This window comes from Pseudonocardia sp. ICBG162 (assembly GCF_020496225.1).
In the GTDB taxonomy this organism is placed as follows: Bacteria; Actinomycetota; Actinomycetes; order Mycobacteriales; family Pseudonocardiaceae; genus Pseudonocardia; species Pseudonocardia alni.
The window spans coordinates 747,823-803,842 of record NZ_JAHLJD010000013.1 but is presented as its reverse complement, the minus strand read 5'-3'; the positions used below and the strand labels follow the sequence as shown (position 1 = coordinate 803,842).

The window sequence follows — 56,020 nt, the reverse complement described above, 5'->3', positions numbered from 1 at the left end:
TCGCGCAGCGAGCGGTGCCGCCGCGACTCCCACAGCCGGTTGTCGAGGATCAGCCACGCGGTCATCCCGACCAGGGCGATCAGCATGACCGTCACCTGCCGGGCGGTCCCCAGAGCGGTCGCCAGCTCCCAGATGTTGGAGTAGAAGATCCCGAACGCGGCACCGGCGGCTGCCGCGGCGATGGCGGGGGACAGGCTCGGCACCAGCCGCCACGGACGGTTCGCGCGGACCATCCCGGCCAGCAGCCGGACCCGCCCACGGAGCCCGGTCAGCGCGAGGCGGACGTCGACGTCGTCCTCCACCCCGCCGCTGCCGGCATCGGAGTCGTCCGCGGGCCCGCGCCGGGCGGGGTCGCCGTCCGCGCGCTCCCGATCGCGGTCCCGATCGCGGTCCTGGTCGCGGTGGTCGCCGTCGGTCCCGGCCCGGGGCCCCGAGTCGATCCGGGTCAGCGGTCCCGCATGACCGCCGTCCGGCGCTCCGCTCTCCCCGGCGCCCGCGCGGTCGGGGGGCACCAGGTGCTCGGTCACGAGACGGACCACCGTGTCGCGGCACCGCCGGTACTGGTTGATCGCGCCCAGCGCGGGCAGCGACACCAGGCCCACCCGGTGCCCGGTCCCGCCGTCGGCGACGACCGGATCCGCCCCGGAGCGGCGCGGCAGGTCGGTGAGCAGCACGACGGCGTCGGCGCCGTCCCGCTCGCGCACCCGGTCGCCGATGTCGAGAGCGGGCAGCGCGCCGCGCTCGTCCAGGACGATCGGCTCGTCGGCGAGGCGGACCTCCCAGCGGGCGTCGTCGTGCTCCCCGAGCGCGGCGGGCAGGTCGCGGACGAGCCGGTGGGCGAGCTCGGTCGGCAGCCCGGGGTCGGCGACGAGGTCGAGCACGGTGGTGCGGGTCGCGTCGGTCACGGCGCGCGAGGCTAGTACCTGTCGGTCGCGATCGGGCGGTGGGTGGTCGGGCGGTGCAGCGCGATGCCGTCGCGTTCCGCGGAACGCGGGCGGCGGCACCTGCTCGTGGTGTCAGGCCGCGGCCGCCGGAGCGGTGACGGGAGGCAGGAGCGCGTCCAGGATGGGGCCGGGATCGAGGCGGTCGCCGTACCAGTCGGGGGTCAGGGTGTCGCGGTCGATGCGGAGCCGGGCCCGGGTGTTGATCTCCAGGAGGGTGTCGGCGCAGCCGTCGAGCGGAGCTCCGGTGGGACGGACGACGGTGCCGTCGGGGCGGTGGAAGGTCCAGGTCTCCCCGGGCGGCCGGAGGATCGCGTAGCCGTGGTCGTGCACGAGCCGGTGGTGGAAGCTGCACAACAGCACGAGGTTGTCGACGTCGGTGGGGCCTCCGTGCAACCAGTGGCGGACGTGGTGTGCATGCAGGTGCCGGGTGTGTGCGCAGCCGGGGAAGCGGCACCCGGGCCGGCCCTCGGCGACGCCTGCGGCGCTGAGCGCGGCGATCTGTCCGGGTCCGGCGAGCCGACGGGAGCGGCCCAGGTAGAGGTGGTTCGCGTGGCGGTCGGTGAGCAGGACACGGGCCCGCGCGTCGCAGGCGAGCCGCTCGGCCGTCGGCGCGGGGATCTCGGGGCCGCCGTCGAGGCGGGCGGTGCCGGTGGCGGCGTCGACGACGACCGTGACCCGGGTGTCGGGACGGGACACGACCGGTCCGCCGGTGTCGTCGCCGTCGCGCGTGGCGAGGTGCAGCAGTGCATCGGCGCGGCGGGCGGCCAGGGTGTCGACGACGGCGCCCGGGGCGTGCTCGGCGGCCTCGCGGGCCCGCTCGTGGGGACCGACCCGCGGGTCGGGTTCGGGGGACGGCGCCGCGGTCGAGGGAGCCACGGCGACGACATGTGCCTCGATCGCGGCGACCAGGGCCGCGCCGTCGTCGGGAGTGAGGCGGGCGCGCAGGACGAACGAGCCGTCCGTGTCGTGGTACCAGCTCACACCACGCAGGGCCGCGGTGTGCGCGGGCGGTGCGACGCGGCGGCGGGCCGCGCGGACCACGGTCTCGACGTGGCTCGCGGTGCCGGTCAGGGCCAGGTCGAGCAGGACCTGCTCCGCGGACGGGGGCGCGGATGCCGGCGACGCGGTGTCCGCAGCGGGGTCGGTCGCGTCGGTCGGGCCGTCGGTCGGTCGCGCGGGCGCGGGTGGGGTGCCGTCGGTGCCGAGCCCGGCCGGGTCGGGGCCGCCGGTGGGTGCAGCACGCGTCGCGGGTTCGGGGGCCCTGTGCGATCCGGTTCCCGCGGGGGCGCCCGCTCCGGCCTCGGTCCCCGGGGCGGTGCTGGTGTAGGGGGTGATGTCGGCAGTGCGGTCGTCGGCCGGAGGGTCGGTGCCGGGGTCCGCGTCGGAACGGGTGGATGCGGCGGTCCGGGACGGGGCGGCGGCCGGTGACGTGTGGGTGGCGGTGATGCGGGCCAGGACGGAGTCCTCGGCGCCGGCGAGGCGGGTGATCGCGCGGACCTTGGAGTAGGAGATCCGGCCGGCCGCGAACGCCTCGGTGATCCGGGGCAGCCGGGTCAGCGCGTGCGCGACGCGCAGGTGCTCGGTGGCGGTGCGCAGGCTCATCCCCGCGCGCCAGGTCAGCCAGTGGGCGCAGGACCGGACGCCGACGCCGCACCAGCCGCCGCGGTCGTCGAACTCGGCGAGCAGGCGCAGGAACCGGCACTCGGCGGCGGCGATGTGGCCGGCGAGACCGAGCAGCTCCGACTCGAGGGCGTGCAGGCTGAGCGGTGGGCCGGGCTCCGCTGCGGGGGTGGTCGGGTCGACGGACGGGTCCACTGCGGCCTCCTGTATCGAACGTGTGTTCGCATCAGTGTGGCCGAGGGGTCCGACAGTTCGGGGCGAGCCGTGGGGGAGACGGGGCTCTGGGGCGCGTTCCGCGGAACGCGCACGGACGCCCCGCGCACCGGTAGGGACGCCACCGCCACCGACGGTGCCGGTCAGGACCCGGCGCGCAGCCACCCCGCGGCGATCGAGGCCAGCGGATCCAGCTCCTTGTACTCCGCGACCTCCGGCGGCAGCGTCTCCAGGACCGACACGAGGCGCTCGCGCCAGGCCGGGACCCGCGCGACCTCGTCCAGCGGCAGCAGGCGGATCCCGATCAGGAACAGCACCGCGCCGGTCAGCGGCAGCCGCACCAGGTGCTGCACCTCGGTGCGCAGGTGGATCTGCCGGCCGGGGTCGGTGAGGTCGAGCCGGGTCCGGGCGGGCTGCCACAGCGGGGCGGCGTCGAGGGACAGGTCGCGGCGGTCGTCGGGCTGCAGTCCCCAGTTCAGACGGCGGTAGGCCTCGCCGGGATGCAGCCGCAGCAGGAAGCGTTCGGCGCGCTCGAACACCCCGTCGGGACCGTTGCCGGGGACCGGGCCGTGCAGCTCCCGGAAGCTCATGCCGGCGTCGAACCCGAGCGACCAGACCGAGGCGAACGCGACGGCACCGGCGTCGAGCCACAGCGCGTCGTCGCGGGCGCCGAGCACCACCACGTCCTCCGCGACGAGCCGGGACACCCAGCGCAACGGGTGCTCGGGCAGGGTGGCGTCGTCGCCGAACACGAACTCCTGGTCGGTGCCGGTGGCCGTGTCGCGGAACCGCCACCCACCCGTGCCGCCGGGCCGGCCGGGGGTGCGGGTCAGGGTGCAGGTGCCGGGCTGCTCGGCGGCGAGGCGCCCGAGCAGGTAGAGGCAGGCGTCCCAGCAGGACGCGCGGGCGTGCGGTGCGGCGACGAACCGGGCGGGTTCGCGGTTCAGGGTCGACGCACGTTCGGCGGCGACGGCGGGACGGTCCGGGCCGTCGTGCACGATCCGCGCGCCCCAGCGGCCGGCCTCGGTACGGCGCTCGACCCCGGCCGGTTCGACGTTCGCGCTGATCCGGTAGGTCGGGTGCGGCAGCGGGAACGGGTAGTCCTCGACGCCGGTCACAGGTCCAGCTCCAGTGCCGTCCCGGCGGCGCGGGACACGCAGAGCGCCATCCGGTCGGCGCGCTCGTCGGCGGTCAGGACCGTGTCGCGGTGCTCCACCCGGCCGTCGACGACGGGTGTCACGCACTCCCCGCAGACCCCGCGCCGGCACATCGCGGGCGCGGCGACCCCGGCGCGGTGCACGGCGTCGAGCAGGGTCTCGCGGGCACCGACCTCGACCGTGCGACCGCTGCGGCGCAGCACCGCACGGAACGGGGTACCGGCCTCGGGTTCGGGGACGAACGCCTCGGCGTGAATGCGGGCGTCGACCCAGTGCGCGGCGCGGGCGGTCCGCGCGGCCGCGGCGATCAGACCGGGCGGGCCGCAGGTGTGGACGTGGCTGCCGAACGGCGCCGTGGTCAGCAGCCGCTCCAGCGCGGCGTGGGCCTCGACGCGGCCGGTGGCCTCGACGAGCCGGTCCCCGCAGAGCGCGCGCAGCTCGTCGCGGTGCGGGGCGGGACCGGGGCGGTGGACTGTGAGCACCGTGAACGGGTTCCCCCAGAACGCGTGCCAGCGGGCGTGGGACAGGACCGCGGTCACCCCGATCCCGCCCGCGACGAGCAGGTGGTGGCGCGCGGTGTCGACCGGCGGGAACGAGCTGCGCGGCGTCGTCGCCACGACCGCGTCGCCGGGGGTGAGACCGTGCGCCCACACCGAGCCGCCGCGGGAGTCCGGGCGTCGCGCGACCGAGACGTGCCAGCGGTCGGGTGCGGGGGACGGCGCGGTCAGCGAGTAGGAGTTCCAGCGGCCGGGCGCCCACTCGACGCCGATGTGGCCGCCGGGCGGGGCCGCGGGCAGCGGCCCGGTCCCCGGTGCGGCGGCGAGCTCCAGGGAACGGACTCCGGGCGCGGCGTCGGTGACCGCGGCGACCCGCAGGTGCACGGCGGGCCGGGTCACGGCGCCCGCTGCGGGGTGGGCGCGCCGAGGAACGCCGCGAGCCGGCGCGAGTGGTGCCCGGCGACGTGCAGCACGAGCCGGCAGCCGGGGCAGGCCACGGCGTCCCCGACGTCGGCGTGCACGACGACGCGGTGGTGGCAGTGTCCGCAGTGCACCGTCCGGTCCCGGGTGGGGTCGGCGACGTCGGTCGGGATCAGGACGAGTTCCTCGTCGAGGGCGCCCCGGTGCAGCGCCGCGGCGCGCACGGCCTGCACGACGGTCTCGGGGCCGGTGACCAGGATCCTGGTGCCGGTGACCAGCGTCGCGAGCTCCCGGTCCAGCAGGCTCGCCGCGTCCCCGCCGGTGGGCAGCCGGACCAGGCGGTCGTCGGGCCCGAGGCCGGGATCCGGCGCGGACCCGGCGACGACGACCAGGTGCGGCGCGTCGCCGCGGCCGACCGGGCCGGCGTAGCGCGGCACCGTGGTCCGGCCCGGTGCGACGTGCGCGGACGGGGCGGCCGCGCCGGTGCGCAGCGGACGGACGGGATCGGCCATGACGGGCGCGATGCTAGGAGCGTCGCGTGAACGGCGGATGGCGCCCAGCGAATGCGCGGGTCGCCATTTCTGGTGAAACTGTCGGGAGTCGGTGACGATCTCGGCGCCGGCGCGATGAACTGCGTGAAGCGCCCGCACGCCGGAGAGGGGGACGTCATGGACGGCACGTCGTACCGCCCGCGGCACGCCCTGCGTGAGACCCCGCCCACGATCGCCGTCCCGGCGCAGCGGGGCGCCCCGCGGGCCGAGGCCGTGACCCGGCCGGACGTCGACGACCACCGCGCCGCCGCACCGCAGCGGGAGGTGTCCGCCCACCGGATCGCCGTCCCGCAGCCCCGCCCGGCGCCGCGGACCACCGCGCAGCAGCACGGCGCCGCGCCGCAGCACGGCACCGCGCCCTGGTGGGCGGCCGTCCCCGCACCCCGTGACGGGGCGCACCCCGCGCCGCCCGCCCCGGCACCGGAGCGGCCCTGGTTCACCCCGGCCCCGGTCGTCGTCGAGCCCGCCGCCGGGCCCGGCGCCGACGGGAGGCTGCCCGGCTTCCCGACCACGCTGCTGCCGCGCCGCCGTCGTCCGCTCGCGGTCGGTGCGGGCCTGGCCGCCGGGATCGCCGGGATGCTCGTCGTGTTCGCGGTGGTCGTCGGCGCCGCGGGTGCGGCGGGCCGCGGGATCGACGACGCCGCCACCGCGACGGCCGCGGTCGGCGACTGGCGGGCCGCGGGCGGCCAGGTGCACGTCACCGCGATCACCGAGGCCCTGCGTGACATCGCGCGCGCCGGGTCCGGCGGCGGGACCGTCGCGCTGGTCGAGGCCTGCCGCGACCTGCGCGACGAGGTCGCCTCCGCGCAGGCGTACCCGGCGATCCCGGACGCCGTCGCCCAGGTGTACTGGCGTGACGGGCTCGCCGCGGGCGCCGACGCCGCCCGGCACTGCATCGCGGGCGCCTCCCTCGGCGACCCCGGGCTGCTCGGCGACGCCGCCCAGGAGCTCAACGGGATGAGCACCCAGCTGGGTGCCGTCGCGGACCGGCTCACCCTGCTCTCGGGCGGCTGACCCAGCGGGCACCGCGGACCGTGCGCGTCCGCGCCACGACCCGCATGATCACGCCATGACCACCATCGCGATCGTCGGTGCCGGACCGGGGCTCGGCGCGGCGACGGCCCGGCGCTTCGGGCGCGAGGGGTTCGACGTCGCCCTGATCGGACGGCGCCGCGACCGCGCCGAGGCGCTGGCCGCCGAGCTGGCCGCCGACGGCGTCGCCGCGCACCCCTTCACCGCCGACGCCCGCGACCCCGCCGCCCTGGCCGCGACGCTGGAGCGGGTCGCGGAGACCGTCGGCCCGGTCGAGGTGCTGCAGTACAGCCCCGCGCCGCAGAAGGACTTCCTGCGGCCGCTGCTCGAGACCACCCCGGCCGACCTCGTCGGGCCGGTCGAGATGTCGGTGTACGGCCCGGTCGCGGCCGTGCACCAGGTGCTGCCCGGGATGCGCGCGCTGGGCCGCGGCACGGTGCTGTTCGTCAACGGCGGCAGCGGGGCCCGGCCGTCGTCGCGGGTGGCGGGCACCTCCATCGCCTTCGCCGGGCTCGGCGCGTTCGCGGCGATGCTGCACGACGAGCTGGCCGGCGACGGCGTGCACGTCGCCCAGCTGATCGTCCCCGGCGCGATCGAGCCCGGGCACCCCCGCAAGGACCCCGCCGTGCTCGCCGGGACCCTGTGGACCCTGCACCGCGACCGGCCCGCCGGGTTCCGGCATCTCGCCGACGACCTCTGAGAGCCCTCCCGGGGGTGTGGCGTAGTCGTTGCGGCGGGCACCGGGGCTCCTGCGCCGCTAGGGTTCCCGCCGCAGATCAACCGGTACGAACGGAGTGGGTCATGGATTCGGGGTCGCAACCGGCCGCGCGTGCCGAGAACCGTGGGGCGCGGCGGGACCCGGCGGGGGGCGGGCTGCTGAGCCCGTCGCCGACGGCCCCGGCCGCGAGCCGCGGCACCGTCATCGGCAACGGGCTCACCTGGCTGGCGGCGTGGAGCCTGCGGGTCGCGCTGATCGCCGTCGGGCTGGTGATCCTCGGCTACGTCATCGGCATGCTGTGGGTCGTCGCCTGGCCCGTCGTGCTCGCGATCCTGCTGGCCACCGTCCTGCGTCCGCCCGCGGCGCTGCTCATCAGGTGGCGGGTGCCGGCCGCGGCGGCCTCGGCGATCGTGCTGCTCGTCGGCATCGCCGCGGTGACCGGGCTGTTCGTGAGCATCGCGCCGTCGATCGCCGGGCAGACCCAGCAGATCACCTCCGGGGTGATCGCGGCGCTCGGGCAGATCCAGCAGTGGGTGTCCGGGCCGCCGCTGAACCTCGGCGACGGCCAGATCGGTGACATCGTCAATCAGGTCACCCAGCAGCTGCAGCAGAGCGCGACCGCGATCGCCGGCGGCGTCCTGACCGGGGTGTCGACCCTGGCGTCCGGGCTGATCTCGCTGGTGCTGGCGCTGGTGCTGACGTTCTTCTTCGTCAAGGACGGGCCCCGGTTCCTGCCGTGGCTGACCTCGATCACCGGGCGCAGCGCGGGCGGGCACATCGCCGAGGTGCTGCGCCGGATGTGGGACGTCCTCGGCGGCTTCATCCGCGTCCAGGCCCTGGTGAGCCTCATCGACGCCGTGTTCATCGGCATCGGCCTGGTGCTGCTGGGCATCCCGCTGGCACTGCCGCTCGCCGTGCTGACCTTCGTCGGCGGGTTCATCCCGATCGTCGGCGCGGTCGTCGCGGGCTCGCTGGCGGTGCTCATCGCGCTGGTCACGCAGGGCTTCGGCACCGCGGTCGCGGTGGCGGTGCTGGTCGTGGCGGTGCAGCAGATCGAGGGCAACGTGCTGCAGCCCTTCCTGCAGGGTCAGAGCCTCAAGCTGCACGGTGCCGTCGTGCTGCTGGCGGTGACGGCGGGCGGGTCGCTGGCCGGGATCGCCGGTGCGTTCCTGGCGGTGCCGATCGCGGCCGTCGTCGCGGTGCTGCTGCGCTACCTGGGCGAGCAGATCGACCTGCGGGACCGCCGGTTCTCCGGTGTCGACGACGTCGCCGCGGGCACCCCGGTCACCGCCGTCGACGGCGCGGCCCCGGCCTCCGCCGCAACCGGCACCGGCACCGAGACCGGCACCGGCACCGAGACCGGCACCGGCACCGAGACCGGCACCGGCACCGAGACCGGCACCGGCACCGAGACCGGCACCGGCACCGAGACCGGCACCGGCACGAAGACCGAGACCGAGACCGAGACCGACACAGCCACCACCGGGAACGAGAACAAGACCGCCGTGCCCGCCCCGCCGGACTCCGCCCGTCAGGACGGCGGCTGACCGACCCGCCCGGGCAGCCGGTCGGTCCCCAGCATCCGGTCCATCAACCGGAACCGCAGCACCACCCACATCAGGGCGAACCAGCAGACCAGGACCGGCAGCACCACCAGGAACACCGGCCGCGCCGCGCCGGTGAGCCCGAAGTACGACGACAGCGTCGGGGTCCCGACCACGCCCGCGAACACCACGATCAGGCCCAGCACCAGCCAGGCCGGGCGACGGTCGGACACCGGCGCCGTCCACGCCGCGAGGAAGCGGTGCGGCGGCAGCAGGAAGAGGATCAGCACGAACGACGCCAGCCCCACGAACGTCGACAGCCCGGTCTGCGCGCCGAGCGTCGCGGCCGCACCGGCGAAGTCGGCGTCGGTGCCGTAGGTCAGCCCGGTGTAGCTCTGGAACTGGTCGATCACCTGCGCCGGGGTCCGCCCGCTGGTGAAGCCCTGCAGGATGCCCTGGTAGAGCACCGTGTAGACGACCGTCCCCGCGCCCGCGGTCACCACCGACGCCGGCACCACGAAGCGGGCGAGGTTGCCCAGCAGGTCCGGGTCCGGTTCGGACGGCGTCGCCCACAGCGTCAGGAACAGCGTGGGCACGCCGACGGTCAGCAGCGTCAGCCCGACCTGGGTGGGGGAGTAGGGGAACCCGAGCCCGAGCATGGTCACGGCCATGATCACCAGGCCCTGGGTGGCGACCCGGGTGAGGAACACGTACATCGACACCGCGATGCCGTCGATGATCCGGCGGCCTTCGGTGCGCGCCGGCAGCAGCGCGGCGAACGAGTCGTCGACGAGCACGATGTCGGCGACGTCGCGGGTCACCGCCGAGCCGCTGCGCATCGCGACGCCGACGTGGGCCCGCTTGAGGGCACGGGCGTCGTTCACACCGTCGCCGAGCATCGCGACGTGCGCACCGCCCCGGCGCAGGCTCGCGACGACCCGCTCCTTCTGCTCCGGGGTGACCCGCCCGAACACCGTGGTCCGGGCGACGAGCGCGTCGAGCGCGGCCCGGTCCCCGGCGGAGTCGTCGAGCTCCTCGATCTCGGACCCGGCGACCGCCTCACCCACGTCGAGTCCGGCCTTCGCGGCGAGCGCGGCGACGGTGCGCGGGTCGTCGCCCGAGAGCACCTTCACCGCGACCCCGTCCGCGGCGAACCGCTCCAGGGCGTCGGCGACGCCGGGACGCAGCTCGTCGGACAGCACCACCAGCGCCACCGGCTCCAGGGCGGGCAGGGTGGGACGGCCGTCGTCGTCGCGCAGCCCGGCGCCCGCCCGCGCGGCCCGGGCCAGCAGCAGCACCCGCAGCCCGGCGGTGGCACGGGCCTCCACCCGGTCGGCGACGGCGTCGGGGTCGCCCAGGTGCGGCGCGAGCGCGTCCGGGGCGCCGAGCACGAACGCCTCCCCGCCGGTGGTGACCTGCCCGGACCAGCGCAGCGACGAGGTGAACGCGACCTCGTCGCGCAGCTCCCACGGCGTGCCGGGCAGCGCCGCGGCGAGCGCGGCGGAGGTGAGGTTCGGGTCGGCCACCGTCGCCGCGAACCGCGCGAGCACCGGCCCCGGGTCGGTGCCGTCGAGCGGGTCGAGCCCGTCGAGGCGCAGCGCGCCGGTGGTCAGGGTGCCGGTCTTGTCGGTGCAGACGACGTCGACATGGGTGACCGCCTCCACCGCGTTGACCTGCTGCACCAGCGCGCCGCGCCCGGCCAGCCGGGCCGCGCCGCGGGTGTAGGCGACGGCGATCAGGAAGAACAGGCCGTAGGGGACCAGCCCGGACAGCACCGCGGTGATCTGCACGACCCGCAGCAGCGAGAACCCCTCCAGGAACGCCTGGGCCAGGATCGCACCGCTCATCAGCACGACCAGCACCATGGTCAGCCGGACGACGAAGTCGATGCGCCGCTGCAGCGGTGTCGCCTCGGTGGTGTCCGCACGGGCCTGCAGCGTCAGCCGGCCGGCGTAGCTGTCGGCACCGACGGCGGCCGCGCGCTGGCGGGCGGTCCCGGCGACGCAGTGGCTGCCCGAGCGCAGCAGGTCGCCGGGGGTCTTGACGACCGGGTCGGACTCGCCGGTGAGCAGCGACTCGTCGGCCTCGGCGCGCCCGGTCAGTACCGGCCCGTCGACGACGACCTGCTCGCCCGCCCGCACCACCAGCACGTCCCCGGCGACGACGTCGGCGGCGGGCACCCGCTGCTCGGCCCCGTCCCGCACGACGGTGACCTCCGCGGCGTCGAGCAGCTGCAGCCGGTCCAGCTTCCGCTTGGCCCGCATCTCCTGCACCGCCCCGACGACGGCGTTGACCAGGCCGAGACCGACGCTGGTCAGGGCGTCGCCGTAGCGGCCCAGCACCAGCAGGACCAGGCCGATCGCGAACAGGATCGTGTTGTAGGAGGAGAAGACGTTGGTGCGCAGGATCCGCCCGTAGCCGCGCGTCCCGGCGGTCACCGGCGCGTTCGTCCGGCCCGCCCGGCGCGCCGCGGCGACCTGTGCCGCACTCAGCCCGTCGTCGGGTGCCGCCTCCACGATCCCGGCCGCCACGCCGTCCCCTCCCCGCCGTCGGTCCCTCGAGTGGCGATCATGGCAGGCCCCGATGTGTGCCGACTGTGCGTGAGCTGAAGGCTCACCAGCGTTCCAGGCCCCCGCGCTTGACGAGCTGGGCGGCGATCACGTTGCGCTGGATCTCGTTGGTGCCCTCCCCGACGATCATCAGCGGGGCGTCGCGGAAGTACCGCTCGACGTCGAACTCGGTGGAGTAGCCGTAGCCGCCGTGGATGCGCACCGCGTCCAGGGCGACCTCCATCGCGGTCTCGGAGGCGAACAGCTTCGCCATGCCCGCCTCCATGTCGCACCGCTGTCCGGACTCGTACCTCCGGGCGGCGTGCAGGATCAGGGTCCGTGCGGCGGTGATCTTCGTGGCCATGTCGGCGAGGTGGTTGCCGACCGACTGGTGCTGCCAGATCGGCTTGCCGAACGACTCGCGTTCCTGGGCGTAGGCCAGGGAGTCGGCGAGCGCGGCGTCGGCGACGCCGAGTGCGCGCGCCGCGACCTGGATCCGGCCGGTCTCCAGGCCCTTCATCATCTGGGCGAAGCCGCGTCCGGGCTCCCCGCCGAGCACCGCGTCGGCGGGGACGGCCATGTCGGTGAACACCAGCTCGCAGGACTCGACGCCCTTGTAGCCGAGCTTGGGCAGGTCCTTGGACACGGTCAGGCCCGGGCCGTGCTCGACGAGCAGCACCGAGATGCCGCGGTGGCGAGGTTCGGCGGCCGGGTCGGTCTTGCACAGCAGCGCGATCAGCCCCGAGCGCCGCGAGTTGGTGATCCAGGTCTTGGCCCCGTTGACCACCCAGCCGTCGTCCGTGCGACGGGCGTGGGTCGTCATCGCCTGCAGGTCCGAGCCGCCGCCGGGCTCGGTCAGCGCCATCGTCGCGCGCAGCTCACCGGTCGCCATCCGCGGCAGGTACCGGTCCTGCTGCTCGCGGGTGCCGAAGGCGACCAGCAGCTTCGCGACGACGGTGTGCCCGCCCATCGCGCCGGCCAGGTTCATCCAGCCACGGGCCAGCTCGGCGGTGACCAGGGCGTAGCAGGGCATCGACACCGGCGCCTCGCCCCACGGCTCGGGGACGGCGAGCCCGAAGATCCCGAGCTGCTTCATCTGCTCGATGAGCTCCTCGGGATAGGTGTTCGCGTGCTCCAGCTCCCGCACCACCGGGCGGACGTCCCGGTCGACGAAGTCGCGCACCGTCTCCACGACGGCCTGTTCCTCGGTGGTCAGTTCACCCGTGCCCGCTCCCATGTGTGTGAGCATCGGTCATCGGCGGGGCCGGCGCGAGACCGGGGAGACCCGTCGTGCGCGACGGAACATCGGCGGTGCCCGCACCGTTGTAGCCGTCGAGACCCGATACAGGGAGGTTCAAGCCTGATGACCGAGACCGCGATCCTCGCCGGTGGGTGCTTCTGGGGTGTCCAGGAGCTGCTCCGCGAGCGCCCGGGCGTCGAGTCCACCCGGGTCGGCTACTCCGGCGACCCGAACACCCCGAACGCGACCTACCGGCGCCACGGCGACCACGCCGAGGCCGTCGAGATCGTCTTCGACCCGGAGCGGATCTCCTACCGCGAGATCCTGGAGTTCTTCTTCCAGATCCACGACCCGTCGACGAAGGACCGGCAGGGCAACGACATAGGCCGCAGCTACCGCTCCGCGATCTTCTACACGAGCGAGGAGCAGAAGGCGGTCGCCCTGGACACCATCGCCGACGTCGACGCGTCCGGGCTCTGGCCGGGCCGCGCGAGCACCGACGTCGAGCCGGCCGGTGACTTCTGGGAGGCCGAGCCGGAGCACCAGGACTACCTGCAGAAGTTCCCCTACGGCTACACCTGCCACTTCCCGCGCCCGAACTGGGTGCTGCCGCGGCGGGCGGCCAGCACCAGCTGAGCACCCACCGCTCCCACCGCACCCGGACCGGCCCGCGACCCCAGGTCGCGGGCCGGTCCCGTGTGGGGGGCGGGCGCCGGCCGGCGTCGCTCAGACGCGGCCGCGGGCCTCCGCGCGGTGCCTGCGCTCCACCGACCCGTTCACGACCTGCACCTTGTCCCCGACCTGTAGGGTCTCGAAGAACCGCTTCGCGTCGCGGGCGCCGAGCTTGACGCAGCCCGCCGACTCGCGGCTGAGGTCGCCGCCGTGGAAGGCGATCCCGCCGTCGGCGAAGAACACCGACCACGGCATCCGCGCCGGGCGGCCGTCCGGGCCGGGGAACTCGCCGCTGCGGTGGTCGGCCTCCTTGCGGTACACCCGGAACGAGTGCCCGACCGGGGTGGCCTTCCCCTCGCCCCCGGTGGTGACCCGGAACGGTCCGCCGGTGACCTTCCCGTCGCGGACCAGCCACGCCTGCCGCGTCTCGAGGTCCACGCACGCCCGCACCGACGCCGCGCACGGTGTTCCGGGGGCGGCCGGCTCGGCGTGCGCCTGCTTCGCGACCCGGCTCTGCTCCGGGTCGGCGGTGGCGATCGCGGTGCCACCCAGCCCCACCCCGGCCACGAGCACGAGCCCGGTCACCAGAACGCCACGACGGCGATGGAGCCGCTCGGTCCGGGACATGCCCACCTCCACGTCACAGATCACCCACCCGGGTGACATCGGGGCAGACGCCCGTCCGGGTGTCGCGGTTGCCCGGGCGGGCCCCGTGGCGGCGAGTGGGCAGCGGTGCACGGCGAACGGGTGGGCGGCGGGCCCGGCGGCGGATCGTTGCGTGGCCGACCGTCCGGGTACGGGAGGGGACCGCACGGCGTCCGGAGGGCGTGATCTCCGTCCCGAGGGGATGTCACGGGGCGATAACGGGGGTAGTTCTCGGTGATCGCCCCCTCACCCGCGGTGGTGGGGACGACCCGTCGTGACCGACCCCTGGAGGAACGATGCGCGCAGCCGACCGGCCGGGCTCCGAGCCGGGACCCGCTGACCGGCTCCGTCGTCGGGCGTCCCGTCACGAGGACCTGCTGGCGGTGCTGCTCGGGCTGCTCGCCGCCTGCGGGCTGGTCGTGGCGTGGCTCGCCGGTGCCGCGGCCCACGGGTCGGTCCTGGAGCGGGGCGCGGTCGAGGCCCACCAGCGGGTGCCGGTCGCGGCGACGGTCATCGCGCGGGCGAGCGCGGTGGGCGACCTGCAGACCGGCCAGCAGTCGCTCACGCTGAGCTGGACCGGCCCCGACGGGCAGCCGCACTCCGGCGGCAGCACGCTGCCCGGCGTCTACGACGTCGGCGACCGGGTGCCGGCCTGGGTCGGCACCGACGGACGGCTGGCGCCGCCGCCGTCGACCCCCGCCGACGCCGTCACGGTCGCCGTCGCGGCCGGGTTCATCACCGCGGTCGTGTGGGCCGCCGGGGTGCTGGTCGCCGGGCGGCTGGTCTTCGCCTGGAACGGGCGTGCGTTCGCCCGGGCCTGGGAGGAGGACTGGGCGGCCGTCGAGCCCGAGTGGTCGGGCCGCCGCACCCCCTGAGCCGGGCGCCCGGAGCGGCGGGCCCGGAGCGGCGGGGTCGGACCGGGGTCAGAACATCAGCCGCCGCACCCGCTCGGGGTGGATCACCAGCCGCACCTGGTCCTCGGCGAGGATCGCCGCGAGGTCCGCGGCGCGCGTGGGGTCGTCCAGGTCCCAGTAGCGCTGCGCCAGCCGCTGCGCCAGCGCGTGCGCCCCGTCGGTCTCGACCGTCGTCAAGCCCTCGACCGCGACCCAGCGCTCGCGTTCCTCGACCGGCGCGGCGACGACGATCGAGGCCCGCGGGTCCTTGCGCCTGCGGCGGATGTGCAGCGACTCCGGTCCGGTGAACAGCTGCACGGTGCCGTCGTCGGTCGCCTCGAACCAGACCGGGCGGGGCTGCGGCGGCACCGGGCCGCCCGCGACGCTCAGGAAGCCGTGCAGCGGGCGGGCGAGGAAGACGCGGTCGTCGTCGGTGAGTGCGGTGCGGGCGTCGGTGTGGTCGTCGGTGTGGACGTCGGTGGTGGGCATGGGTCCACGACACCACCGCGGCGCGGACGACGACATGGGTGAGACGCCGGAACTCCTGTCCGGTCGTCTAACCTCGGTGCGGTGGACCCCTTCGGTGACCTCGTCCGCGGGCTGCGGTCGCACGGCTCGCTGTTCGGCAGCACCACCCTGACCCCGCCCTGGTCGCTGTACTTCGTCGACGGCGCACCGCTGACCCTGTGCGCGATGCTCACCGGCGCGGGGTGGATCCTCGTCCCCGGAGCCGACCCGGTGCGGCTGGCCGCGGGGGAGACCGCCGTCGTGCGTGGCCCGGCCGGTTTCCACGTGGTCGACGAGGTCGGCACCCCGGCCGAGCCGATCGTCTGCGGCGTGGACTGCGCGACGCCCGAGCAGGGCGGCACCCGCCACCGGCTCGGCTGGCACGACCCGGCGCCGGCGCCGGGCAGCGACGCGAGCACCCTGATCACCGGGGCCTCCCCGGCCGGGGGCGAGGTCGGTGCCCGGCTGCTCGACGCGCTCCCGCCGGTGCTGCGGGTCGGTGCCGGGGGCAGCGGGGACACGGTGCTCGACCACGTCGCCGCCGAGGTCGCCGTCGACGCCCCCGGCCAGCAGGTGGTGCTCGACCGGCTCCTGGACTGGCTGCTGGTCTGCACCCTGCGCGAGTGGTTCGACCGGCCGGACGGACGCCGTCCGCGCTGGTGGACGGCCCAGCACGACCCCGTGGTCGGGCGGGCGCTGCGGCTGCTGCACGCCGACCCCGCCGCGGCCTGGACCGTCGCCGGGCTCGCCGCCGCCACCGGGGTGTCCCGGGCGACGCTGGCCAAGCGGTTCACCGACCGGGTGGGCGAGCCGCCGCTGACCTACCTCACCGGCTGGCGGATGACCCTGGCCGCGGACCTGCTGCTCGCCGAGCCCGGCGCGACGCTGGCCGGGATCGCGCGCCGGGTCGGGTACGCCGACCCGTTCGGCTTCAGCGCGGCCTTCACCCGGGTCCGCGGCGTCACCCCGAGCGCGTTCCGCCGGGGCGAGCGGCAGGGTGGGGGACAGGGCGGGGGACAGCGCGGACGGCACGGTGACCGGGTGGGTGCTCCGGACGGGGTGAGCGGCTAGCCTGCGGCGCCGTGACCACCGTCGCCGTCCTGCACCACGCCCTCGGCCGCACCACGGGTGTGACCGCCTTCGCCGGGACCCTGGCCGCCGACGGGCACACCGTCGTCGTGCCGGACCTGTTCGACGGCCGCACCTTCACCGAGGTCGCCGACGGGGTCGCGTACGCGGACGCGCTCGGGCCCGAGGCCGTGGCCGCCGGCTTCGACGCCGCGGTCCCCGCCGGGACGGACCCGCTGGTCGTCGTCGGGTTCTCACTCGGGGTGCTCGGCGCGCAGCGGATCGCGCAGACCCGCCCCGGTGTCGCCGGCGCGGTGCTCTGCCACTCCTGCATCCCGGCGGCCTGGTTCGGCGCCTGGCCCGCCACGGTCCCGGTGCGGGTGCACGCCTGTGCGGCCGACCCGTTCTTCACCGGCGACGGCGACGACGCCGCCGCGCGCGAGCTCGTCGCCGCCGTCCCCGGCGCGATGCTGCACCTGTACCCGGGCGCCGGGCACCTGTTCGCCGAGCCGGGCACCCCCGACCACGTCCCGGCCGCCGCGGCGCTGCTGGAGCGACGGGTGCGCGCCTTCGTCGCCGCCGTGAGCGGCCGGTCGTGACGACCCCGCCCACGGTCCGGCTGGCCAACCTCGACCTCAACCTGCTCGTCTCGCTGCGCGAGCTGCTGCGCGAACGCAACGTCACCCGCGCCGCCGCCCGCATCGGCATCTCCCAGCCCGCCGCCAGCGCGGCCCTGTCCCGGCTGCGCCGCCACTTCGACGACGACCTGCTGTCCCGCCACCCCGGCGGCTACGTCCTCACCCCGCTCGCCGCCCAGCTCGTCGAGCAGGTCGAGGGCGTCTGCTCGGCCGCCGAGCGGCTGTTCGGCACCGGCCACGGCTTCGACCCGTCGAGCGCCCGGCGCGGGTTCACCCTGCTCGTCGCCGACTACACCGTCGCCGTGCTCGGGCCCGCGCTGTCCGCGGCGGCGGCCCGGCGCGCCCCCGGCATCGAGCTGCGGCTGCGGCTGGTCCGCGAGTCGTTCTCCGCCGACATCGGCGAGACGATCCGGCTCATCGACGGCCTCATCGCCCCGCCCGCCGCCCGCTTCGAACGCCCCGAGCTGCGCTCCACCGCCCTGTTCGACGACCGCTGGGTCTGCGTCGTCGACGCCGCCAACCCGGTCGCCGCCGGGCCGGACCCGACCCTGGACCTCGACGAGCTCGCCGCGATGCCCTGGGTGGTGCCGTTCGCCCCGGACCGCGGCATGTCGGCGGCCGCGCCGATGACCCGCCAGCTCGCCCGCCTCGGCGTCGAGCCCGACATCAAGGTGCGGGTCGAGAGCTACCTGTCGGTGCCCTACCTGGTCGCCGGGACCGACCGCGTCGCGCTGCTGCAGGAGCGGCTCGCCCGCCAGGTCGCCGACCGTCTCGGGCTGGTCGTGCTGCCCTGCCCCGGCGATCCCGGACCGATCCACGAGCGCCTCTGGTGGCACACCGACCTCGACCCGGACCCGGCCCACCGGTGGCTCCGCGAGCTCATCGTCGAGCTGTCGGGCACCCTGTAGAGCTGCGACTATTCGTCCGGTCGATGGTCCGGCAGGCGAACGTTCTATTTCCGGGACGGCGCGCGCCGTTCCTAGTGTGTGAGCCATGCCTCACCCGCTGACGCCCCTGCCGGTCCACACCGTGATCCGGGACGCCCCCCTGCGCGCCGGCGACCCGGCCGAGCACGCGGTGACCGCCGACGTCTGCGTCGTCGGCTCCGGCATCGCCGGGCTCTCCGCCGCCGTCGAGTCCGCCCGCCTCGGCCGCGACGTCGTCGTCGTCGACGCCGCCCCCGTCCTCGGCGGCCAGATGGTCAACTCGCTGATCGGGCTGTTCTGCGGGGTCTACGGCAACGGCCCCGAGTTCCGGCAGCTGACCCACGGCCTGTTCGACTCGATGTTCGCCGACCTCGAGGCCGGCGGCGACCTGTTCCGCCGCACCGGCCACACCCTCACCGTCGGCTACGACGAGGTGCGCCTCGGCCGCTGGGTCGAGGACACCGTCCGCGCCCACGGCATCCGGGTGCTCACCAACGCCACCCTCACCGGCGTCGAGCGCGACGGCGACCGCGTCCTCGGCGCCCGCTTCGCCACCCGCTACGGCGCCGTCGACGTCACCGCGGCCGGGTTCGTCGACGCCAGCGGCGACGCCGCGCTCGCCTGGGCCGCGGGCCTGGAGTGCCGGCTGCCCGACCGGGAGATCTACGGCAGCCAGCAGCTCGTCGTCGAGCACCTCGACGCCAGCGCCGCCCCGCCGCCCGCCGAGCTCGCCGACCGGGTCGCGGCCAAGGCGGGCGACTACGGCCTGCTCCGCCGCGACGGCCTCGCCTTCTACTTCCCCGGCCGCGACACCGCGGTGCTCAACATGACCCACATCGAGGCGCCGCTGGACCCGATCGCCGCCGCCGAGGCCCAGCTGGAGGGCAAGGCCCAGGCCGACCGGGTCGTCGAGTTCCTGCGCGCGGAGTTCCCCGAGGTGTTCGGCAAGGCCACGGTGCGCTCCTACGGGCTGCCCGGCCGCCGCCAGACCCGCTGGATCGCCGCCGCCCACCAGCTCACCGTCGAGGAGGTGCGCGCCGGGGTCCGCTTCGACGACGCCGTCGCCCGCACCGCCTGGCCGATCGAGCTGCACGACAGCCCCGACGGCTACGTCTGGGAGACCTTCGACGCCGACCACCTGCACTACGTGCCGCTGCGCTCGATGCTGCCGCCCGCCGCGTCGAACCTGGTCGCCGCCGGCCGCTGCATCGACGGCGACGCCGCCGCGCTGTCCAGCGTGCGCGTCATGGGCCCGTGCGCGGCGATGGGCCACGCCGCCGCGCACGCCCTCGACCTCGCCGGACCGCAGGGCAGCCTGCACGACGTGCCCGCCGACGCCCTCACCGACCGCATCCGGGAGAACGTCGAGGACTGACCCCACCCCCACCACGAGGAGACAGGCAACGATGCCCGGAGGCGCCCCGTGATACTCACCGACGACGACCGCAGGATGCTCGACGGGGCCGAGGGGCCCGCCGTCGCCGCCGCGATGGACCTGCTCACCCGCTACGCCGAGGCACTGGACGCCGAGCGGCTCTGCTCGGTCCGCAACGTGGCCGGAACCGCCACCCAGCCCTCCCCGCTCAAGGCCCGCCTGGTCGCCGAGGGCGGCTGGGACCGCGCCTTCTCGGTGATCAACCTCGACAGCGACGAGACCCACGAGATCCCGCCGATGGCGGTGCCCACCTGCCAGCTCCAGCAGGGCTTCGGCGCCGACGCGGCCGCCGTCGCGCCCTACCCGGCCGAGTTCGTCGAGCTGCAGGCCGACGCCGAGACCTTCTACGGCCGACGCGGCGTCTCCATCCTCGCCACCTGCACGCCGTACCAGGTCGGGAACCTCCCGGTCCGCGGCGAGCACTGCGCCTGGATGGAGTCCTCCGCGGTCGTCTACGCCAACTCGGTGCTCGGGGCCCGCACGAACTGCGAGGGCACCGCGTCGACCGGCGCGGCCGGCCTCACCGGGCGCGTCCCGTGCTGGGGCAACCACCACGACGAACACCGGCGCGGCACCCACCTGGTCCGGGTCGACACCCCGGTCGGCGGGTTCCTCGACTGGGGCCTGCTCGGCTACTTCACCGGCGACGTCGTGCAGGAGGCACGCCCGGTCGTCACCGGCGACCTCGCCCTGCCCGACCTCACCGACCTCAAGCACTTCGGCGCCGCGGCCGCCTCCTCCGGCGGGGTCGAGATGTACCACGTCCCCGGGGTCACCCCGGAGGCGCCGACCGTCGAGGCCGCGTTCGGCGGCGGCGTCCCGGCCGACGCGGTCGTCTACGGCGCCGCCGAGCGGGCCGCCACCTACGCCCGGCTCAACGACCAGGGCACCAGTACGGACGTCGACTTCGTCCTGCTCGGCTGCCCGCACGCCTCGCTCGACCAGATCCGCGACGTCGCCCGGCTCCTCGACGGCCGCAGGCTGCACGACGGCACCTCGCTGTGGATCATGGCGCCGCGGGCGCTGGCCGCGGTCGCCGAGCGCAGCGGCTACACCGCCACCATCGAGGCCGCCGGCGCGAAGGTCCTCACCGACTCCTGCCCGGCGATGTCCCGCCTGGCCCCGCCCGGGACCCGGGTCTTCGCCACCGACTCCGCCAAGCAGGCCCACTACCTGCCCGCGATCCTCGGGATCGAGGCGTGGTTCGGCACCACCGAGGACTGCGTGCGGGCCGCGGTCACCGGCCGCTGGTCGGGTGAGCTGCGATGACCGCGACGGTCGGGACCGTCCTGCGCGGACGGACCGTGGTGCCCGGCGTGGTCACCGGCGAGGCGCTGGTGTCGCCCGAGACGATCTCCGGCTGGGGCGGCATCGACCCGGCGACCGGCACGATCGTCGAGGCCCGGCACGCCCTGCAGGGCGTCTGCTTCACCGGGAAGATCCTCGTGTTCCCCGGCGCCAAGGGGTCCTCGGGCTGGTCGGCGTTCTTCCAGAGCACCCGGCTGCTCGGCACCGCCCCGCTCGGGATGGTCTTCACGGTCACCACGACGAAGGCCGCGCTCGGCGCCGTCGTCACCCGCGTCCCCGCACTGGCCGACCTCGACGCCGACCCGGTGCAGGTGCTGCGCACCGGTGACCGCATCCGGCTCGACGCCACCGCGGGCACCGTCGAGCTCCTCGCGCGGGCGGGCGAGCACCGGGCGGGGGAGGGGACGTGAGGCTCGCCGTGCTGCCCGCCGACGAGCTCGCCCCCGGCGAGCACCGCGTGGTGCGGGTCGGCACCCGCTCGATCGGCGTCTTCCGGGTCGGCGACGACTACTACGCCCTCGCCGACCACTGCCCGCACCAGGGCGGCCCGCTGTGCCGCGGCTCCGTCGCCGGGGCCCCGGTGGCGACCGGTCCCTCGGACGTGCGGCTCGACGAGGGCCACGTGCTCGTCGCCTGCCCCTGGCACGGCTGGGAGTACGACGTGCGCACCGGCCGCTCCTACCAGCCCGGCGACGCGCCCGCCCGCAGCCTCCCGGCGTCGGTCGAGCCGGGCCCGCCGGGCATGACACCCGGCCCGTACACCGCCGAGACCTTCGAGGTGACCGTCGAGGACCGCTGGGTGGTCGTCGACACCGGCCGTCGCCCCGCGACCGAGGAGACGTCATGACCACCATCGACTCCACCGCGGCCACCACCCGGGCCCCGGCCCGGCGTCGCGCCCGGACCCCGATCGTCGACGCCGACATCCACCCGGTAGTCACCGCCGACCGGCTCGCGGCCGCGCTGCCCGAGCCCTGGCGGCGACGGTTCCTGCGCTTCGGGCTGCGCGGCGCGCCGCCGCCCGCGGTCTACCCCCGGGTCCGGCACGGCGGCATGCGCCGCGACTCCCACCCCGAGGCCGGCCCGCCCGGCAGCGCCGTCCGGCCCCCGGGCAGTGACCTGGACCTGATGCGCAGCCAGCTGCTCGACCCCTACGACGTCGTCGCCGGGGTGCTCATCCCGATGCAGGGCCACACCGCGGGCGCCGAGGAGCCCGCGTTCGCGGCCGCGCTGTGCCGTGCGTACAACGACGTGCTGGTCACCGACTGGCTCGACCCCGAGCCGCGGCTGCGGGCCAGCATCTGCATCCCGCACGAGTCGCCGGCCGAGGCCGTCGCCGAGATCGAGCGCCGGGCCGCGGACCCGCGGTTCGTGCAGGTCCTGTTCCCCAGCGGTACGTTCCTGCCCTGGTCGGACGCCAAGTACCGGCCGATCTACGCCGCGGCCGCCGCGCACGGGCTGCCGGTGGCGATCCACCTCGGCGGCACCGAGGGCCACCGCGGCGACGGCTGGCCGTCGTTCTACCTGGAGCAGCACGCGTGGTACGGCAACGCCGTGGCCGTCGCGCTGACCGGGCTGGTCGCCGGCGGCGTCCTCGAGGCGGTGCCGGACCTGCAGTTCGTGCTCGTCGAGGGCGGGGTGTCCTGGCTGCCGTCGCTGCTCTGGGGGCTCGACGACGCCTGGGAGCTGTGCCGCGACGACGTCCCGTGGCTGACCCGCCCGCCGTCGGAGATCGTGCGCGAGCGGGTGTGGTTCACCACCCAGCCGATCGACGAGCCGCCGGTGCCCGCACACCTGGCGACGACCTGGGAGCAGACCGGGATGACCGACCGGATCATGTTCTCCTCCGACTACCCGCACTGGGACTTCGACGACCCGATCACCGCGCTGCGGGTGCTGCCCGCGGCGCTGCGCCGGCCGATGGCGGCCGCCAACGCCGCCCGCCTCTACGGCCTGACCCTGCCCGGGAGCGACGCATGAGCGCCGATCAGCCCGAGGAGTTCTTCGACGCCGACACCCACGTCGCGCCGGCCTCGTTCGCCGACCTCGCGGGGCTGCTGAGCCCGTACTGGCGCGACTACGCGGCGGGCGCCGCCCTGCGCGCCGACCCCGTCCAGGGGGGTGCCTACCCGCCCGCGATGGTCGACGGGCTCGCCCCGCACGACGTCGCGGCCCTGCGTGCCGCGGTCCTCGACGCGCCCGCACCCGGGGGCGACCGGATCGGTACGGCGGTCCTGACCTGCACCACCGCGTTCGACGTCAGCCGCAACCACGCCTTCGAGGCCGCCCTGTGCCGGGCGGTGAACACCTGGACCGCGCAGCGGTTCCTCGACCACGAGCCCCGCGCCCGCGGCTCGGTCGCGGTGCCGCTCGGCGACCCGGCCGCGGCCGTCGCCGAGATCGAGCACTGGGCGGACGACCCGCGCTTCGTGCAGGTGCTGCTCCCGGTGCGCGGGCACGACCTGCGCTGGGGCCACCCGGTGTTCCGGCCGGTCCTCGCCACGGCCGCCGCGGCCGGGCTGGTCGTCACCCTGCACGCCTGGGGCCGGGTCGGCAGCGCCCCGACCACGACCGGGTTCACCCACACCTACCTGCAGGACTACCTGTCCCACGGGCAGGTCGCCCAGTCCCAGCTGGTGTCGCTGGTCGCCGAGGGTGCCCTCGGCGCGCTGCCGGGGCTGCGGGTGACCGTCGCCGAGTGCGGCTCGTCCTGGCTGCCGCCGCTGCTGTGGCGGCTGGACAAGGAGTGGCGCGGCATCCGCCGCGAGGTGCCGTGGGTGGACCGGATGCCGTCGCAGTACGTCCGCGAGCAGGTCCGGTTCACCACCGCGCCGGTCCACCTGCCGCGCGACCCCGGGGAGCTGCGCGACGCCCTGGACGTCCTGGGAGCCCCGGAGCTGCTGCTGTACTCCGGCGACCACCCGCACCGCCACGGCGACGGCGCGGCCCGACTCCTCGCCACCCTCGACCCCGCCGCCCGCGCCGCGGTCACCCACCACAACGCCGCCGCGTGGTACCGCGGCAGCCACACCGTCGGCGCATCGGCACCGTCGCCCGCGTCGGCCCAGCACGCACCGGAGGTCCCCCGATGACCCGCACGACGACCCGGCTCGCCGCGGTCCTGCTCGCCGCCTGCCTCGTCCTCGCCGGATGCGGCGCGGGCGGCGGCCAGGACGGCCGCGACCGGATCACCTTCCTCAACATCCTCCCGATGGAGTCGCTCGGCTACGCCGCCGAGATGATCGCCGACACCAAGGGCTTCTTCGCCGCCCACGGTCTCGACGTGACCTTCGAGGCCACCCAGGGCTCGGCGCCGGCCATCCAGACCCTGCTCGCCGGGTCCGCGGAGATCTCCCGGATCGGCGACATCGAGACGATGGTCGCCGCGGGCGAGCGCGGCGCACCGCTGGTCGCGATCGGCGGTGTGGTGCACAACGGGCCGCTGCGCCTGGTCTCCTCGCAGCGGGCGCCGGTCACCGACGCCGCGCAGCTGCGCGGCAAGCTGGTCGGGACGCCGTCGGAGGGCGGCACCAGCTCGATCACCCTCGACCTCGTCGCCGGGTCGGCCGGGATCGCCCCCGCCGAGCTGCGCCGCCAGGTCGTCGGGCTCAGCCCCGGCGTGTTCGACCTGGTGAACACCGGCCGCGTCGACGCGTTCATCGTCTCGCTCGACACCGCGATGCTGCTGCAGGCGACCCGGCCCGAGGCCGTCGTCTACGACCCCAACGACGCCATCTCGGCCGGGTCGCAGATCTACGCCACCTCGAAGGCCACCGCCACCGACCCGCAGGAGCAGGACAAGCTGCGCCGCTACCTCGCGGCGATCGCCGACGCCACCGCGTTCATCACCGCCGACGAGGCGAACGGCTTCGCCGAGACGATGCAGCTCATCGGCTCGAAGTACCAGGTCTCGGCGCTGGACCGGCCCGAGGTCGCCCGCGCCGCGCTCGCCGCCTACGTCGACGGCTACGCCGCGGGCCAGGGCCCGACCGGCATCTCCCCGCAGCGCTGGCAGGCCACCTACGACGAGGTGTCCTCGGTCGGTCAGGTCCCCGCCGGTCTGGACCCGGCGCAGTGGCTCGACGCCGGCCTCAACGGCACGGAGGGCGCCCGATGAGCACCCCGACGACACGACGGTCCTCGGCACCGGAGCAGGAGACGAGCATGACCCAGGAGACAGCGACCCAGGCGACGGCGACCCGTCCCGGGGCGCACGCGGCCCCGACCGGAGGCGCGGTCGGCCTGCGGGTGTCCGGTGTGGACAAGGTGTACCCGACCCGGCGGGGGGAGGTGCGCGCACTGTCCGGGATCGACCTGGACGTCGCCCGCGGCGAGTTCGTCTCGCTGGTCGGGCGCTCGGGCTGCGGCAAGACGACGCTGCTGCGGATCCTGTCCGGCCTGCTCGCCCCGTCCGCGGGACTGGTCGAGGCGGGCGGACGGCCCGCGTGGGCCGCCGGCCGTCGTGACGACGCGGTCTTCGCCGAGTTCGGCCTGGTGTTCCAGGAGGCGAACCTGTTCCCGTGGTTCACGATCACCGACAACGTCGCGCTGCCGCTCAAGCTGCGGGGGGTGCCGCGTGCCGAGCGCCGCGCCCGGGCCGCCGAGCTGTGCGCCACCGTCGGGCTCGGCGGGTTCGAGGACTCCTACCCGCGGGAGCTCTCCGGCGGCATGCGCCAGCGGGCCGCGATCGCCCGCGCCCTGGCCTGCGACCCGTCGGTGCTGCTGATGGACGAGCCGTTCGGCGCGCTGGACGCCCTGACCCGCGACCGGATGAACCTGGAGCTGCAGCAGATCCACGCGGTCTCCGGCGCCACCGTCGTGTTCGTCACCCACTCGATCCCCGAGGCGGTGTTCCTGGCCGACCGGGTCGTGCTGCTGACCCCGCGCCCGGGACGCATCCGGTCGATCACCACGATCGACCTGCCCCGGCCGCGGTCCGCCGCGACCGAGACGACACCGGAGTTCGGCGCGCTGGTCGCCGGGCTGCGCACCGAGCTGGACCGGGAGGACTGAACCGATGACCACGACCGAACGGCCCGCTCCGGCGACCGACCCCGCCACCCCCGTCACCGACCCCGGCGGCCCCGAGAAGGAGTCGCCCTGGCTGCGGCGCCTGCCGTGGATCTCCGGGCCGGTGCTCCTGCTGCTGCTCGTGGGGGCCTGGCAGTTCACCGTCTCGGTGGTCGGGGTCTCGGAGTTCATCCTGCCCGCACCGGCCGCCGTCGTCGGCGCGCTGGGGGAGCTGCTGGCCGACCCGGCGATCTGGGGCCACATCGGCGTGACGCTGCTGGAGGTCCTCGTCGGGTTCGGCGCCGCGCTCGTCGCCGGTGTCTGCGTCGGCGCGCTGCTCGGGCGGATCGAATGGCTGCGCCGCGCGGTGCAGCCCGCCCTGGTCGCGCTGCAGGTCGTGCCCAAGGTGGCGTTCGTGCCGATCTTCGTCATCTGGTTCGGCTTCGGCCCCACCTCGAAGATCATCATGGCCGGGCTGCTCGCGTTCTTCCCGATCATGCTCAACGTGATGCTGGGGGTGCGCTCGGTCGAGCGCGGGCACCGCGACGTCATGACCGGGCTGGGCGCCTCGCGCTGGGCGACGTTCCGGAACCTGGAGCTGCCCGCGACCCTGCCCTACGTGTTCGCCGGCGCCGAGGTCGCGATCGTGTTCTCGGTGATCGGCGCGATCGTCGGTGAGTACCTCGGCGGCAGCGCCGGGCTCGGCTACCTGGTGGTGTCGAGCCTCAACGCCCTCGACGCGCCACGCCTGTTCGCGGTGATCGTGCTGCTCGCGGTGCTGGGGTCACTGCTCTACCTGATGGTGACCACCGCGAAACGCCTGGTCATCCCGTGGCACGAGTCGGTGAACACCGGGGTCTGAGCCGCAGCGCCCGCACTCCGCCGGGGTCACGCCCCGGCGGCGTCGCGGGCCCAGCCGGTCAGCACCGGCACGACGACGTCGAGCGCCCCCGGCTCGCGCGCCCACCCGAAGTGCGGGCGCGCCGCGGGCACGTCGAGGTGGTGGCGGCGCAGGGTCGCCGCGCCGAACATGTCCAGCAGCGCGTCGACCGAGGCGGGCGGGGCGAGCCCGTCGCGCTCGAACCCGATCCCGAGGACCGGCAGGTGCACCGCGGCGATCGACGGGGTGTGGTCGATCCGCGGCGTGCCGAACGCGAGCCGCCCGGTGCGGGCCCACCGGCCCCAGTCGCGCATCTGCCCGCGGGCCTCCCGCCCGGCGAAGCCGACCCGGTCGCCCGGGAAGTGCCCGATCAGCATCGCCGCGGCCACGACGGCCTGGGTCCGCAGCAGGTGCGCGGGCCCCCAGACCCGCCAGTCGACGCTGCCCGACCCGACCAGGGCGACACCGTCGACGCGGTCGGGGTGCCGCGCGGCGTGGGCCGCGGCGAGGTGCCCGCCGAGGCTGTGCCCGACGACGAACACCGGCGCGCAGGGCCGCTCGGTGTGCACCGCCTCGACGGCGGCGGCGAGGTCGCCGACGAGGTCGTCGTAGCCGAAGTCGTTGCGGCGCCCGGGCGGGGGAGCGGGGCGGGCCTGGTGCCCGCGCAGCTCGGTGACCGCGGCGGCGACGCCGGCGTCGGCCAGCGCCCTCAGCAGCGGGGTGTAGAACGACGCCCGCATCCCCATCGCGGGCACGACCAGCAGCACGGGTGCACCGGGGTCGGGCACCGGGTGCAGGGTCAGCTCCAGCGGTGCCGGGGCCGGGCGGTCCAGGACGGTGGTGACGGGCACGCCGGTGATCCTCTCCCGGCCGCCCGCCGGGTCAGGCCGGGGCCCCCGCCAGGGCGCGCAGGCCGGCGTCGAACACGGCCATGGCCTCGTCCACCAGCTGGGTCAGCGACGGCGAGCGCGGGTCCGTGCCGTGGTCACCCAGCCAGTGCTGCACCGCGACGCGCAGCCCGGTCACCGCGGCGGCCGCGGCCAGGGTCGGGTAGAGGTCGCGGGCCGGGTCGGACCCGGTCCGGGCGACGACGGCGTCGGCCAGCGCCCGCTCCTGCGCGGCGAACGCGGCCATCTGGTGCGCGACGATCGTCGGGTGCTCCCGCAGCGCCCGGAGCGCCTGCACCCGGTCGAGGTAGCAGGGGTCGGTGACCACGGCACGCAGCGCGTGCCGCAGCGACTCGGCGACCGGCTCGTCGTCGGGGCGGGCGGCGAACGCGGTCAGCAGGGTGTCCGCCGACGACGCGTTGCCCGCGACGACCGCCTCCTCCTTCGAGGTGAAGTAGTTGAAGAAGGTGCGGGGCGCGACGTCGGCGGCGTCGGCGATCTGCTCGACGGTCACCGCGTCCGGGCCGTGGGCGCTGCACAGCCGCAGCGCGGCGCCGGCGAGCGCGGCCCGGGTGGCGGCCTTCTTGCGCTCGCGACGCCCGGGGGCGGCCTGCTCAGCCACGGTCGGCCCCCGTCCGCTCGCGCTCGGGCGCCTCGATGACCGAGACGAGCTCGTGCCGGCCCGGATGCCCGCCGGCGGTGCGTGTCGTGCCGTCGGCGGGTGCGCCGGCCGGCAGGTCGACGTCGAGCCGCAGCCCGTCCGCGCCGACCCTCACCCGGTGCGCGGCGGGACGTCCCTCCCAGCGGTACACGGTGGACACGATGCCGGTGGCGACGCAGATGCGGTAGTGCCCGTCGGCGTCGGCGCGGGTGCGGCCGACCTCGTCGCCGGTGCCGTCGAGGACGGTCAGCACGGCACCGCCCGCCGGGGCGCCGTCGGCCCGCACGAACCCGTGCAGCACCGGACCGGTCGGACCGGTCGGCGGGGCCGGGGTGGTGGCCGAGGCACCGGCCGCGGGGTCGGCGGGCTTCTCGATGTCGAGGGTGTCGCGCAGCGGGACCTCGCGCAGGGCCAGGATCGCCAGCAGGGCCAGGAAGGCCAGCGGCGCGGCCACCAGGAAGATCATCGAGGTGGCGTGGCCGTAGGACTCCATGACGATCGAGCGCACCGGCTCGGGCAGGTCGGCCAGGTGCGGCACCTGCCCGCCGCCGACGGCCGCCCCGCCGTCGACACCGGCGTCGGCCAGCCCGGCCGCGGTCCGGGACCCGACCACGGAGGCGAGCAGCGCGCCCAGCCCCGCGACGCCGGCCGAGCCGCCGAGCGAGCGGAAGAACGTCACCGTGGAGCTCGCGGCGCCCATGTGCCGCAGCGCGACGGTGTTCTGCACGGCGAGCACTAGGTTCTGCTGGGTGGTGCCGACGCCGATGCCGACCAGTGCCATCGCGACCGCGACCAGCCAGTACGGCGCGGTCGAGGAGATGACCGCCGCCCCGAGCGACAGGCCCGCGGTCAGCGAGACCGCGCCGCCGACGAGATAGCGCTTCCAGACGCCGGTGCGGGTGATCAGCTGGCCGGCCACGTTCGACGCGCCGAACATGCCGACGATCATCGGCAGCGTGAGCAGCCCGGCCTCGGTGGCGCTGGCGCCCCGGGCGAGCTGGAAGTACTGGGACAGGAAGATGGTGGAGCCGAACATCGCGACGCCGACGAACAGGCTCGCGACGGTGGCGAGCACGACGGTGCGGTCGCGGAACAGGAACGGCGGCACGACCGGGTCCTTGGCCCGTCGCTCGACGACGATCGCGCCCACCAGCAGCACCAGGCCGGCACCGATCAGGCCGAACGAGGTCGGCGAGGCCCAGCCGAACTGCTTGCCGGCCAGCGAGGTCCACAGCAGCAGGGCCGACACCGCGGCGGCGATGAGGGTGGCGCCCAGGTAGTCGATGCTGGGGCGCTCACCGTCGGCGCGCACGGGGGTGGGGACGTTCAGGGTGCGCTGCAGCACGAGCAGCGAGAGCGCGGCCAGCGGGACGCCGACGAAGAAGCACCAGCGCCAGCCCAGCGGCGAGTCGACGATGATGCCGCCGAGCAGCGGACCGCCGACGACGGCGATCGACATGATCCCCGAGAGGTAGCCCATGTAGCGGCCGCGCTCGCGCGGGGTGATGATCGCCGCGATCACGACCTGGGTCAGCGCCTGCAGCCCACCCATGCCGAGGCCCTGCAGCACCCGGAAGCCGATGAGCTGCCCGGTGGAGACCGCCAGCCCGCAGAGCAGCGAGCCGACCAGGAAGATCCCGATCGCGGCCTGGACCAGCAGCTTCTTGGAGTAGAGGTCGGCGAGCTTGCCCCAGATCGGGGTCGAGGCCGTCATCGCCAGCAGTGACGCCGAGACCACCCACGTGTACTCGGCCTGGGTCCCGCCGAGGTCGCCCAGGATCCGGGGCAGCGCGTTCGACACGATCGTGCTGGACAGCACGCCGACGAACAGCGCCATCAGGAGGCCGGTCAGGGGGAGCAGTACGTCGCGGCGGTGGGCCGCGGCCTCCTCGGGGGTGCGCACGGGGCGGGTAGTTGACGTCACGCAACGAGTCTGGCCCAAAGATGCAGGCTGTGCAACTTTGCCGGACGTGCGTCCGCGCACAGTCTGCACGGTTGCGCCGGCCCGTCCGCGCGACGACGCCCCGCGACCGGCGGGGGCCGGTGGCGGGGCGTCGCCTGCGCCGCGTGCGGGCCCGGACGGCCCGGCGCTCAGGCCGCGGCGGTGCCCTCCGGGTGGACGGCCAGCCTGGCCAGGCGCTTCTCGGTGGGCCAGCGGACGTTCCACGCCCAGCCGAGCCGCTCGAACAGCCGGATCGTGCCGGCCGAGATGTCGATCTCGCCGCGGCCGACGCCGTGCCGGGCCGAGGTGGGGTCGGCGTGGTGCAGGTTGTGCCAGGACTCGCCCATGCTGGGGATGGCGAGCAGCCAGACGTTGGTGGAGCGGTCCCGGGCCTTGTACGGCCGCTCACCGACGAGGTGGCAGATCGAGTTGGTCGACCACGCGACGTGGTGCGACACCGCGACCCGGACCAGCCCGGCCCAGAAGAACGCGGTGAACGCGCCCCACCAGGACCAGGTCACCAGGCCGCCGACGACGCCGGGGCCGAACACGGACAGGATCGTCAGGACGGTGAAGCCGCGGTGGACCCGGTCGATGTCGGGGTCGGCGAGCAGGTCCGGGGCGAAGCGGCGCTGGTCGGTCAGCGACCGGTCGAAGATCCAGCCCATGTGGGCGTGCCAGAAGCCGCGGACCAGCGCGGCGGGGGAGGTGCCGTAGCGCCACGGCGAGTGCGGGTCGCCCTCGGCGTCGGCGTAGGCGTGGTGACGGCGGTGGTCGGCCACCCAGTGCCGGACCGGCCCCTGCACGGCGAGGCTGCCCGCGACGGCGAGCGCGATCCTCAGGGGCCGGTTCGCGGTGAACGAGCCGTGGGTGAAGTAGCGGTGGAAACCGACGGTCACCCCCAGCATGGACACGACGTACAGGCCGAGTGCGAGGCCGGCGTCGAGCCAGGTCAGGCCCCAGCCCCACGCGAGGGGGACCGCGGCGACGAGCGCGATCGCCGGGACGATCGCGAACGCGTAGACGAACAGGTGCGGAACGGGATGCCGGAGCCGGTCGGAGAAGTCGGAGCGCGGCGCGGGCCGGGTGTCGGTCACACCCTCCGATGGTTCCGGCTCGCACCAGAACGGACAGTGGGGACAACCCCCCTCACGCACCGTGAGTGGGGACTCCTCAGGCCGTGGCGGGCTGGGCCGCCTCCCGCAGCAGCGGCTTCACGCGCTCGCCGAACTTGGTGACGCCGTCGACGAAGTCGGGCCAGGTGAGCAGCGCCCCGTCGATGCCGGTGGTCGCGGCGATCTCGTCGAGCTGGGCCGCGACCCGCTCGTAGGAACCCTTCACCACCGGCAGGGACAGGAACGCCATGTTCCCCTCCGACGCGGGACGCTCCAGCGAGGCCAGCAGCTGGGCCGAGGTGCCGTCCGGGTTGGTGTCCAGCGACGCCCCGGTGGTCATGTAGCTGATGGCCTCGAGGTCGGCGTTCTCGACGATGTGCGCGCACAGCCGGTCGGCCTCGTCGTCGGTCTCCTCGGCGATGATGCAGTACAGCGCGTAGGTGCCGACGTCGCGGCCCGCCTCGTCGCCGAGCCGGCGCACCCCGGCGGCGATGTCCCCGACCTTCGAGCGCTCGGCCATGATGAAGTTCCGGTCGCCGTGCTCGGCGGTGAACGCCTGGCCCGCCGGCGACTGGCCCGCGCAGACGATCGTCGGGGTGTGCAGCGGCTTGGGACGCATGTCGGCGTCGTCGAAGGAGAAGAACTCGCCGGAGAAGGTCGCGGTCCCCTCGCTCCACAGCGCCCGCAGCGCCCGGACGTACTCGGCGGCGTAGGCGTAGCGGCGCTCGAAGTACTCGTCGCCGGGCCACAGCCCCATCTGCGTGTACTCGGGCTTGTTCCAGCCGGTGACGATGTTGAGCCCGCAGCGCCCGCCGGAGATCTCGTCGATCGTCGCGACCATCCGGGCGGCCATGATCGGGTGGGTGGCCAGGGTGGTCACCGACGGGTAGAGCCCGATCCGCTCGGTCACCGCGGCGAGCCCGCCGAACAGGGTGAACGACTCCAGGCACTCGCCCCAGAAGTCGCTCGGCCCGCCCGACCCGCGGTGCTTCATCATCGAGAGCACGAAGTCGAGGCCCTGGCGCTCGGCCTCCTGGGTGATCGCCACGTTGTGGGCGAAGCTCGGCCGGTACTGCGGGCTGCCGGTGGACAGGATGTAGCCGTTGGTCGCGTTCGGGATGAAGACGCCGTAGTGCACTCAGACCTCCGGGGTGGACAGCTGTGTGACGGTGCTGGGCAGGTCGGCGACGTCGGCGTACTTGGCGTCGAGGTCGGCGAGGTTGCGGGTGTGGACGCCGGCGTCGCGGTCGGCGCAGGCGTCGGCGACGACGACCGGGCGGAACCCGGCGGCGAGCGCATCGGTGGCGGTGGCGCGGACGCAGCCCGACGTCGACACCCCCGTGACGACGACGGTGTCGACCCCGCGGGCCCGCAGCGTCGCGGCGAGCGAGGTCCCGGCGAAGGCGGACGCGTGCTGCTTGGCCAGCAGCGTCTCGCCCGGCGCCGGGTCGAGGACGAGCCGGCCCCAGTCCCCGGGGGCGCCCTCGGCGAAGCAGGACAGTGTGGGCACCTTCGCGGCGAAGAACCCGGCGTCGGCGAGATCGGCGGCGTAGCGCACGACGGTCCAGACGACCGGGTGCCCGCCCGCGCGGGCCGCGGCGACCACGGCGTCGCAGCCGCCGGTGACCCGCTCCGCGGTGGCGGCGTCCCCGAGGAAGAAGGGCCCGTCCGGCTCGGTGTAGGCGGCCACGAGGTCCACCACGACGACGGCCGGTGCCGCGCCCCAGCCGACCCGGCCCGAGAACGGCGCACCGTGCGGTCCCGCCCCGGCGCCGGTCACCGGCGGTCCCCGGTCATCACGGCGCGGGCGTTGGCGATGTGGCTGACCATCACCGCGGCGGCCCAGGCGCCGTCCCCGGCGCGCAGTGCGGCGACGATCTCGGCGTGGTGGGCGAGGCTGCGGGCCAGCGACGCCGCGTCGTAGGTGTGGAAGGTGCGCAGCACGACCGGTGCGTGCACCACGCCGGCCAGCGCGGAGGCGAGCGCGGGGGTGTCGGCGATCTCGAGCAGCCGGGCGTGGAACCGCCGGTTCAGGGCGACCAGGGCGTCGAGGTCCTGCCCAGGGCCGGGGCCGCCGACGGCGAGCATGCGGCCGGCGAGGTCGTCGAGCTGGTCGAGGTCGGCGGCGGTGGCGCGGGCGGCGGCCAGCGCGGTGGCCCGCGGCTCCAGCGCGGTGCGGACGCCGAAGATGTCGTCGAGGTCGGCCTCGGAGAACGTGGCGACCCGCGCACCGCGGTGCGGGTGCAGCTCGACCAGCCCCTCCGCGGCGAGCCGGGACAGCGCCTCGCGGACCGGGGTGCGCGACACCCCGAGCCGGTCGGCGAGCTCGACCTCGCCCAGGTGGGCGCCCGCGGCCAGCGCGCCGGTGAGGATCTCCTCGCGCAGCGCGGCCTGGGCGCGCTCGGAGGCGCGCCGGGGAGTCGTGTCGACCATCGTCACCTCCGGCGTCGGAATGTATGCAACCTACGAGTGCCGCCGGTCACGCACAAGGCTCCACCTGTTGTTACGTCCGGATGACGGGCAGAGTGGGCGATGCGTGTACACAATCCAGCTCGACGAAGGGACTCCGCCGTGGCCGACCTCCTCAGCCGACCCGGGAACCGCCGGGCGCGCCTGCGTGCCCTGCTCGACGCCGGCACCCCGGTGCTCGCCCCCGGCGCCTACGACGCGCTGTCCGCGCGGCTGGTCGAGCAGGCCGGGTTCGACGTCGTCTACATGACCGGGTTCGGGACGACGGCCGGGCTGCTCGGCCGGCCCGACGTCGGCCTGCTCGGGGGAGCGGAGATGGCCGCGCACGCGGGCAGGCTGGCCGACGCCGTCGACCTCCCGCTGATCGCCGACGCGGACACCGGCTACGGCAACCCGCTCAACGTCATCCGCACCGTCCGCGACTACGAACGGGCCGGGGTCGCCGCGCTGCACCTGGAGGACCAGGTCATGCCCAAGCGGTGCGGGCACCTCGCGGGCAAGCAGGTGGTGCCCGCCGCGGAGATGGCCGCGAAGGTGCGGGCCGCCGTCGACGCCCGCACCGACCCGGACCTGCTGGTGATCGCGCGGACCGACGCCGCCGCCGTCGACGGGCTGGACGCGGCGATCGACCGGGCCCGCCGGTTCGCCGACGCCGGCGCCGACCTGCTGTTCGTGGAGGCGCCGACGTCCGAGCGCGACATCGAGACCGTCGCGACCGCGCTGGCCGGGCACCGGCTGGTGTTCAACTGGGCCGAGGGCGGCCGCACCCCGCCGCTGTCGCGCGACCGGCTCGCCGAGCTCGGGTTCGCCCTGGTCCTGTTCCCGGTGGGCACCCTGCTCGCGGCGACGGCCGGGATGCGGGAGCTCCTGGAGCGGCTGCGGGCCGAGGGCACCCCGGCGTCGCTGATCGACCGGCTCGGCGGCCTCGACGCGTTCGCCGAGCTCGCCGGGATCGGGGAGGTCCGCGAGCTGGAGCAGCGCTACCGCGCGGAGGGGGAGTGAACAGTTCCCGGCCGCCTCGCGCCGCGAACGTCCCTCTACGGAAGGGTTGGTAATACACGGCCAGGAGTGGCGGGTCGATATGTCGTCCACCACACTCAGCAGAGATGACCTTGCTGACCTGCGGACGTCGACCGGAACGGGTCAGGCAGGCAGGGTCCCGGAATCGCCCCAGGCGGTGGATCGTGCAGCAGAACACTCCCCGGCTCCGCATCTGCGAACGATGCTGGTCGTCGGTCGCGGACGGCTCGGTCTGTCGGATCTTCCGGCACTCCGACCCCGCGACCCCGCTGGAGAGGCCCACCTTCTCCTACCGGCACCTCGACGGTGACCCGGCGTGCAGCGGGGCGCAGCAGCCCGAGCTGGAGAGGGGGTGGGCCGCGTGAGCGCACCCCCCGTACCGGGACGCGCGCTGCGCCCGGTCGCCGCGCCGGTGCCGGCCGCCCGGACCGTGCTGTCGCCGGTCGACCCGCTGCCGGTGTCGCCGGGCGACCTGGACCGGCTGCGCGAGAACCTCGGACGCGTGCTGGCCGGTCTGCGCTGGCCCGCCCACCGCTGGCAGGTCCTCGCCGAGGCCGAGGCGTGGGGGGTGAGCGGCGTGGTCCGCCAGCAGCTCCTCCCGCTGCCCGATGGGCGGTACCCGTCGTTCGAGGCCGTCGTCGAGGTGCTCACGGCCGCGGCGCGGGGCCGGCTGCGCCCGGCCCCGGTCCGGCCCGCGATCGGCGCCGACCGGCTGCACCCCGCCGAGCGGGCCGGTGTGCCGCCGCGCCTGCCGCGTGCCCACGGCAGGCCCGCACCCGCGCCGGGACACCGCCCGGCCTGACCTCCGACGGGGTCGTGCGACCGCCCCGGACGGTGGTGGGTGGGGCCGAGTCGGCCGGGGTCGGCGGTCCCGAATCCGCCGGCCCCGGCCGGGGCGACCACCCGTCCGCTCCCCAGCGACGGGTGGTGGGTCCTCGGGGTGCGTGGCCCGCGACGAGGCGGGTGCGTGCCGGGGGAGACCGGCTGCTCACGCGAGGTGATGTATATCACGCGATGCGGCCGGATTGGTCCGGTTTCCCCGAACCGGGCGACGGTATCGATCAAGCCGTCCGTGCGCGTGTAGACCGCCGAGCACCGGGAAGGCCGGGTGTGTCCGGTCCCGGGCGGGCCCGGCGCGGCGAGGAGGCGGACGTGGCGGGGCAGACGGCGATCGGGCTGGCGGTCGAGACGGCGGGACCGGGGGTGCGGCTGGTCCGGGTGTCCGGGCGGCTGGATCGTCCGGGAGTGGAGGCGCTGGCGCGGATGCTCGACGCCCAGGCGCGGTGCGGCCGGACCCCGGGGCACGTCGTCGTCGACCTCTCCGGGGTCAACGCCTTCGACGGGCCCGCCACCGAGCGGCTCGGCGCGGTCGTCGCCCGCTCGCGTGCCGACGGCGTGCGTCTGCACCTGGCCGGGTGCGGCGGCCGGGCGGAGCTGCTGCCGCTGCGCGCCCGCCAGGTCCTGCAGCGCTGCAGCGCCTTCCCTTCCGCCGAGGTCGCCGTCCGGACGCTGACCGCGGCCCGCGCCGGTGCTGCCGGGACCGTGCCCGGACCGCGCCGGGCCGGCGACGACCGCGCCGGTGGCCGGCCGGTCGCCTCCGGTACCTGACCCCGGCCGGCCCGGGGCCGTCAGCCCGCCGCGTCGAGGGCGCGGCGCACCGCGGCCGCGCCGTCCTCGTCGAGCTCGCCCCAGCACCGCAGCCGGGACAGCCCGCCGTCGGGGAACACGTCCAGACGCAGGTGGGTGGCCGGTGCGGCGCCGGGCAGCAGGAACCGGTGCCGGGTGTCGGGCTGCACCCGCTCGCGGTCGCGCAGCACCGTCCACGACCCGCCGGTGCGTTCGTCGCGGGTGCTGACCGAGACCCAGCCCGGCGCGTTCCCGACGAACCAGGTCGTGTCGACCTCCACGTGCCGCGGGACCCCGCCCGCGGCGAGCGCGAACTCGACCCAGTCGTTGCCGCCGTCGCGGCGCCGCGCGTTCTCCCAGCCCTCGCCCATGTGCCGCGCCTTCCCGGGCAGCAGCAGGTTGCCGGGGGAGGAGTAGAACTCGTCGGAGCAGCCGGTGACGTGCCCGCCGTTCTCCGCCGCGAGCAGGTCCACGGTGCCCTCGAGGAACCGCGGGTCGGGCAGCACCCGGCCGAGGACCCGGAACCGGGCGATCCCGCCGTCCGGGTGCATGATCAGCCGCAGGTGGGTGGCCCGGCGGGTGTCGGTCACCGGGTAGACGTTCGCGGTGTGCCCGGCGCACGCCGAGCGCGGCACGATCTCGTGCCAGGGCGCCTTCTCCAGCTCGTCGGGGGAGGGGTGGCCGTCGACGGCGGTCGCCTCGACGGCGATCTCCGGCGGGTAGTTGCCCCTGAACCAGGAGGTGTCGACGACGACGTGGTCCACCACCCCCGGCGCACCCAGGCGGACCAGCGCCCAGTCGTGGCCGGGCTCGCGGCGGCGACGGGTCTCCCAGCCGTCGTAGACCTTGCCTTTGAGACCGAACTCGTCGGGGTCGAAGCGGGGCGGGGCGGCGGTGATGAGGTTCTCGCGCTGGGCGAAGAACTCGTCGTTCGCGGCGACGACCGAGCCGCCGAGCGCGCGGGAGGCCAGGTCGATGAGCGAGGGGTCGGTCACGGTCTGCTCCTGATCATCGGGCGGGTGGGGGACGGGTGGTCGGTGGCGATCCGGGCGCCGAGCAGCCGCAGCAGCTCGGCGGCGCGGTCGACCGCGTCGCGGTGGTCGAGGGCGGTGTCGGTCAGGGCGTAGGTCGCGACGAAACCCGCGGCCCGCAGTGCGGCCGGGCCGAGGGTCACCTGCCCGGCGACGGCGACGACCGGCGTCCCGGCCGCGCGGGCGGCGGCGGCGACCCCGGCCGGGGCCTTGCCGTGCAGGGTCTGGGCGTCCAGCCTGCCCTCCCCGGTGACGACGAGACCGGCGCCGGCCAGCTCGTCGTCGAAGCCGGTCAGCTCCAGGACGGTACCGACGCCGGGTGCGACACGCGCCCCGCAGACGGCGGTCAGCGCGAGCCCCGCCCCGCCCGCGGCCCCGGCGCCGGGTGCCGCGGCGAGCGCGTCGGCGTCGGTGCCGGTGGCGGCGGCGAGCACCCGCACCCAGCGGGCCAGCGCGTCGTCGAGCGCGGCGACCCCGGAGGTGTCGGCGCCCTTCTGCGGGCCGTAGACGGCCGCGGCGCCGTGCGGGCCGAGCAGCGGGTTGTCGACGTCGGCGGCGAGCCGGACCCGCACGGCCGGGTCCCGCAGCCGCGGGTGCAGCCCGGCCAGGTCGAGCCGGTCGGCCCGGGCCAGCGCCGCGCCGCCCCGCCCGACCTCGGCGCCGCCGGCGTCCAGGACCCGGGCGCCGAGCCCGCGCAGCAGCCCGGCTCCGCCGTCGGTGGTGGCACTGCCCCCGAGCCCGACGACGACGTCGGTGCACCCGGCGTCGAGCACCGCGGCCAGCACGGTGCCGAGCCCCTCGGTGCCCGCGCCGCCCGGGTCGCGCACCCCGCCGGGCAGGACCGCGAGCCCGGCCGTCGAGGCCAGCTCCACCAGCGCGGACACGCCGTCGCGGGCCCAGACGGCCGTCAGCGGAGCCCCGGTGGGGCCGGTCGCGGTGGTCGTGACCGGCTCCCACCCGGCGGCGAGCGCCGCGGCGACGGTGCCCTCGCCGCCGTCGGCGACCGGGCAGCGGCGTACCGGACGGCCCGGGTCGGCGTCGGCGATCCCGGCCGCGAGCGCGGCGGCGACGGCGGCGGCGTCCAGCGAGCCCTTGAACTTGTCCGGGGCCAGCAGGATCGCGTTCACCGGCGGTGGGCCAGCGCGGTCGGGGCGTCGGCGGGGGCCTCGGCGAGGTCCTCGAACTCGGTGACGGCGTCGATCTCGGTGCCCATCGCGATGTTCGTGACCCGCTCCAGCACCACCTCGACCACGACCGGCACCTTGTGCTCCGAGGCCAGCTGCGACGCCCGGCGCAGGGTCGTGGCGATCTCGTCGGGCTCGGTGACCCGCAGCCCCACGCAGCCCAGCCCCTCCGCGACGCGGACGTGGTCGACGCCGTAGCCCTTGGGCAGCCCGGTCAGCTCCTCGTCGGCGTGCATGTTGTCGAAGGCCAGGGAGACCTGGAAGTCCATGTCGAACGCGCGCTGCGCCTGCCGGATCAGTCCCAGGTAGGAGTTGTTGACCACGACGTGGACGTAGGGCAGCCCGAACTGGGCGCCGACCGCGAGCTCCTCCAGCATGAACTGGAAGTCGTAGTCGCCCGAGAGCGCGACGACCGGGGTCGACGGGTCGGCGACGACGGCGCCCAGCGCGGCCGGGATGGTCCAGCCGAGCGGTCCGGCCTGGCCGCAGTTGACCCAGTGCCGGGGCCGGTAGACGTGCAGGAACTGGCCGGCCGCGATCTGGGACAGCCCGATCGTCGTCACGTAGCGGGTCTCCGGGCCGAAGACCCGGTTCATCTCCTGGTACACCCGCTGCGGCTTGATCGGGACGTGCGGGAAGTCGGTGCGCCGCAGCAGCGTCGCCTTCCGCTCGCGGCACGACTCCGCCCACGCGCCGCGGTCCGGCAGGGTCCCGGCGTCGCGGCGGCGGCGGGCCTCGGCCAGCAGGGCGCGCAGGGCGGCCCCGGCGTCGGAGACCACGCCGTAGTCGGGGGCGAAGACCCGCCCGATCTGGGTGGGCTCGATGTCGACGTGCACGAACCGGCGCCCGCGCCGGTAGGTGTCCAGCCCACCGGTGTGCCGGTTCGCCCAGCGGTTCCCGATCCCGACGACGACGTCGGAGGCCAGGAAGGTGGCGTTGCCGTAGCGGTGCGCGGTCTGCAGCCCGACCATCCCCGCGGCGAGCGGGTGGTCGTCGGGGATCGTGCCCCAGCCCATCAAGGTCGGCACGACCGGGACGCCGAGGATCTCGGCGAGCTCGACGAGCTCGGCGGAGGCGTCGGCGTTGACGATCCCGCCGCCCGCGACGATCAGCGGCCGCTCGCCCTCGGCGAGCAGGTCCAGCACCCGCGACGCCTGCGGGCCGGTCATCGCGGGGCGGTGCACCGGCAGCGGGGCGTAGGTGTCGGGGTCGAAGTCGATGACGGTCTGCTGCACGTCGATCGGCAGGTCGATCAGCACGGGACCGGGCCGGCCGGACCGCATGAGGTGGAACGCCTGGGCGAACGCGCCCGGCACCTGCGCGGCCTCGCGCACGGTCATCGCCATCTTGGTGACCGGTGCCGCGATGGCCGCGATGTCGACGGCCTGGAAGTCCTCCTTGTGCAGCCGTGCGACCGGCGCCTGCCCGGTGATCGCCAGGATCGGGATCGAGTCCGCCGACGCCGAGTACAGCCCGGTCACCATGTCGGTGCCCGCCGGGCCGGAGGTGCCGATGCAGACGCCGATGTTGCCCGGACCGGAGCGGGTGAAGCCCTCGGCCATGTGCGAGGCGCCCTCGACGTGGCGGGCCAGGACGTGGCCGATCGTGCCGCGGGCGCGCATCGCGGCGTAGAAGGGGTTGATCGCCGCACCCGGGACGCCGAACGCCTGCGTGGCGCCCTCGGCCTCCAGGATGCGGACGGCGGCCTCGGCCGCGGTCATCCGGGTCATGACGACTCCCCGTTCAGGCGGCGGACGGTGCGGTGCAGGGCGGAGTGGTCGAGGCCGCCGTCGCCGGCGGCCCGGGTGGCGGCGACGAGCTGGGCGACGAGCGCGGTCACCGGGGCGACCACCCCGGCCTCGCGCGCGGAGTCGGCGACGATGCCCATGTCCTTGTGGTGCAGGTCGATCCGGAAGCCGGGGGCGTAGTCCCCGGCCAGCATCTTCGGGGTCTTCTGGTCGAGGACCTTCGAGCCGGCGAGCCCGCCGCCGAGCACACGGGCGGCGGCGTCGAGGTCGGCGCCGTGCGCACGCAGGAACTCGATCGCCTCGGCGAGCAGGGCGATGTTCCCGGCGACGATCAGCTGGTTCGCGGCCTTGACGGTCTGCCCGGCCCCGGACGGGCCGACGTGCACGACGGTCGCACCGACGACGTCGAGCAGCGGGCGGGCGGCGGCCACGTCGGCCTCCTCCCCGCCGACCATGATCGACAGGGCGGCGTTCTCGGCGCCCGCCTGGCCGCCGGAGACCGGGGCGTCGAGCATCCGCAGGCCGCGTTCGGCCGCGCGGGCGGCGAGGTCGCGGGCGACGTCGGGGCGGATCGTGGAGAAGTCGACCACCAGGGTGCCCGGCTCCGCGGTGTCGAACACGCCGCCGTCGCGGGTGCAGACGTCGACGACGTCGGGGGAGTCGGGCAGCATCAGGGCGACCACGTCGGCGCCGGTCACCGCCTCGGTGACCGTCGCGGCGGCCCGGCCGCCGTCGGCGGCGAGGGCCTCGGCCTTCTCCGGGCTCCGGTTGTGGCCGACGACGTCGTGCCCGGCCTTCACGAGGTGGCGGGCCATCGGGCCGCCCATGATCCCGAGGCCGACGAAGGCGATGGTGCTCATGCGGGGGCTCCTTCCCTGGTCAGCCAGCCGAACGGGTCGGCGGTGACGGGCTTGTACTCGAGGCTGACCGGGCCGTCGTAGCCGGCGGCGACGACCCGGGCGAGCAGGTCGGCGATCGGCAGGTCCCCGGTGCCGGGTTCGCCGCGGCCGGGGGCGTCGGCGATCTGGACGTGGCCGATCCGGTCGGCGTGGCGGTCGATCGCGGCCGCGGGGTCGTCGCCGTTCACGGCGAGGTGGTAGACGTCGAGCAGCAGCCGCAGGTGCGGCGACCCGACCCGGTCGAGCACGGCGACGGCGTCGTCGGCGGTCCTCAGGGGGTAGGCGTCGACGCCGCTGACCGGTTCGAGCAGCGCGACCGCGCCGATGCGGGCGGCCGCGTCGGCGGCCAGTGCGAGGCTGCGGACGGCGGTCTCGTCCTGGACGCGCGGGTCCAGGTCGTCGCTCCGGTTGCCGTACAGGGCGTTGAAGCCGAGCGTGCCGAGCCGCTCGCCGATGCCGACGGCCACGGCGACGTTGTCGGCGAACTCGCTCGCGCGGGCCGGGTCGGACAGGATGCCGCGCTCGCCGGCGGGCATGTCGCCCGCGGTGAAGTTGAGCCCGGTGAGGGTGACGCCGGCGTCGGCGACGGCGGTGACGAAGGCGTCGACCTCGTGGTCGCCGGGCACGGAGTCCGCGAACGGCCACCAGAACTCGACGGCGTCGAAGCCGGCCGCCGCGGCGGCCGCGGGCCGGTCGAGCAGCGGCAGGTCGGGGAACACGATGGAGCAGTTGACGGTGTAGCGCACTTCAGGGGCCTCCTCGGTCCTCAGGCGGGCTCGGGCAGTCCCCGGTAGGCCCGCCACCCGCCGTGGGTGGTGATGTCGGTGAGCTCGTCGCGCTGGCGCTCCAGCACGCCGGGCCGCAGCCCGACGGCGAGGACGTCGCGGCCGTCGTCGAGCTCGATGACGGTGAGCTCGAGCTCCGGCGGCTCGTCGGGCAGGAAGTCGGTGCGGATCGCCGAGAGCGGGACGTCGTAGATCTCCCCGGCCAGCGCCACGCCGCCCGAGGGGTCCTCCAGCAGGGCCGGGAACTGGTCGCGTACCGAGTACATGCGGTAGTGCGGAGCGGTGCGGACCCCGCCCAGGAACGGGTGGGCGGACACGTTGTGGTGGAGCCGGCCGCCGCGCATCGCGTCACCGGAACAGAAGAGGGCAGTCACCGGAGCCTCCGATCATTCCGCAATGCGGAAAAGTGATTCCGTTGTGCGGTGTGAATCGGACCACGGCATCCGGGGGCTGTCAAGCATCGTCGTCGGCGGCGACCCCTTGACGCTTGCGTGACCGGCGCCATAGCTTGATTCCGCTAGGTAAGAGGTTCGTTTCACATCGCGGAAATCAGCGCGTTACGTTGGACGCGCCACGACGTGGGAACCGAGGTGGCCCCGATGACGGGACCCGGAACGAGCGACCGATCCGCAGCAGCCCCGACCGGTGAGCGGGTGGCCGCCGTGCCCGTCACGCAGGACGGGGCGGACGCACCGAGCCCCCGGCTCTACAACCGCGACCTCGCGCCGACCACCGTCGAGGGACGGTCGTGGAAGGCCTACAATATCTTCACGCTGTGGGCCGTCGACGTGCACAGCCTGGGCAACTACGGCTTCGCGCTCGGCCTGTTCGCGCTCGGCCTCGGCGCCTGGCAGATCCTGGTCTCGCTCGGCATCGGTGCGCTGGTGCTGTTCGTGCTGCTCACCGTCGCCGGGTACATGGGCTACCGGACGGGCCTGCCGTTCCCGGTGATGAGCCGGATCTCCTTCGGCGTGCGCGGCGCCCAGCTCCCGGCCCTGGTGCGCGGCGCGGTCGCGATCGCCTGGTTCGGCATCCAGACCTACCTCGCCACCCGGGTGCTCGTCGTGATGGTCCTGGCCGTGGCGCCCTCGGCCGGGGCGCTGGAACAGGTGTCGTTCCTGGGGCTGTCGGTGCTGGGCTGGATCTGCTTCGTCGTCCTGTGGGTCGTGCAGGTGGCGATCCTGCTGCGCGGCATGGACGGCATCCGCCGCTACGAGGCCGTCGCCGGCCCGATCGTGCTGGTGACCCTCGCGGTGCTCGCGGGCTGGGTGCTGTGGCAGACCGGTGGCGACATCGCGCTGTCGGTGCCCGAGCCGCTGACCGGCGGGGCGATGTGGGTGCAGATCCTCGCCGGGGCGTCGCTGTGGACGGCGATCTACGGCACCTTCGTCCTCAACTTCTGCGACTTCACCCGCGGCGCGGTGTCCACCGGCGCGGTCCGGCGCGGCAGCTTCTGGGGGATCCTGCCGAACACGCTGTTCTTCGGTGTCGTCGTCGTGGTGCTGGCGGGCGGCCAGCTGCGGATCGGCGGCCAGGTGATCTCCAGCCCGGCCGACGTCGTCAACACCATCCCCAACACCCCGCTGCTGCTGGTCGCCTCCGCCGCGCTGCTGATCCTGACGATCGCGGTCAACCTGATGGCGAACTTCGTGGCCCCCTGCTACGCCCTGTCGAACCTGTTCCCGCGGGTGCTCGACTTCCGCCGGGCCGGGGTGGTGAGCGCGCTGATCGGGCTGATCATCCTGCCCTGGAACCTGTACGACTCCCCGGTGGTGATCACCTACTTCCTGGGTGTGCTCGGCGCGCTGCTCGGCCCGCTGTTCGGGATCGTGATGGCCGACTACTGGCTGGTCCGGCGCGGACGCATCGACGTCCCCGCGCTCTACACCGAGGCGAGCACCGGCGCCTACCACTACCGCGGCGGGGTCAACCGGCGCGCGGTCGCGGTGTTCGTGCCGTCCGCGGTGGTCGCCGTCGCCGTCGGGTTCGTCCCCGCGCTGGAGCCGGTCGCGCCGTTCAGCTGGTTCCTCGGCGCCGGGATCGCGGCGCTGCTGACCGTGCTCGTCGCCCCGCGCGGACGGGAGTACCGCGCGGTCTCCGGGGAGTCGCTGGCCGTCGCACCGACCGGGGGGCACTGATGCGCATCGTCGTCGTCAACGTCAACACCACCGGGTCGGTGACCGAGGCCATCGCCGCCTCCGCCCGCGCCGTCGCGGCACCGGGCACCGAGATCGTCGGGCTGACGCCCCGGTTCGGCGCCGAGTCGGTCGAGGGCAACCTGGAGAGCTACCTGGCCGCGGTCGGGGTCGCCGACGCCGTCGCGCGCTACGCCGCCTCCGGCGAGCGGTTCGACGCGGTGATCCAGGCCGGCTACGGCGAGCACGGCCGCGAGGGCCTCCAGGAGATGCTCGACGTGCCCGTCGTCGACATCACCGAGGCCGCCGCGACCACCGCGATGTACCTCGGCCACCGCTACTCGGTGGTGACCACCCTGGACCGCACCGTCCCGCTGATCGAGGACCGCCTGCTGCTGGCCGGGCTGGACCGGCGCTGCGCCTCGGTGCGCGCCTCCGGGCTCGCGGTGCTGGAGCTGGAGCAGGACCCGGACCGCGCGGTCGCCGCGATCGTCGAGCAGGCCCGGGTCGCGGTCGAGCAGGACCACGCCGAGGTGATCTGCCTCGGCTGCGGCGGCATGGCCGGGCTGGACGCGAAGGTCCGCGCCGAGACCGGGGTGCCCGTCGTCGACGGGGTGCAGGCCGCGGTCACCGTCGCCGAGTCGCTGGTCCGGCTGGGCCTGACCACCTCGACGAGCCGCACCTACGCGGCACCCCGTACCAAGAAGATCACCGGATTCCCCCTGGAGATGTCATGACCAGCTACGACCTGGTGGTCCGCGGGAAGCGGATCATGACCACGGCGGGCGAGCAGCCCCGCGAGATCGGCGTGACCGGCGGGCGGATCGTCGCCATCGAGCCGCTCGGCAACGGCCTCGACGGGGCCCGGGTGATCGACCTCGCCGACGACGAGGTGCTGCTGCCCGGCCTCGTCGACACCCACGTGCACGTCAACGAGCCCGGCCGCACCGAGTGGGAGGGCTTCGCCTCGGCGACCCGGGCCGCCGCGGCGGGCGGGGTCACCACGATCGTCGACATGCCGCTGAACTCGATCCCGCCGACCGTCGACGTCGCGGCGCTGGAGGTGAAGCGGAAGGTCGCCGAGCACCAGGCGTTCGTCGACGTCGGGTTCTGGGGCGGCGCGGTGCCCGGCAACCTCGGCGACCTGCGCGGTTTGCACGACGAGGGCGTCTTCGGGTTCAAGTGCTTCCTGCTGCACTCCGGCGTCGACGAGTTCCCGCCGCTCGACGCCGACGAGATGGAACGCGACATGGCCGAGCTGGCCACCTTCGACGCCGTCATGATCGTGCACGCCGAGGACTCCCGGGCCATCGAGAAGGCCCCCACCCCGCACGGCGCGAAGTACGACACCTTCCTGCGCTCGCGCCCGCGCGGCGCGGAGAACCTGGCGATCGCCGAGGTCATCGAGCGGGCCCGCTGGACCGGGGCGCGCGCGCACGTGCTGCACGTGTCCTCCTCCGACGCGCTCCCGATGATCGCCACCGCGCGGCGCGACGGCGTCCGGATCACCGCCGAGACCTGCCCGCACTACCTCACGCTGTTCGCCGAGGAGATCCCCGACGGCGCCACCACGCACAAGTGCTGCCCCCCGATCCGCGAGGCGTCGAACCGGGAGCTGCTGTGGGAGGGGCTGCTCGACGGGACGATCGACTGCATCGTGAGTGACCACTCGCCCAGCACCGCCGAGCTGAAGCTGCTCGACTCCGGGGACTTCGGGCTCGCCTGGGGCGGGGTGTCGTCGCTGCAGCTGGGGCTGTCGCTGGTGTGGAGCGAGGCCCGCCGGCGCGGCATCGGGCTCGCGCAGGTGGCGCAGTGGATGGCGTCGAAGCCCGCCGACCTGGTCGGGCTGCGCTCCAAGGGCCGGATCGCACTGGGCTACGACGCCGACCTCGCCGTCTTCGCCCCCGACGCCGCCTACGTCGTCGACCCGGACCGGCTGCACCACAAGAACAAGGTGAGCGCCTACGCCGGCCGGTCGCTGTCCGGCGTGGTCCGGCGCACCGTCCTGGGCGGCCGCGACGTCGACGTCTCCGGTGAGCCGCACGGCAGGCTGCTGCGCCGCGGCTCGGTGGAGCGGGTGACGGGTGCACCCGGCGCCCCGGACGGCCCCGAGGTCCCGGCCGCACCGCCCGAGCAGGGCTAGACTTCCGTCATGCGGAAGAACGATCCCGACAGCCGTGTCGACGCCGGTGCGGACGTCACCGCGTCCGCACCGGCCCGCTCGGGCACCGTGCAGTCCGTGGAGCGCGCCGTGGACCTGCTGGAGGCGATGGCCGACGCGGGCGGCACGGTCAGCCTGTCCCACCTCGCGGCCACCTCCGGGCTCCCGCTGCCGACCATCCACCGGCTCGTCCGGACCCTGGCCGGGCGCGGCTACGTCCGCCAGCAGTCCTCGCGCGAGTACGCCCTCGGCCCCCGCCTGGTGCGCCTCGGCGACACCGCGGGACGCCTGGTGGGCATGTGGGCTCGCCCGCGGCTCGCCGGCCTGGTCGACGACCTGGGGGAGAGCGCCAACCTGGCGCTGCTGGAGGGGAACCAGGTCGTCTACGTCGCCCAGGAGCCCGGCCGGCACTCGATGCGGATGTTCACCGAGGTCGGACGACGGGTGTCGCCGCACTGCACCGCCGTCGGGAAGGCGCTGCTGTCCCGGATGCCGGTCGAGCGGGCGCGGGAGGTGCTGCGGCACACCGACTTCGTGCGGCACACCGACAACACGATCACCTCGCCCGAGGAGTACTTCGCCGAGCTCGACAAGGTCCGTGCCGCCGGGTACGCCGTCGACGAGGGCGAGCAGGAGCTGGGGGTGCGGTGCGTCGCCGTCGCGCTCGACGGGCCGCTGCCCGCCGCGGTGTCCATCTCCGGCCCGACGACCCGGATGACCGACGCACTCCTCGACTCCGCCGTGCCGAAGCTGCAGTCCGTGGCCGACGCGCTGGTGGCCGAGCTGGCCCGGCAGGACGCCGCGGGGGCCTGAGACCGGCCCGACCATGATCGGAGATCCGGAGGGGATCGGTGCCACTGCCGGCACCGATCCCTTCCGAGTCCTCGATCACCACGGGGACGCGGTTCGCGATCGCCACCGGAACGGAGCGAACGGGCCCGGCCGGGCCGCCGCGGCCGGATGCTCCGGCGATGACCGAGAGCCCCGACGGCCACGACGCCCCCTCCGCCGGTCCCTCCGGCGCGACCGGAGCGGTGGCCGCGTTGCTGGTCCGGCAGGCCGGTGTCATCAGCCGGGCCCAGGCCCTCGCCTGCGGGATGTCGGGGCGCACCGTCGCCCGCCGGGTGTCGACCGGAACGTGGTGCGTGGTGCACCCCGGGGTCTACCTGGTCGCCGGCCATCGGCCGGGACACGAGAGCAGGGTCAGGGCGGCGGCGCTCTGGGCGGGTCCGCGGGCGACGTTGAGCGGACCCGCCGCCGCGTTCTGGCACCGGATGCTCGACGAGCCGCCCGGCGCGGTCGGGTTCACGGTCCCGCGCACGATGCACCGGGTCCCGGTCCCCGGGGTGACGCTGCGCAGGCGGGTCCTGGACCCGGCCGATCGGACGGCGCTGCACGGCGTCGCGGTGACGACGCCGGCGCGCACCGTGCTCGAGACCGCCCCGGTGGCGGGACCACGGTTCCTCGACCGCGCGCTGCCGCGTCACGTCGGCTTCGCCGAGCTGCACGCGGCGTACTGCCGCCACATGGGTGCCCGGGGGAACCGGGGGATGGGGGAGCTCCTCGTCGCGTGCGCCGACCGCGCCGACTCGGTGGCCGAGCGCCGGATGATGCGGTTGCTCCGGGACGCGGGTGTGACCGGGTGGGTGCACGGCCACCGGTTCGGCCCGTGGACCGTGGACCTGGCGTTCCCCGAGCGCAGGCTGGCGATCGAGGTCGACGGCTGGGCCTGGCACGTGGACGCCGAGCGCTTCGCCGCCGACCGGCGCAAGGGCAACGCGCTCGGCGCCGCGGGGTGGGTCCTGCTGCGGTTCACCTGGGCGGACCTGACCGGGGCCCCGGAGCTCGTCGTGCGCCGTGTCCGTGAGGTCCTGGCCGCTGCGGCGTGACCGGCCCCGGACCGGCAGCGGTGATCGTCGTCCCGGAAGGGACCCGTGCCACGGACGGCACCGGACCCTTCCGGAACGACGATCATGCGGCGGCGCTCAGTCCTCCCTGACCTGAGTGCCCGGCTTCGCCGTGACCGGCTCGTAGGAGTCCGGGCCCAGCACCTCGCCCGAGGCCAGGATCCGGATCTCCCCGGTCTGCACCAGCACCGGCGGGCCCGCCGCGACGACCGACGGCGCCGACGGCCGCCCGGGGGCGAACACGTTGAAGAACAGGTTGAGCAGCACCGCGACGATCGCCGCCGAGCTGATGCCGGAGTGGAAGATCGTCGCGAACCAGTCCGGGAAGTTCGCCCAGAAGTCCGGCGACACCACCGGGACCAGGCCGAACGCCACCGACGCCGCGACGATCACCATGTTGTTGGTCCCGCGGTACTCGACGGCGGCGAGCGTCCGGATGCCGCTGGCGGCGACTGTGCCGAACAGCACGATGCCCGCCCCGCCGAGCACCGGCTGCGGGATCGCCGAGAACACCGCGGACGCCATCGGCGAGAGCCCCAGCACGAGCAGGAGGAGCCCCCCGGCGGCGACGGCGAACCGGCTCCGGATGCCGGTCAGCGCGACGAGCCCGACGTTCTGGGCGAACGCCGTCGCCGGGAAGGAGTTGAACACCGGCGCGACCACCGAGGCGGCCATGTCGGCGCGCAGCCCGTCGCCGACCCGGCGGGCGTCCACCCGGGTCTCGACGACCTCGCCGACCGCGAGGATGTCGGCGGTGGTCTCCACCATGATCACCAGGACCACGATGACCATCGAGACGGTCGCCCCGACCGTGAACAGCGGGGTGCCGAACGCGAACGGCGCGGGCAGCGCCGCGACGCTCGCCCCGCCGACGCCGGAGAAGTCGCTCAGCCCGGCCACCAGCGCGACGACGGTCCCGACCAGCAGTCCGAGCAGCACCGACAGCCGCGACAGCACCGCGATCTTCCCGGCGACGACCACCACCAGGAACGTGAACCCGGCCAACGCGATCGAGGGCAGCGCGGCGAACTCGGGGTTGGGCACCGTCGCCCCGCCCACGGTGATGGTCTCCCGGCCGGTGATCCAGCCGGTCGCCACCGGCATCAGCGACAGCCCGATCACGGTGATGATCGACCCGGTCACCACCGGCGGGAACAGCCGTACCACCCGGGCGAAGAACGGGGTGATCAGCAGCCCGACCGCGGCCGCGACGATCACCGCGCCGTAGACGGTGCGCAGGCCGTCGGTGCCGTCGTCGCCGACGATCGCGATCATCGTCGACACCGAGGCGAACGAGGTGCCCTGCACCAGCGGCAGCTGCGACCCGAAGAACGGCAGGCCGAGGGTCTGCAGCAGGGTGGCGAGCCCGCTGACGAACAGCCCGGAGGCGACGAGCACGGCGCTCTGCGCGGGGGTGAGCCCGGCCGCGCCGCCGATGATGATCGGTACCGCGATCACGCCGCCGAACATCGCGAGGATGTGCTGGACGCCGTAGCCGACCGTCGGCCCGATCCCGAGCCGTTCGTCCTCCGGACGTGGTGCCTGTTCCGTGCTCATGGCGGATCCCCTCGGTGGGAGTGGCGGGTCAGACGGAGGACGGCACGTCGGTCCACGCCTCCGGCGCCGGGGTCACGCCGTCGCGGACGACGGTGCCCTCGATCAGGCCGTAGGGGCGGTCCGCGGCGTGGAACACCTCGTTCGGGTTCTTGAGCCCGAACGGCGACAGGTCGGACAGGAAGTGGTGCTTGTTGGGCATCGCGAACCGGATCTCGGCGACGCCGTCGCAGGCCTCGATCGCGGCCCGGCCCATCTCGTAGAGCGACTGCTGCAGCGCGAGCGAGTGGGTGGTGGCGAACGCCGACAGCATCGCCGCGCCGATCGCGTCGTAGGCGCCGTTGAAGTCGATCCCGGCGGCGACGGCGTCGGGCAGGTAGCGCCAGCGCGCGGTGACCGAGGTGGCGAGGATGCGGTCGTCGGTCTCGACGAGGGTCGTGTACCGGTCGCGCGGGAAGCCGTGGAACTCGCTGCCGGTGGACTTCAGCACGGTGAGGTCCTTCAGCCCGGCGGTGACGTGGGTGGCCCCGCCGGTCTTCTGCACCGTCGCCAGCCGGGTGGCCCGGCCCTTCCGGACGAACGAGTGGTCGTGCCCGGCGCCGTCGACGACGATCCGCTCCCACTCGTACTGCTCGGCCTGCCAGAGCCCGCCGGTGATCCAGTCGAACTCGCCGGTGAAGTGGTCGCCGAGCAGCAGCAGGAACTCCTCGGGTGAGGTGATGCCGTGCTCGGACGCGAAGGCGTACACCACGTTCTTCTGGGTGTCGGTGGCGACGACCTTGGAGTTGTCGCCGGTCAGGTAGCTGCTCTCGAGCGCGGCGCCGCGCAGCTGGCTGGTCACGTTGAGATCGGTGATCTCGTGCCGGGCGGTGTCGCGCACGACCCGCACCACGCGGACCTCCGCCTTCCCGTACTTGTTGTCGCCGAGGTGGACCGAGACGGACATGATCAGCTCCCGAGATAGGTGGAGTAGGAGTAGGGCGACAGCAGCAGCGGGACGTGGTGGTGGCGGTCGGTGCGCTCCGGGCGGAACGCGATCGACACCTCCGGGAAGAACGGGCTCGGCGTCGTGAACGTGATCCGGTGCAGCACCCCCGCGGTGAGCGCGGCGGACTCCGGGGCGCGCCAGCGGCCGTCGTCGTCGGTGGTGCCCGACGCCAGCACGGTCCCGTCGGCGCCGGTCAGGGTGACCGGGACGCCGGTGGCCGGGCGGCCCGCCGCGGCGTCGAGGACGTGGGTGGAGAAGCTGCTCATGCCAGCACCTGCCGCATCCGCAGCGCGGTGATCTCGGCCAGCTGCCCGGCGGCCTCGGCGCGCTCGGCGGCCGGGTCGTTGCCCAGCCTGCGCTCCAGCTCCGCGAGGATCTGCCCGGCGTCGCGGCCGGCGGCCCGGATCAGGAACACGTGGCCGAAGCGCTGCTCGTAGGCGGCGTTGCCGGCGGCGAGCCGGGCGGCGGTGTCCGCGCCGCTGTCCACGCCGGCCTGCTCGGAACGGGAGAACGCGGCGCCGTCGGCGTGGGCGCCGCCGGGTCGCTCGCCGATCCGGGGGTGCCCGGCCAGCGCGGCGTCGATCTCGGCGCTGTCCAGGGCGAGGACCGCCTTCTCCGCCGCGGCGACGGCGTCGTCGACGCTGCCGTACGGGCGCCCGGCCAGCAGCCGGTCCGCCCACACCGGCGAGGTGGCGCAGGCACGCAGGGCCGGGCGCAGCTCGTCGGGCGGGGCGGTGTTGAGTCGGTCGAGGGTCAGGTCGTCCGGCATGGGTCCTGCTTCCGTGCTCGTTCCGTGAGTTTCACGATGCGGAATCGTGGTTCCGAAGTGTCATCAGTGTTGGTTTCGCGACGGGGAGGTGTCAAGGGTCACTCCGTCGAGCGGCTCCGTCCGCGGCGGGGTCCGGCCGACCAGGCTGCGGGACACGGCGCCGGGGGACACCGGACCCGGCCGGTTCGTCACGTACTCGTCCCGCCGCGCAAGGAGATCGTCATCCGACGCCGGTTGTGTCCGGTGTGTGTGGTTCCGGCGTCACGCAGTCGTGACCCGCGGGCAACCGGCGCCGTCGTTGCGGAACGCAGCATTCCTCATCGGTGGTCCCACCGACCCGGCCACCGTGGGGGCATCGGATGACACAGGAGATGAACCGGCCGGCACCGGCGGCGTCGGAGGCCGGGGCCGCGCGCGAGACGCTGGAGGACTACACGCTGCGGTTCGCGCCGCGCAGCTACCGGCGCTGGTCGCCCGGCGTGGTCGGGGTGACCGCGCTGGGCGGCATCGCCTACCTCGCGGACTTCGCGATCGGCGCCAACATCGGCATCGCCTACGGCACGACGAACGCGCTCTGGGGCATCGCGGTGTTCGCGCTGGTCGTCATCGCGACCGGGCTGCCGCTGGCGTACTACGCGGCCCGCTACAACCTCGACCTGGACCTGATCACCCGCGGCAGCGGCTTCGGCTACTACGGCTCGATCCTGACCAACGTCATCTTCGCGACGTTCACCTTCATCTTCTTCGCCCTCGAGGGCTCGATCATGGCCCAGGGCCTGCAGTTGGGCCTCGGCGTCCCGCTCTGGGCCGGCTACGCCGTCTCCACGGTGATCATCTTCCCGCTGGTCGTGTACGGGATGTCGCTGCTGTCGACCCTGCAGGTGTGGACGACGCCGCTGTGGCTGGTCCTGATGGTGCTGCCGTTCGGCTACCTGCTGGTCGCGCACCCGGACTCGGTCTCGACCTTCCTGGCCTACCAGGGCGAGGACGGCCGGGGCGCGCCGAGCCTCGGCTCTGTCATGCTCGCCGCCGGGGTCTGCCTGTCGCTGATCGCCCAGATCGCCGAACAGATCGACTACCTGCGGTTCATGCCGCCGAAGACGCCGGAGAACGCGCGCCGCTGGTGGGCCGCGACCCTGCTCGCTGGGCCGGGCTGGGTGCTGTTCGGCGCCGCGAAGCAGGTCGTCGGGCTGTTCCTGGCGGTGTACCTGATCGCGAACGTCGCCGACGGCGCGACCGTCGCCAACGAGCCGGTGCACCAGTTCCTGTCGATCTACTCCGACCTGATGCCGGGCTGGCTGGCGATCACCCTGGCCGTCGTGCTGGTCGTCATCAGCCAGATCAAGATCAACGTCACGAACGCCTACTCCGGCTCGCTGGCCTGGACGAACTCCTTCACCCGGATCACCGGGACCTACCCCGGCCGGCTGGTGTTCCTCGGCGTCAACCTGGTGATCGCGCTGGTGCTGATGGAGGCGAACATGTTCGACTTCCTCAACACGATCCTCGGGTTCTACGCCAACATGGGCATCGCGTGGATCGTCGTCGTCGCCACCGACATCGTCGTGAACAAGTACCTGCTGGGGATCTCGCCGAAGGTCCCCGAGTTCCGCCGCGGGATGCTCCACGCGGTCAACCCGGTCGGGTTCGGATCGGTCGTCCTGGCGGGCGGGCTGTCGATCGCGGCGTTCTTCGGGCTGCTGGGGGAGGCGCTCGCGCCGTTCTCGCCGCTGGTCGCGATCGTGCTCGGCGTCGTCCTGCCGCCGGTGATCGCGGTCGCCACGAAGGGCCGGTACTACCTGCGCCGCCCGGACGACGGCATCGACCTGCCGATGTTCGACGAGCACGGCAACCCCTCGGACGCCGTGCTTGGCTGCCACGTGTGCGGCCAGGACCTGGAGCGCCCGGACATGACGGCCTGCACCGCCCACGACGCGCACGTCTGCTCGCTGTGCCTGAGCACCGACCGGGCGCGGGAGCACGTGCTCCCGGCCCAGGGGTGATCACGACCGGCGAGGGGATCGGTGCCGGATCCGGCACCGATCCCCTCACCGGTGCCGATCATGGTCCGACGGGGTGCGAGGCCGCCGCGGCGACCGCCCCGGCCAGCCGCCGGGCGGCGGTGACCGCGTCGTGGCCGACGGCCGTCGCGAGCATCCCGCGCACGGCCAGGGGCGACAGGCTCCAGCCCTCCCCGCAGGCCGGGGACACCGGCTCGCCGCCGGGGCCGATCACGACCTCGGTGCCCAGCACCCGGTGCCCGGCCAGGTGGGCGGGGGAGGCGTCGAGCAGCGGGTCGCCGATCTCCTGGGTCTGCACCAGCAGTGGGCGGCCGTCCTCGGTGACCCGGACGGTGCCCCGGTAGCGGCCGGCCCGCTCGCCGGTCCGCCCGGCGACGAGCACGTCACGGGCGTGCAGCGTCGCCGTCGGGGCCAGCCGCACGTCCAACACGGTCTCGTGGTCGGCGCGGGCGGTGACCACCGTCGGCTCGGGGCGGTAGGTCAGCGACCCGCCGTCGGCGACGGTGGCGCGCAGCACGGTGCGGCTCGGTCGTCCCGCCCCGGGCAGCGCGACGGCGGCGGCGACGCCGGTCAGCACCAGGTGGGCGCCGGGCCCGACGGTGACGGTGAGCTCGACGTCGTCGCCGGCCAGCGGGGTCGACGCCGACCCCACCAGGTGCACGACGGCCTCGGGGCACGCCGCGCCGGCCACCCCGCGCCGCGGCACCAGCGCGAGCGGGGCCTGCGCCCGCAGCGCCGTCACGACCGTGCGGCCCTCCCGCGCCACGACGCCCAGCTGCGCGCAGGCCCGCACCTCAGACCGTCGCCCGGACCGCGGCGACCTGCTCGCACACCCACGCCCCGACCCGCGCGGCGCCCGGGTCCTCGACCAGCGACTGCGCGATCACCGGCAGCTCCCCGCGGATCCGCGCGGCGTCCCCGGTCATCACGGCGAGGTCGGCGCCGACCAGCGGCGCCAGGTCGGTCTTGTTGATCACCAGCAGGTCGGCGGTGGTGACACCAGGGCCGCCCTTGCGGGGCACCTTGTCCCCGCCCGCGACGTCGACGACGAAGATCTGCCGGTCCACCAGCCCCCGCGAGAACACCGCGGTGAGGTTGTCCCCGCCGGACTCGACGAGGACCAGCTCCAGGGCCTCGTCACCGGAGAACCGCTCCTCGAGCAGGTCGATCGCGTCCAGGTTGGCGGTGATGTCGTCGCGGATCGCGGTGTGCGGGCAGCAGCCCGTCTGCACCGCCTCGACCCGCTCCGGGGGCAGGACGGCGTTGCGGCGCAGGAAGTCCGCGTCCTCGGTGGTGTAGATGTCGTTGGTGACCACGGCCAGGCGCACCCGCCCGGCGAGGCTGCGGGCCAGCGCCGCGACCAGGGCGGTCTTGCCCGAGCCGACCGGGCCGCCGATGCCGATGCGCACGGCGCGGCCGCCGGTCGGGGCGGGTGCGTGGTGGTCGTGGTCGGCGACGGTCGGGTCGAAGCTGATCACGTGACCGTGCCCGTGACCGGTGCCGGTGGGTTCAGGAGGCAAACAGACGCACCCTCTCGCGGTGGTGGTGGACGTGGGACTCGGCCATGAGGTCGAGCACCGGCGCACCGGGCGCCGGGAGGTCCTCGGGCGGGCCGTCCGCCAGGGCGGCGGCCTCGTCGACGACGGCGGCCAGGTCGTCGCCGAGCGCGACGATCGCGGCGTTCACGGCGAACGGGTCCAGCCCGAGCAGCCGCACCGCCGCCGACGCCGGTCCGGAGACGGCCAGGTAGGCGACGCAGCGGGCCGCGGCCGACGGCGGCTCCCCGGTCCCGCCGACCACGGCGCCGGTCAGCAGCGGGTGGTGCGGGCGGGGGTGGGCGGTGAGCAGCGCGCCCAGCACCGGCGACGGCCACGCCGCCCGCACCGCACGCAGCGACGCCCGGCCCTGGGCCCGGGACGCCTCCCGCTGCGCCGCCGAGGGGGTGCGGGCGTCGAGCGCGGCGTCCAGGGCCGCCCACCCGTCGCCCCCACCGTCGACGGCGAGCTGCGCGGCCGCCGCGGCGGCGCAGGCGGCGACCCGGCCCGCGGTGCGCAGCCGCCCCCGCAGGAACGCGTGCAGCGAGGCGACGTCGCCGACCAGGCCGCGCTCGGCGGCCTCCTCCAGGCCGCCGGAGTGCACGTGCCCGCCGCCGGGGAACCGGGCGTCGGACAGGACGAGCGAGGCGAGCATCAGAACAGGAAGTACCGCTGCGCCATCGGCAGCTCGGCGACCGGGGCGGGCTCGACCACGTCCCCGTCGATCGTCACGGTGAACGAGTCCGGGTCGACCCGCACGTCCGGGGTGGCGTCGTTGAGCAGCATTCCGGCCTTGCGCACCGAGCGGGTGTCGGCCACCGGCACCGCGGGCGTCGCCAGGCCGAGCCGGTCGGGGACGCCGTCGTCCAGCGCCGAGGGGGCCATGAACGTCAGCGATCCGAGCGCCGCGGGGGTGTGGGCGTAGCCGAACATGGGCCGCCCGTACACCGGGCCCGGGGTCGGGATGGACGCGTTGGCGTCGCCCATCTGCGCCCACACGGCGAACCCGCCCTTGAGCACGACCTCGGGGCGCACCCCGAAGAACTTCGGCTCCCACAGCACCAGGTCGGCGAGCTTCCCGACCTCCACCGAGCCGACGTGGTCGGCGGCACCGTG

Annotated in this window: 57 protein-coding genes (2 of these 57 running past the window's edge); 27 read left to right on the top strand and 30 right to left on the bottom strand. The window is 75.1% G+C overall.

All coding sequences use genetic code 11. The features are described from left to right. The 5 genes from KPL60_RS07120 to KPL60_RS07100 all read right to left on the bottom strand — a co-directional run. Positions 1-905, bottom strand: the 5' portion of a protein-coding gene (locus KPL60_RS07120; protein WP_226365299.1) for a hypothetical protein. It extends 337 nt beyond the left edge of the window; the window shows 905 of its 1,242 coding nt (coding positions 1-905); it begins with the start codon at positions 903-905; its stop codon lies beyond the left edge, outside the window. A gap of 111 nt (positions 906-1,016) precedes the next feature. Beyond that, positions 1,017-2,759 carry a DUF222 domain-containing protein gene (locus KPL60_RS07115; protein ID WP_226365298.1) on the bottom strand — a complete coding sequence of 581 codons (1,743 nt, stop codon included), beginning with the start codon at positions 2,757-2,759 and terminating at the stop codon, positions 1,017-1,019. Positions 2,760-2,920: 161 nt separating this feature from the next. Next, positions 2,921-3,895, bottom strand: a complete 975-nt coding sequence (locus KPL60_RS07110; protein WP_226365297.1) for a DUF3445 domain-containing protein — start codon at positions 3,893-3,895, stop codon at positions 2,921-2,923. Further along, on the bottom strand, positions 3,892-4,830 hold the full coding sequence (locus KPL60_RS07105; protein ID WP_226365296.1) for a PDR/VanB family oxidoreductase: 939 nt from the start codon (positions 4,828-4,830) through the stop codon (positions 3,892-3,894). Before KPL60_RS07105 ends, KPL60_RS07110 begins: the two co-directional genes overlap by 4 nt. Then, positions 4,827-5,363: a dimethylamine monooxygenase subunit DmmA family protein gene (locus tag KPL60_RS07100; RefSeq protein ID WP_226365295.1), complete on the bottom strand. Its 537-nt coding sequence runs from the start codon at positions 5,361-5,363 to the stop codon at positions 4,827-4,829. Before KPL60_RS07100 ends, KPL60_RS07105 begins: the two co-directional genes overlap by 4 nt. A gap of 156 nt (positions 5,364-5,519) precedes the next feature. Between KPL60_RS07100 and KPL60_RS07095 the strand changes: the two genes are divergently transcribed. From KPL60_RS07095 to KPL60_RS07085, 3 genes are all read left to right on the top strand, one after another. Beyond that, on the top strand, positions 5,520-6,416 hold the full coding sequence (locus KPL60_RS07095; protein WP_226365294.1) for a hypothetical protein: 897 nt from the start codon (positions 5,520-5,522) through the stop codon (positions 6,414-6,416). A gap of 55 nt (positions 6,417-6,471) precedes the next feature. After that, a complete protein-coding gene (locus KPL60_RS07090; RefSeq protein WP_226356910.1) occupies positions 6,472-7,134 on the top strand; it encodes an SDR family NAD(P)-dependent oxidoreductase in 663 nt (220 codons plus the stop codon). A gap of 101 nt (positions 7,135-7,235) precedes the next feature. Beyond that, positions 7,236-8,699, top strand: a complete 1,464-nt coding sequence (locus KPL60_RS07085; RefSeq protein ID WP_226365293.1) for an AI-2E family transporter — start codon at positions 7,236-7,238, stop codon at positions 8,697-8,699. Here the strand turns inward: KPL60_RS07085 and KPL60_RS07080 are convergent. Then, on the bottom strand, positions 8,684-11,227 hold the full coding sequence (locus KPL60_RS07080) for an HAD-IC family P-type ATPase (RefSeq protein ID WP_226365292.1): 2,544 nt from the start codon (positions 11,225-11,227) through the stop codon (positions 8,684-8,686). The genes KPL60_RS07085 and KPL60_RS07080 overlap by 16 nt on opposite strands. A gap of 82 nt (positions 11,228-11,309) precedes the next feature. Beyond that, the gene (locus tag KPL60_RS07075) at positions 11,310-12,482 is read right to left on the bottom strand and encodes an acyl-CoA dehydrogenase family protein (RefSeq protein WP_226365291.1); all 1,173 of its coding nucleotides are present in this window, start codon (positions 12,480-12,482) and stop codon (positions 11,310-11,312) included. A 126-nt stretch (positions 12,483-12,608) separates the two neighbouring features. Between KPL60_RS07075 and msrA the strand changes: the two genes are divergently transcribed. After that, positions 12,609-13,121 (top strand): peptide-methionine (S)-S-oxide reductase MsrA, encoded by a 513-nt coding sequence (gene msrA, locus KPL60_RS07070; RefSeq protein ID WP_226356914.1) that lies wholly within the window; start codon positions 12,609-12,611, stop codon positions 13,119-13,121. Positions 13,122-13,211: 90 nt separating this feature from the next. On the opposite strand, the gene KPL60_RS07065 is transcribed toward msrA, so the two are convergent. Beyond that, on the bottom strand, positions 13,212-13,784 hold the full coding sequence (locus tag KPL60_RS07065; RefSeq protein WP_226365290.1) for a L,D-transpeptidase: 573 nt from the start codon (positions 13,782-13,784) through the stop codon (positions 13,212-13,214). Positions 13,785-14,098: 314 nt separating this feature from the next. On the opposite strand from KPL60_RS07065, the gene KPL60_RS07060 reads away from it, so the two are divergent. Beyond that, a complete protein-coding gene (locus KPL60_RS07060) occupies positions 14,099-14,677 on the top strand; it encodes a hypothetical protein (protein WP_226365289.1) in 579 nt (192 codons plus the stop codon). Positions 14,678-14,725: 48 nt separating this feature from the next. Here the strand turns inward: KPL60_RS07060 and KPL60_RS07055 are convergent, their stop codons facing one another. Then, entirely contained in the window at positions 14,726-15,184 is a 459-nt protein-coding gene (locus KPL60_RS07055) for a pyridoxamine 5'-phosphate oxidase family protein (protein ID WP_226365288.1), read from the bottom strand. Between the two features lie 81 nt (positions 15,185-15,265). Between KPL60_RS07055 and KPL60_RS07050 the strand changes: the two genes are divergently transcribed. From KPL60_RS07050 to KPL60_RS06995, 12 genes are all read left to right on the top strand, one after another. Further along, entirely contained in the window at positions 15,266-16,273 is a 1,008-nt protein-coding gene (locus KPL60_RS07050; RefSeq protein ID WP_226365287.1) for an AraC family transcriptional regulator, read from the top strand. A gap of 11 nt (positions 16,274-16,284) precedes the next feature. Further along, positions 16,285-16,869, top strand: coding sequence for a dienelactone hydrolase family protein (locus KPL60_RS07045; RefSeq protein ID WP_226365286.1), 585 nt, complete (start codon positions 16,285-16,287; stop codon positions 16,867-16,869). After that, complete coding sequence (locus tag KPL60_RS07040; protein WP_226356920.1) at positions 16,866-17,816, top strand: LysR family transcriptional regulator; 951 nt, start codon at positions 16,866-16,868, stop codon at positions 17,814-17,816. The genes KPL60_RS07045 and KPL60_RS07040 overlap by 4 nt, the downstream gene beginning before the upstream one ends. A gap of 85 nt (positions 17,817-17,901) precedes the next feature. Then, a complete protein-coding gene (locus KPL60_RS07035) occupies positions 17,902-19,209 on the top strand; it encodes an FAD-dependent oxidoreductase (RefSeq protein ID WP_226365285.1) in 1,308 nt (435 codons plus the stop codon). Between the two features lie 48 nt (positions 19,210-19,257). After that, complete coding sequence (locus tag KPL60_RS07030) at positions 19,258-20,538, top strand: aconitase X catalytic domain-containing protein (RefSeq protein ID WP_226365284.1); 1,281 nt, start codon at positions 19,258-19,260, stop codon at positions 20,536-20,538. After that, positions 20,535-20,987, top strand: coding sequence for an aconitase X swivel domain-containing protein (locus tag KPL60_RS07025; RefSeq protein ID WP_226356923.1), 453 nt, complete (start codon positions 20,535-20,537; stop codon positions 20,985-20,987). Before KPL60_RS07030 ends, KPL60_RS07025 begins: the two co-directional genes overlap by 4 nt. Then, positions 20,984-21,424: a Rieske (2Fe-2S) protein gene (locus KPL60_RS07020; protein WP_226356924.1), complete on the top strand. Its 441-nt coding sequence runs from the start codon at positions 20,984-20,986 to the stop codon at positions 21,422-21,424. The genes KPL60_RS07025 and KPL60_RS07020 overlap by 4 nt, the downstream gene beginning before the upstream one ends. Next, a complete protein-coding gene (locus KPL60_RS07015) occupies positions 21,421-22,557 on the top strand; it encodes an amidohydrolase family protein (RefSeq protein ID WP_226365283.1) in 1,137 nt (378 codons plus the stop codon). The genes KPL60_RS07020 and KPL60_RS07015 overlap by 4 nt, the downstream gene beginning before the upstream one ends. Then, a complete protein-coding gene (locus KPL60_RS07010; protein WP_226365282.1) occupies positions 22,554-23,669 on the top strand; it encodes an amidohydrolase family protein in 1,116 nt (371 codons plus the stop codon). Before KPL60_RS07015 ends, KPL60_RS07010 begins: the two co-directional genes overlap by 4 nt. Continuing rightward, the gene (locus KPL60_RS07005; RefSeq protein ID WP_226356927.1) at positions 23,666-24,694 is read left to right on the top strand and encodes an ABC transporter substrate-binding protein; all 1,029 of its coding nucleotides are present in this window, start codon (positions 23,666-23,668) and stop codon (positions 24,692-24,694) included. The genes KPL60_RS07010 and KPL60_RS07005 overlap by 4 nt, the downstream gene beginning before the upstream one ends. 47 nt (positions 24,695-24,741) lie before the next feature. After that, positions 24,742-25,590, top strand: coding sequence for an ABC transporter ATP-binding protein (locus tag KPL60_RS07000; protein WP_226356928.1), 849 nt, complete (start codon positions 24,742-24,744; stop codon positions 25,588-25,590). Between the two features lie 4 nt (positions 25,591-25,594). Next, entirely contained in the window at positions 25,595-26,449 is an 855-nt protein-coding gene (locus KPL60_RS06995) for an ABC transporter permease (RefSeq protein ID WP_083474056.1), read from the top strand. 26 nt (positions 26,450-26,475) lie between these two features. Here the strand turns inward: KPL60_RS06995 and KPL60_RS06990 are convergent, their stop codons facing one another. The 7 genes from KPL60_RS06990 to KPL60_RS06960 all read right to left on the bottom strand — a co-directional run bounded on the left by KPL60_RS06990 (position 26,476) and on the right by KPL60_RS06960 (position 33,505). Beyond that, positions 26,476-27,318 (bottom strand): alpha/beta fold hydrolase, encoded by an 843-nt coding sequence (locus KPL60_RS06990; RefSeq protein WP_226365281.1) that lies wholly within the window; start codon positions 27,316-27,318, stop codon positions 26,476-26,478. Between the two features lie 31 nt (positions 27,319-27,349). Then, on the bottom strand, positions 27,350-27,976 hold the full coding sequence (locus KPL60_RS06985) for a TetR/AcrR family transcriptional regulator (RefSeq protein ID WP_226356930.1): 627 nt from the start codon (positions 27,974-27,976) through the stop codon (positions 27,350-27,352). After that, a complete protein-coding gene (locus tag KPL60_RS06980; RefSeq protein WP_226365280.1) occupies positions 27,969-29,939 on the bottom strand; it encodes an MFS transporter in 1,971 nt (656 codons plus the stop codon). Before KPL60_RS06980 ends, KPL60_RS06985 begins: the two co-directional genes overlap by 8 nt. Before the next feature lie 167 nt (positions 29,940-30,106). Then, a complete protein-coding gene (locus tag KPL60_RS06975) occupies positions 30,107-31,054 on the bottom strand; it encodes an acyl-CoA desaturase (protein ID WP_374228608.1) in 948 nt (315 codons plus the stop codon). A gap of 76 nt (positions 31,055-31,130) precedes the next feature. Then, complete coding sequence (locus KPL60_RS06970; RefSeq protein ID WP_226356932.1) at positions 31,131-32,210, bottom strand: LLM class flavin-dependent oxidoreductase; 1,080 nt, start codon at positions 32,208-32,210, stop codon at positions 31,131-31,133. After that, complete coding sequence (locus KPL60_RS06965; protein ID WP_226365279.1) at positions 32,211-32,852, bottom strand: isochorismatase family protein; 642 nt, start codon at positions 32,850-32,852, stop codon at positions 32,211-32,213. Further along, positions 32,849-33,505 carry a GntR family transcriptional regulator gene (locus KPL60_RS06960; protein ID WP_226356934.1) on the bottom strand — a complete coding sequence of 219 codons (657 nt, stop codon included), beginning with the start codon at positions 33,503-33,505 and terminating at the stop codon, positions 32,849-32,851. The genes KPL60_RS06965 and KPL60_RS06960 overlap by 4 nt, the downstream gene beginning before the upstream one ends. 138 nt (positions 33,506-33,643) lie before the next feature. Between KPL60_RS06960 and KPL60_RS06955 the strand changes: the two genes are divergently transcribed. The 4 genes from KPL60_RS06955 (at position 33,644) to KPL60_RS34245 (ending at position 36,169) form a co-directional block, all read left to right on the top strand. Continuing rightward, the gene (locus tag KPL60_RS06955; protein WP_100877903.1) at positions 33,644-34,543 is read left to right on the top strand and encodes an oxaloacetate decarboxylase; all 900 of its coding nucleotides are present in this window, start codon (positions 33,644-33,646) and stop codon (positions 34,541-34,543) included. A 182-nt stretch (positions 34,544-34,725) separates the two neighbouring features. Continuing rightward, entirely contained in the window at positions 34,726-34,926 is a 201-nt protein-coding gene (locus KPL60_RS06950) for a hypothetical protein (protein ID WP_226356936.1), read from the top strand. Continuing rightward, a complete protein-coding gene (locus tag KPL60_RS06945; protein ID WP_226356937.1) occupies positions 34,923-35,363 on the top strand; it encodes a hypothetical protein in 441 nt (146 codons plus the stop codon). Before KPL60_RS06950 ends, KPL60_RS06945 begins: the two co-directional genes overlap by 4 nt. A 350-nt stretch (positions 35,364-35,713) precedes the next feature. Then, the gene (locus KPL60_RS34245) at positions 35,714-36,169 is read left to right on the top strand and encodes a sodium-independent anion transporter (RefSeq protein ID WP_226356938.1); all 456 of its coding nucleotides are present in this window, start codon (positions 35,714-35,716) and stop codon (positions 36,167-36,169) included. Positions 36,170-36,189: 20 nt separating this feature from the next. On the opposite strand, the gene alc is transcribed toward KPL60_RS34245, so the two are convergent. The 6 genes from alc to KPL60_RS06910 are packed head-to-tail and all read right to left on the bottom strand — an operon-like array spanning position 36,190 to position 42,208. Beyond that, positions 36,190-37,182, bottom strand: coding sequence for an allantoicase (gene alc, locus KPL60_RS06935; protein ID WP_100877899.1), 993 nt, complete (start codon positions 37,180-37,182; stop codon positions 36,190-36,192). Beyond that, positions 37,179-38,345 carry a glycerate kinase gene (locus tag KPL60_RS06930; protein WP_226365278.1) on the bottom strand — a complete coding sequence of 389 codons (1,167 nt, stop codon included), beginning with the start codon at positions 38,343-38,345 and terminating at the stop codon, positions 37,179-37,181. The genes alc and KPL60_RS06930 overlap by 4 nt, the downstream gene beginning before the upstream one ends. Then, positions 38,342-40,132: a glyoxylate carboligase gene (gene gcl / locus KPL60_RS06925; protein ID WP_226365277.1), complete on the bottom strand. Its 1,791-nt coding sequence runs from the start codon at positions 40,130-40,132 to the stop codon at positions 38,342-38,344. The genes KPL60_RS06930 and gcl overlap by 4 nt, the downstream gene beginning before the upstream one ends. Next, a complete protein-coding gene (locus KPL60_RS06920; RefSeq protein WP_255655332.1) occupies positions 40,129-41,010 on the bottom strand; it encodes an NAD(P)-dependent oxidoreductase in 882 nt (293 codons plus the stop codon). The genes gcl and KPL60_RS06920 overlap by 4 nt, the downstream gene beginning before the upstream one ends. Continuing rightward, positions 41,007-41,795: a hydroxypyruvate isomerase family protein gene (locus KPL60_RS06915; RefSeq protein ID WP_226365276.1), complete on the bottom strand. Its 789-nt coding sequence runs from the start codon at positions 41,793-41,795 to the stop codon at positions 41,007-41,009. Before KPL60_RS06915 ends, KPL60_RS06920 begins: the two co-directional genes overlap by 4 nt. 20 nt (positions 41,796-41,815) lie before the next feature. Continuing rightward, on the bottom strand, positions 41,816-42,208 hold the full coding sequence (locus KPL60_RS06910) for an amidase (RefSeq protein ID WP_226356942.1): 393 nt from the start codon (positions 42,206-42,208) through the stop codon (positions 41,816-41,818). A gap of 288 nt (positions 42,209-42,496) precedes the next feature. On the opposite strand from KPL60_RS06910, the gene KPL60_RS06905 reads away from it, so the two are divergent. From KPL60_RS06905 to KPL60_RS06885, 5 genes are all read left to right on the top strand, one after another. After that, positions 42,497-43,972 (top strand): NCS1 family nucleobase:cation symporter-1, encoded by a 1,476-nt coding sequence (locus tag KPL60_RS06905; protein WP_226356943.1) that lies wholly within the window; start codon positions 42,497-42,499, stop codon positions 43,970-43,972. Then, entirely contained in the window at positions 43,972-44,706 is a 735-nt protein-coding gene (locus KPL60_RS06900; protein ID WP_226356944.1) for an aspartate/glutamate racemase family protein, read from the top strand. The genes KPL60_RS06905 and KPL60_RS06900 overlap by 1 nt, the downstream gene beginning before the upstream one ends. Continuing rightward, positions 44,703-46,112 carry an allantoinase AllB gene (gene allB / locus KPL60_RS06895; RefSeq protein WP_226365275.1) on the top strand — a complete coding sequence of 470 codons (1,410 nt, stop codon included), beginning with the start codon at positions 44,703-44,705 and terminating at the stop codon, positions 46,110-46,112. The genes KPL60_RS06900 and allB overlap by 4 nt, the downstream gene beginning before the upstream one ends. A 9-nt stretch (positions 46,113-46,121) precedes the next feature. After that, a complete protein-coding gene (locus tag KPL60_RS06890; protein ID WP_226356946.1) occupies positions 46,122-46,943 on the top strand; it encodes an IclR family transcriptional regulator in 822 nt (273 codons plus the stop codon). Between the two features lie 158 nt (positions 46,944-47,101). After that, on the top strand, positions 47,102-48,019 hold the full coding sequence (locus tag KPL60_RS06885) for a type IV toxin-antitoxin system AbiEi family antitoxin domain-containing protein (RefSeq protein WP_226365274.1): 918 nt from the start codon (positions 47,102-47,104) through the stop codon (positions 48,017-48,019). 96 nt (positions 48,020-48,115) lie between these two features. On the opposite strand, the gene KPL60_RS06880 is transcribed toward KPL60_RS06885, so the two are convergent. Genes KPL60_RS06880 through uraD form a run of 4 tightly spaced genes read right to left on the bottom strand, consistent with a single transcriptional unit; the run spans position 48,116 to position 51,348 of the window. Beyond that, positions 48,116-49,594: a nucleobase:cation symporter-2 family protein gene (locus tag KPL60_RS06880; protein WP_226365273.1), complete on the bottom strand. Its 1,479-nt coding sequence runs from the start codon at positions 49,592-49,594 to the stop codon at positions 48,116-48,118. A gap of 28 nt (positions 49,595-49,622) precedes the next feature. Next, positions 49,623-50,537 carry a factor-independent urate hydroxylase gene (gene pucL, locus KPL60_RS06875; RefSeq protein ID WP_062394680.1) on the bottom strand — a complete coding sequence of 305 codons (915 nt, stop codon included), beginning with the start codon at positions 50,535-50,537 and terminating at the stop codon, positions 49,623-49,625. Positions 50,538-50,539: 2 nt separating this feature from the next. After that, positions 50,540-50,845, bottom strand: coding sequence for a hydroxyisourate hydrolase (locus KPL60_RS06870; protein ID WP_100877890.1), 306 nt, complete (start codon positions 50,843-50,845; stop codon positions 50,540-50,542). Then, a complete protein-coding gene (gene uraD / locus KPL60_RS06865) occupies positions 50,842-51,348 on the bottom strand; it encodes a 2-oxo-4-hydroxy-4-carboxy-5-ureidoimidazoline decarboxylase (RefSeq protein WP_226365272.1) in 507 nt (168 codons plus the stop codon). The genes KPL60_RS06870 and uraD overlap by 4 nt, the downstream gene beginning before the upstream one ends. A 359-nt stretch (positions 51,349-51,707) precedes the next feature. On the opposite strand from uraD, the gene KPL60_RS06860 reads away from it, so the two are divergent. Continuing rightward, a complete protein-coding gene (locus KPL60_RS06860) occupies positions 51,708-53,351 on the top strand; it encodes a cytosine permease (protein ID WP_226356951.1) in 1,644 nt (547 codons plus the stop codon). A 58-nt stretch (positions 53,352-53,409) separates the two neighbouring features. On the opposite strand, the gene KPL60_RS06855 is transcribed toward KPL60_RS06860, so the two are convergent. The 4 genes in view from KPL60_RS06855 to KPL60_RS06840 are tightly spaced (at most 1 nt apart) and all read right to left on the bottom strand, a layout consistent with a single transcriptional unit that may run on beyond the window. Next, positions 53,410-54,162, bottom strand: a complete 753-nt coding sequence (locus tag KPL60_RS06855; RefSeq protein ID WP_226356952.1) for an urease accessory protein UreD — start codon at positions 54,160-54,162, stop codon at positions 53,410-53,412. 1 nt (position 54,163) lies between these two features. Next, positions 54,164-54,889, bottom strand: a complete 726-nt coding sequence (gene ureG, locus KPL60_RS06850; RefSeq protein WP_226365271.1) for an urease accessory protein UreG — start codon at positions 54,887-54,889, stop codon at positions 54,164-54,166. Further along, positions 54,879-55,562 carry an urease accessory protein UreF gene (locus KPL60_RS06845; protein ID WP_226366044.1) on the bottom strand — a complete coding sequence of 228 codons (684 nt, stop codon included), beginning with the start codon at positions 55,560-55,562 and terminating at the stop codon, positions 54,879-54,881. Before KPL60_RS06845 ends, ureG begins: the two co-directional genes overlap by 11 nt. After that, positions 55,559-56,020 carry the 3' portion of an urease subunit alpha gene (locus tag KPL60_RS06840; protein WP_226365270.1) on the bottom strand. Its footprint extends 1,254 nt past the window's final position, so only the last 462 of its 1,716 coding nucleotides appear in the window; its start codon lies beyond the right edge, outside the window; the stop codon is at positions 55,559-55,561. The genes KPL60_RS06845 and KPL60_RS06840 overlap by 4 nt, the downstream gene beginning before the upstream one ends.

What these genes read in the sequence shown, in the direction of transcription:
- KPL60_RS07100 (WP_226365295.1), bottom strand. Translation starts at nt 5,363, where the DNA reads ATGGCCGATCCCGTCCGTCCGCTGCGCACCGGCGCGGCCGCCCCGTCC.
- KPL60_RS07095 (WP_226365294.1), top strand. Translation starts at nt 5,520, where the DNA reads ATGGACGGCACGTCGTACCGCCCGCGGCACGCCCTGCGTGAGACCCCG.
- KPL60_RS07090 (WP_226356910.1), top strand. Translation starts at nt 6,472, where the DNA reads ATGACCACCATCGCGATCGTCGGTGCCGGACCGGGGCTCGGCGCGGCG.
- KPL60_RS07085 (WP_226365293.1), top strand. Translation starts at nt 7,236, where the DNA reads ATGGATTCGGGGTCGCAACCGGCCGCGCGTGCCGAGAACCGTGGGGCG.
- KPL60_RS07075 (WP_226365291.1), bottom strand. Translation starts at nt 12,482, where the DNA reads ATGGGAGCGGGCACGGGTGAACTGACCACCGAGGAACAGGCCGTCGTG.
- msrA (WP_226356914.1), top strand. Translation starts at nt 12,609, where the DNA reads ATGACCGAGACCGCGATCCTCGCCGGTGGGTGCTTCTGGGGTGTCCAG.
- KPL60_RS07065 (WP_226365290.1), bottom strand. Translation starts at nt 13,784, where the DNA reads ATGTCCCGGACCGAGCGGCTCCATCGCCGTCGTGGCGTTCTGGTGACC.
- KPL60_RS07060 (WP_226365289.1), top strand. Translation starts at nt 14,099, where the DNA reads ATGCGCGCAGCCGACCGGCCGGGCTCCGAGCCGGGACCCGCTGACCGG.
- KPL60_RS07055 (WP_226365288.1), bottom strand. Translation starts at nt 15,184, where the DNA reads ATGCCCACCACCGACGTCCACACCGACGACCACACCGACGCCCGCACC.
- KPL60_RS07035 (WP_226365285.1), top strand. Translation starts at nt 17,902, where the DNA reads ATGCCTCACCCGCTGACGCCCCTGCCGGTCCACACCGTGATCCGGGAC.
- KPL60_RS07025 (WP_226356923.1), top strand. Translation starts at nt 20,535, where the DNA reads ATGACCGCGACGGTCGGGACCGTCCTGCGCGGACGGACCGTGGTGCCC.
- KPL60_RS07015 (WP_226365283.1), top strand. Translation starts at nt 21,421, where the DNA reads ATGACCACCATCGACTCCACCGCGGCCACCACCCGGGCCCCGGCCCGG.
- KPL60_RS07010 (WP_226365282.1), top strand. Translation starts at nt 22,554, where the DNA reads ATGAGCGCCGATCAGCCCGAGGAGTTCTTCGACGCCGACACCCACGTC.
- KPL60_RS07005 (WP_226356927.1), top strand. Translation starts at nt 23,666, where the DNA reads ATGACCCGCACGACGACCCGGCTCGCCGCGGTCCTGCTCGCCGCCTGC.
- KPL60_RS07000 (WP_226356928.1), top strand. Translation starts at nt 24,742, where the DNA reads ATGACCCAGGAGACAGCGACCCAGGCGACGGCGACCCGTCCCGGGGCG.
- KPL60_RS06995 (WP_083474056.1), top strand. Translation starts at nt 25,595, where the DNA reads ATGACCACGACCGAACGGCCCGCTCCGGCGACCGACCCCGCCACCCCC.
- KPL60_RS06960 (WP_226356934.1), bottom strand. Translation starts at nt 33,505, where the DNA reads ATGGTCGACACGACTCCCCGGCGCGCCTCCGAGCGCGCCCAGGCCGCG.
- gcl (WP_226365277.1), bottom strand. Translation starts at nt 40,132, where the DNA reads ATGACCCGGATGACCGCGGCCGAGGCCGCCGTCCGCATCCTGGAGGCC.
- KPL60_RS06920 (WP_255655332.1), bottom strand. Translation starts at nt 41,010, where the DNA reads ATGAGCACCATCGCCTTCGTCGGCCTCGGGATCATGGGCGGCCCGATG.
- KPL60_RS06900 (WP_226356944.1), top strand. Translation starts at nt 43,972, where the DNA reads ATGCGCATCGTCGTCGTCAACGTCAACACCACCGGGTCGGTGACCGAG.
- allB (WP_226365275.1), top strand. Translation starts at nt 44,703, where the DNA reads ATGACCAGCTACGACCTGGTGGTCCGCGGGAAGCGGATCATGACCACG.
- KPL60_RS06890 (WP_226356946.1), top strand. Translation starts at nt 46,122, where the DNA reads ATGCGGAAGAACGATCCCGACAGCCGTGTCGACGCCGGTGCGGACGTC.
- KPL60_RS06885 (WP_226365274.1), top strand. Translation starts at nt 47,102, where the DNA reads ATGACCGAGAGCCCCGACGGCCACGACGCCCCCTCCGCCGGTCCCTCC.
- KPL60_RS06880 (WP_226365273.1), bottom strand. Translation starts at nt 49,594, where the DNA reads ATGAGCACGGAACAGGCACCACGTCCGGAGGACGAACGGCTCGGGATC.
- pucL (WP_062394680.1), bottom strand. Translation starts at nt 50,537, where the DNA reads ATGTCCGTCTCGGTCCACCTCGGCGACAACAAGTACGGGAAGGCGGAG.
- KPL60_RS06870 (WP_100877890.1), bottom strand. Translation starts at nt 50,845, where the DNA reads ATGAGCAGCTTCTCCACCCACGTCCTCGACGCCGCGGCGGGCCGCCCG.
- uraD (WP_226365272.1), bottom strand. Translation starts at nt 51,348, where the DNA reads ATGCCGGACGACCTGACCCTCGACCGACTCAACACCGCCCCGCCCGAC.
- KPL60_RS06860 (WP_226356951.1), top strand. Translation starts at nt 51,708, where the DNA reads ATGACACAGGAGATGAACCGGCCGGCACCGGCGGCGTCGGAGGCCGGG.